General features: G+C 60.8%; 40 protein-coding genes, 1 tRNA gene, 3 pseudogenes and 1 other annotated feature. Of the genes and pseudogenes, 15 read left to right on the top strand and 29 right to left on the bottom strand.

Translation table 11 applies throughout. The features are described from left to right. From BM267_RS16770 to BM267_RS16175, 6 genes and pseudogenes are all read right to left on the bottom strand, one after another. Nucleotides 1-133 (bottom strand): annotated as a pseudogene (locus BM267_RS16770) (electron transfer flavoprotein subunit alpha/FixB family protein); the annotation flags it as partial. A 1-nt stretch (nucleotide 134) separates the two neighbouring features. Then, nucleotides 135-884, bottom strand: coding sequence for an electron transfer flavoprotein subunit beta/FixA family protein (locus BM267_RS16155; protein WP_036991913.1), 750 nt, complete (start codon nucleotides 882-884; stop codon nucleotides 135-137). A 171-nt stretch (nucleotides 885-1,055) separates the two neighbouring features. Next, complete coding sequence (locus BM267_RS16160; RefSeq protein WP_074781322.1) at nucleotides 1,056-2,189, bottom strand: acyl-CoA dehydrogenase family protein; 1,134 nt, start codon at nucleotides 2,187-2,189, stop codon at nucleotides 1,056-1,058. Between the two features lie 12 nt (nucleotides 2,190-2,201). Next, the gene (locus tag BM267_RS16165) at nucleotides 2,202-3,398 is read right to left on the bottom strand and encodes an acyl-CoA dehydrogenase family protein (protein ID WP_036991917.1); all 1,197 of its coding nucleotides are present in this window, start codon (nucleotides 3,396-3,398) and stop codon (nucleotides 2,202-2,204) included. Nucleotides 3,399-3,455: 57 nt separating this feature from the next. Continuing rightward, a complete protein-coding gene (locus BM267_RS16170; protein WP_074781323.1) occupies nucleotides 3,456-5,549 on the bottom strand; it encodes a 3-hydroxyacyl-CoA dehydrogenase NAD-binding domain-containing protein in 2,094 nt (697 codons plus the stop codon). Between the two features lie 138 nt (nucleotides 5,550-5,687). Continuing rightward, a complete protein-coding gene (locus BM267_RS16175) occupies nucleotides 5,688-6,473 on the bottom strand; it encodes an IclR family transcriptional regulator (protein ID WP_036991920.1) in 786 nt (261 codons plus the stop codon). A gap of 221 nt (nucleotides 6,474-6,694) precedes the next feature. Here BM267_RS16175 and BM267_RS16180 point away from each other — a divergent pair, with 221 nt between their 5' ends. Further along, entirely contained in the window at nucleotides 6,695-8,329 is a 1,635-nt protein-coding gene (locus BM267_RS16180) for an AMP-binding protein (protein WP_074781324.1), read from the top strand. Next, the gene (locus BM267_RS16185) at nucleotides 8,326-8,994 is read left to right on the top strand and encodes a crotonase/enoyl-CoA hydratase family protein (protein ID WP_074781325.1); all 669 of its coding nucleotides are present in this window, start codon (nucleotides 8,326-8,328) and stop codon (nucleotides 8,992-8,994) included. The genes BM267_RS16180 and BM267_RS16185 overlap by 4 nt, the downstream gene beginning before the upstream one ends. Before the next feature lie 161 nt (nucleotides 8,995-9,155). Here BM267_RS16185 and BM267_RS16190 read toward each other — a convergent pair whose 3' ends face one another. The 6 genes and pseudogenes from BM267_RS16190 to BM267_RS16210 all read right to left on the bottom strand — a co-directional run bounded on the left by BM267_RS16190 (nucleotide 9,156) and on the right by BM267_RS16210 (nucleotide 14,068). Further along, nucleotides 9,156-9,965: an acyl-CoA thioesterase gene (locus BM267_RS16190; protein ID WP_036991924.1), complete on the bottom strand. Its 810-nt coding sequence runs from the start codon at nucleotides 9,963-9,965 to the stop codon at nucleotides 9,156-9,158. A 188-nt stretch (nucleotides 9,966-10,153) separates the two neighbouring features. Next, nucleotides 10,154-10,270, bottom strand: a pseudogene (locus tag BM267_RS16865) (DUF4442 domain-containing protein); the annotation flags it as partial. 117 nt (nucleotides 10,271-10,387) lie between these two features. Further along, on the bottom strand, nucleotides 10,388-10,870 hold the full coding sequence (locus BM267_RS16195) for a YbhB/YbcL family Raf kinase inhibitor-like protein (protein ID WP_036991927.1): 483 nt from the start codon (nucleotides 10,868-10,870) through the stop codon (nucleotides 10,388-10,390). A gap of 39 nt (nucleotides 10,871-10,909) precedes the next feature. Continuing rightward, complete coding sequence (locus BM267_RS16200; RefSeq protein ID WP_074781326.1) at nucleotides 10,910-11,206, bottom strand: hypothetical protein; 297 nt, start codon at nucleotides 11,204-11,206, stop codon at nucleotides 10,910-10,912. Between the two features lie 143 nt (nucleotides 11,207-11,349). After that, nucleotides 11,350-12,549 carry a 3-oxoadipyl-CoA thiolase gene (locus BM267_RS16205; protein ID WP_036991932.1) on the bottom strand — a complete coding sequence of 400 codons (1,200 nt, stop codon included), beginning with the start codon at nucleotides 12,547-12,549 and terminating at the stop codon, nucleotides 11,350-11,352. A gap of 4 nt (nucleotides 12,550-12,553) precedes the next feature. Continuing rightward, complete coding sequence (locus BM267_RS16210) at nucleotides 12,554-14,068, bottom strand: 3-hydroxyacyl-CoA dehydrogenase (RefSeq protein WP_074781327.1); 1,515 nt, start codon at nucleotides 14,066-14,068, stop codon at nucleotides 12,554-12,556. Nucleotides 14,069-14,289: 221 nt separating this feature from the next. Between BM267_RS16210 and BM267_RS16215 the strand changes: the two genes are divergently transcribed. The 4 genes from BM267_RS16215 to BM267_RS16230 all read left to right on the top strand — a co-directional run bounded on the left by BM267_RS16215 (nucleotide 14,290) and on the right by BM267_RS16230 (nucleotide 17,368). Further along, on the top strand, nucleotides 14,290-14,718 hold the full coding sequence (locus tag BM267_RS16215) for a PaaI family thioesterase (RefSeq protein ID WP_074781328.1): 429 nt from the start codon (nucleotides 14,290-14,292) through the stop codon (nucleotides 14,716-14,718). Next, nucleotides 14,715-16,058 (top strand): hypothetical protein, encoded by a 1,344-nt coding sequence (locus BM267_RS16220; protein WP_074781329.1) that lies wholly within the window; start codon nucleotides 14,715-14,717, stop codon nucleotides 16,056-16,058. Before BM267_RS16215 ends, BM267_RS16220 begins: the two co-directional genes overlap by 4 nt. A 4-nt stretch (nucleotides 16,059-16,062) precedes the next feature. Continuing rightward, the gene (mutM, locus tag BM267_RS16225) at nucleotides 16,063-16,875 is read left to right on the top strand and encodes a bifunctional DNA-formamidopyrimidine glycosylase/DNA-(apurinic or apyrimidinic site) lyase (RefSeq protein WP_036991939.1); all 813 of its coding nucleotides are present in this window, start codon (nucleotides 16,063-16,065) and stop codon (nucleotides 16,873-16,875) included. 214 nt (nucleotides 16,876-17,089) lie between these two features. After that, nucleotides 17,090-17,368, top strand: coding sequence for a hypothetical protein (locus tag BM267_RS16230; protein WP_407920294.1), 279 nt, complete (start codon nucleotides 17,090-17,092; stop codon nucleotides 17,366-17,368). Nucleotides 17,369-17,431: 63 nt separating this feature from the next. On the opposite strand, the gene ggt is transcribed toward BM267_RS16230, so the two are convergent. The 6 genes from ggt to BM267_RS16260 form a co-directional block, all read right to left on the bottom strand. Beyond that, nucleotides 17,432-19,126, bottom strand: coding sequence for a gamma-glutamyltransferase (gene ggt / locus BM267_RS16235; protein ID WP_143063101.1), 1,695 nt, complete (start codon nucleotides 19,124-19,126; stop codon nucleotides 17,432-17,434). Next, nucleotides 19,123-19,374 (bottom strand): YfhL family 4Fe-4S dicluster ferredoxin, encoded by a 252-nt coding sequence (locus tag BM267_RS16240; RefSeq protein WP_074781330.1) that lies wholly within the window; start codon nucleotides 19,372-19,374, stop codon nucleotides 19,123-19,125. Before BM267_RS16240 ends, ggt begins: the two co-directional genes overlap by 4 nt. 24 nt (nucleotides 19,375-19,398) lie before the next feature. Further along, nucleotides 19,399-19,878 (bottom strand): pantetheine-phosphate adenylyltransferase, encoded by a 480-nt coding sequence (coaD, locus tag BM267_RS16245; RefSeq protein ID WP_036991947.1) that lies wholly within the window; start codon nucleotides 19,876-19,878, stop codon nucleotides 19,399-19,401. A gap of 256 nt (nucleotides 19,879-20,134) precedes the next feature. Further along, entirely contained in the window at nucleotides 20,135-20,710 is a 576-nt protein-coding gene (gene rsmD / locus BM267_RS16250) for a 16S rRNA (guanine(966)-N(2))-methyltransferase RsmD (protein WP_074781331.1), read from the bottom strand. Further along, nucleotides 20,707-22,278: a M16 family metallopeptidase gene (locus BM267_RS16255; RefSeq protein ID WP_074781332.1), complete on the bottom strand. Its 1,572-nt coding sequence runs from the start codon at nucleotides 22,276-22,278 to the stop codon at nucleotides 20,707-20,709. The genes rsmD and BM267_RS16255 overlap by 4 nt, the downstream gene beginning before the upstream one ends. Then, on the bottom strand, nucleotides 22,278-23,642 hold the full coding sequence (locus tag BM267_RS16260) for a M16 family metallopeptidase (RefSeq protein WP_074781333.1): 1,365 nt from the start codon (nucleotides 23,640-23,642) through the stop codon (nucleotides 22,278-22,280). The genes BM267_RS16255 and BM267_RS16260 overlap by 1 nt, the downstream gene beginning before the upstream one ends. 102 nt (nucleotides 23,643-23,744) lie before the next feature. Between BM267_RS16260 and ftsY the strand changes: the two genes are divergently transcribed. The 6 genes from ftsY to hemN all read left to right on the top strand — a co-directional run bounded on the left by ftsY (nucleotide 23,745) and on the right by hemN (nucleotide 29,960). After that, complete coding sequence (ftsY, locus tag BM267_RS16265; protein ID WP_036991952.1) at nucleotides 23,745-25,028, top strand: signal recognition particle-docking protein FtsY; 1,284 nt, start codon at nucleotides 23,745-23,747, stop codon at nucleotides 25,026-25,028. Nucleotides 25,029-25,031: 3 nt separating this feature from the next. Beyond that, nucleotides 25,032-25,694 carry a cell division ATP-binding protein FtsE gene (ftsE, locus tag BM267_RS16270; protein ID WP_036991954.1) on the top strand — a complete coding sequence of 221 codons (663 nt, stop codon included), beginning with the start codon at nucleotides 25,032-25,034 and terminating at the stop codon, nucleotides 25,692-25,694. Nucleotide 25,695: 1 nt separating this feature from the next. Then, nucleotides 25,696-26,706, top strand: a complete 1,011-nt coding sequence (ftsX, locus tag BM267_RS16275; RefSeq protein WP_177173415.1) for a permease-like cell division protein FtsX — start codon at nucleotides 25,696-25,698, stop codon at nucleotides 26,704-26,706. A 196-nt stretch (nucleotides 26,707-26,902) separates the two neighbouring features. Beyond that, the gene (gene rpoH / locus BM267_RS16280; protein ID WP_036991957.1) at nucleotides 26,903-27,766 is read left to right on the top strand and encodes an RNA polymerase sigma factor RpoH; all 864 of its coding nucleotides are present in this window, start codon (nucleotides 26,903-26,905) and stop codon (nucleotides 27,764-27,766) included. Nucleotides 27,767-27,847: 81 nt separating this feature from the next. Then, a complete protein-coding gene (locus tag BM267_RS16285; protein ID WP_036991959.1) occupies nucleotides 27,848-28,453 on the top strand; it encodes a hypothetical protein in 606 nt (201 codons plus the stop codon). Between the two features lie 118 nt (nucleotides 28,454-28,571). Beyond that, the gene (gene hemN, locus BM267_RS16290; RefSeq protein WP_074781335.1) at nucleotides 28,572-29,960 is read left to right on the top strand and encodes an oxygen-independent coproporphyrinogen III oxidase; all 1,389 of its coding nucleotides are present in this window, start codon (nucleotides 28,572-28,574) and stop codon (nucleotides 29,958-29,960) included. Between the two features lie 16 nt (nucleotides 29,961-29,976). On the opposite strand, the gene BM267_RS16295 is transcribed toward hemN, so the two are convergent. Then, nucleotides 29,977-31,710, bottom strand: a complete 1,734-nt coding sequence (locus BM267_RS16295; RefSeq protein ID WP_235818305.1) for a S8/S53 family peptidase — start codon at nucleotides 31,708-31,710, stop codon at nucleotides 29,977-29,979. Between the two features lie 147 nt (nucleotides 31,711-31,857). On the opposite strand from BM267_RS16295, the gene BM267_RS16300 reads away from it, so the two are divergent. Together BM267_RS16300 and BM267_RS16305 are read left to right on the top strand one after the other, a co-directional pair. Beyond that, the gene (locus tag BM267_RS16300; protein WP_036992135.1) at nucleotides 31,858-32,574 is read left to right on the top strand and encodes a response regulator transcription factor; all 717 of its coding nucleotides are present in this window, start codon (nucleotides 31,858-31,860) and stop codon (nucleotides 32,572-32,574) included. A 219-nt stretch (nucleotides 32,575-32,793) separates the two neighbouring features. Further along, complete coding sequence (locus BM267_RS16305; RefSeq protein ID WP_051611229.1) at nucleotides 32,794-34,866, top strand: TonB-dependent receptor domain-containing protein; 2,073 nt, start codon at nucleotides 32,794-32,796, stop codon at nucleotides 34,864-34,866. A 217-nt stretch (nucleotides 34,867-35,083) separates the two neighbouring features. Here BM267_RS16305 and BM267_RS16310 read toward each other — a convergent pair whose 3' ends face one another. From BM267_RS16310 to BM267_RS16355, 10 genes are all read right to left on the bottom strand, one after another. Next, a complete protein-coding gene (locus BM267_RS16310) occupies nucleotides 35,084-35,608 on the bottom strand; it encodes a lipocalin family protein (protein WP_074781337.1) in 525 nt (174 codons plus the stop codon). A gap of 87 nt (nucleotides 35,609-35,695) precedes the next feature. Further along, nucleotides 35,696-36,283 (bottom strand): IMPACT family protein, encoded by a 588-nt coding sequence (locus BM267_RS16315; RefSeq protein ID WP_074781338.1) that lies wholly within the window; start codon nucleotides 36,281-36,283, stop codon nucleotides 35,696-35,698. Between the two features lie 331 nt (nucleotides 36,284-36,614). Continuing rightward, nucleotides 36,615-38,093: a carbon starvation CstA family protein gene (locus BM267_RS16320; protein ID WP_074781339.1), complete on the bottom strand. Its 1,479-nt coding sequence runs from the start codon at nucleotides 38,091-38,093 to the stop codon at nucleotides 36,615-36,617. A gap of 173 nt (nucleotides 38,094-38,266) precedes the next feature. Then, nucleotides 38,267-38,578, bottom strand: a complete 312-nt coding sequence (locus BM267_RS16325; protein WP_074781340.1) for a DUF3325 family protein — start codon at nucleotides 38,576-38,578, stop codon at nucleotides 38,267-38,269. Further along, nucleotides 38,571-40,139, bottom strand: coding sequence for a PepSY-associated TM helix domain-containing protein (locus BM267_RS16330; protein ID WP_074781341.1), 1,569 nt, complete (start codon nucleotides 40,137-40,139; stop codon nucleotides 38,571-38,573). The genes BM267_RS16325 and BM267_RS16330 overlap by 8 nt, the downstream gene beginning before the upstream one ends. 1 nt (nucleotide 40,140) lies before the next feature. After that, nucleotides 40,141-40,416: a phosphoethanolamine transferase CptA gene (locus BM267_RS16335; protein WP_235818303.1), complete on the bottom strand. Its 276-nt coding sequence runs from the start codon at nucleotides 40,414-40,416 to the stop codon at nucleotides 40,141-40,143. A 70-nt stretch (nucleotides 40,417-40,486) separates the two neighbouring features. Then, nucleotides 40,487-42,535, bottom strand: a complete 2,049-nt coding sequence (locus BM267_RS16340; protein WP_235818304.1) for a TonB-dependent receptor — start codon at nucleotides 42,533-42,535, stop codon at nucleotides 40,487-40,489. 162 nt (nucleotides 42,536-42,697) lie between these two features. Continuing rightward, a complete protein-coding gene (locus BM267_RS17035) occupies nucleotides 42,698-42,958 on the bottom strand; it encodes a DUF3325 family protein (protein WP_074781342.1) in 261 nt (86 codons plus the stop codon). A gap of 33 nt (nucleotides 42,959-42,991) precedes the next feature. Further along, a tRNA-Arg gene (locus BM267_RS16350) sits at nucleotides 42,992-43,059 on the bottom strand. A 994-nt stretch (nucleotides 43,060-44,053) separates the two neighbouring features. Continuing rightward, nucleotides 44,054-49,072: an ATP-binding protein gene (locus tag BM267_RS16355; protein ID WP_218144739.1), complete on the bottom strand. Its 5,019-nt coding sequence runs from the start codon at nucleotides 49,070-49,072 to the stop codon at nucleotides 44,054-44,056. A 160-nt stretch (nucleotides 49,073-49,232) separates the two neighbouring features. On the opposite strand from BM267_RS16355, the pseudogene BM267_RS16360 reads away from it, so the two are divergent. Then, a pseudogene (locus tag BM267_RS16360) lies at nucleotides 49,233-49,704 on the top strand (transposase); the annotation flags it as partial. Continuing rightward, nucleotides 49,511-49,642: a sequence feature (AL1L pseudoknot), on the top strand. (Overlaps the previous pseudogene by 132 nt.)

Consider the following 49,704-nt stretch of genomic DNA (forward strand, 5'->3'; position numbering starts at 1 on the left):
CCACTGCGGCGCAACCGGCGCCGGCAACCAGTACGTCAATGTCACCACCGATGGCAGCGGCAGCAGCCACGGTGTTCAGGGTGGCGGCATTCAGTTCGGCGTTGTTGTGTTCAGCAATAACCAGAATCGTCATGTCAGATCACCTTGGCTTCGTTCTTCAGTTTGTCGACCAGCTCGTCAACGCTCTTGACCTTGATGCCAGCGCTGCGGGCAGCCGGGGCTTCGACCTTGACGGTGCTCAGGGTGGAGGCGGTGCTGACACCCAGCTCGTCGGGCTTGAGCACGTCCAGCGGCTTCTTCTTGGCCTTCATGATGTTCGGCAGAGAAGCGTAGCGCGGCTCGTTCAGGCGCAGGTCGGTGGTGACGATGGCCGGCAGTTTCAGGTCAACGGTCTGCAGACCGCCGTCGATTTCACGGGTGACCTTGACGCGCTCACCGTCGACATTCACGGCCGAGGCGAAGGTGCCCTGGGCGTAACCGGACAGCGCAGCCAGCATCTGGCCGGTCTGGTTGTTGTCGGAATCGATGGCCTGCTTGCCGAGGATGACCAGCTGCGGCTGTTCCTTGTCGACGACCGCCTTGAGCAGCTTGGCGATAGCCAGGGAGTTCAGTTCGTCAGCGGACTCGACCAGGATGGCGCGGTCGGCGCCCAGTGCCAGGGCGGTACGCAGCTGCTCCTGGGCAGCGGTCGGGCCGACGGTGACGGCAACGATTTCGGTCGCCACGCCTTTTTCCTTCAGGCGTACCGCTTCTTCCACGGCGATTTCGCAGAAGGGGTTCATGGACATCTTGACGTTGGCCAGATCAACACCGCTGTTGTCCGCCTTGACGCGAACCTTGACGTTGTAGTCAACCACGCGCTTTACGGCGACGAGGATTTTCATGGACGTTAGTCCTCCGCAAGTCTGTGAAACGCCCGTCGGGGCGTGTGACATTAAAAAGGGGCCTTAGCATACCGGGCAGTTTTCGTGTCCGATAGTACCCAGGCCGCCTGATTGAAATGAATTGGCCGGAAAAACAGGACAAATTCCTGTTTTTCCGGCCTCAAGGTTGCCTCAGGCAACAACCAGCTGGTTGGAGTAGGCTTCCAGGTGATGATCGTCATCACCGAACTGGTGGCTGATCATGACCAGACGCTTGGCGTAGTGGGCGCCGTTATATTCCCAGGTCATGGCGATACCGCCATGCAGCTGGATGCACTGCTCGGCCACATAACGAGCGGCACGGTTGACGATGAACTTGGCGGCGGACAGCTTGGCGCTGCGCTCCTCGCTGTCCTTGTCGTCAGCCAGACAGGCGGCCAGGATGGCCATGGAGGTGCCGCGCTCCAGTTCGCTGATCATGTCGACCATGCGGTGCTGCAGTACCTGGAACTTGCCGATCGGCACGCCGAACTGCTTGCGGGTCTTCAGGTACTCCAGGGTCAGGTCGCAAGCGGTACGCATGGCGCCGACCGCTTCGCCACACAGGGCGGCGATGGCGCGGCCGCTCTGATAGCGAATGGCGTCATAGGCATCGCCAGCGGTGCCCAGCAGCTCACCCTTGGCGTTATCAAGGAACAGCTCGCAGCCCTTGCGGCCATCCACGGTAGCGTAGACGCGGCGGCTGACACCTTCGGCGTTCGGGTCGATGATGAACAGGCTGATGCCCTGCTGATCACGTACATCACCCGCAGTACGGGCCGAGACCAGGATCTTGCCGGCGGTATGGCCGCCGATCACCACGCCTTTGCGGCCGCTCAGCAGCCACTCGCTGCCGGACTGCCGGGCGGTGGTCTGCACGTCATACAGGTTGTAATGGCTGCTCGGCTCTTCCAGAGCGACGCTGGCCTGCAGTTCGCCGCTGGCGATGGCGCCCAGCAGTTCTTCCTTCTGCTGCTCGTTGCCCAGCTGGCCGATCAGGCCACCCGCCAGTACTACCGACTCCATGTAGGGTTCCAGGCAGATACCGCGGCCCAGCTGTTCCATGATCAGCATGGTTTCCACGCCGCCGCCGCCAAAACCGCCCAGCTCTTCGGCGAAGGGGATAGCGGTCAGACCCAGCTCGCCCAGCTGCTGCCAGAACTCGGTGCTGAAACCGGCGTCGCTGGCGCTGAACTCGAGGCGCTTTTCAAAGGTGTAAACGTCGCGAACCAGACGGGCCGCGGTGTCCTGGAGCATCTGCTGCTCTTCGGTCAATTTGAAGTCCATGATCGGCGCTCCTTAGAGTTCGAGAATCATTTTCGAGACGATGTTCTTCTGGATCTCGTTGGATCCGCCGAAGATCGACAGTTTGCGCATGTTGAAGTAGGTCGAGGCTGGGGCAGCGGCATAGTCGTCGACGAGGAATTCGCCGTCGTAGTCCAGCTCCAGCTCTTCCGGCAGGAAGGGCAGGGCATATGGCCCCAGCGCCTTGCGCATCAGATGCGTGATGGCCTGGCGGATCTCGGTGCCCTGAACCTTGAGGATCGAGCTTTCCGCACCCGGTACACCGCCTTCGGAGGCAGCGGCGACGATGCGCAGGGTACTCACTTCAGCCGCCATCAGCGACATTTCCACTTCAGCGATCTGCGCACGGAACAGGGTGTCTTCAAGCAGCGACTTGCCGCCCTTTTCCTGTTTGGCGGCAATCTTCTTCAGGTGGCTCAAGGCCGCCTTGGAGGCGCCGATGCCGGCCAGGCCGGTACGCTCGTGGGTCAGCAGGTACTTGGCGCAGGTCCAGCCCTTGTTCTCTTCACCGACCAGGTTTTCCACCGGTACGCGAACGTCATCGAAGAACACTTCGTTGACTTCATGGTCGCCGTCCAGGGTGATGATCGGGCGCACGGTGATACCCGGGGTCGCCATGTCGATCAGCAGGAAGGAGATGCCGCGCTGCTGCTGGGCTTCCGGGTCGGTACGCACCAGACAGAAGATCATGTTGGCGTGCTGGCCCAGGGTGGTCCAGGTCTTCTGACCGTTGACGACGTAATGGTCGCCATCGCGCACGGCGCGGGTCTTCAGCGAGGCGAGGTCGGAACCGGCGCCTGGCTCGGAGTAGCCCTGGCACCACCAGTCCTCACCGGACAGGATGCGTGGCAGGTACTGCTGCTTCTGTGCTTCGGTACCGAACTTGATGATCACCGGAGCGACCATGGCGACGCCGAAGGGAATGGTGCGCGGCGCGCCGGCGGCAGAGGTTTCTTCATCAAAGATGTGTTTCTCTACCGGGCCCCAGTCGGTGCCGCCGTGCTCGACCGGCCAGCCTGGCGCGTACCAGCCCTTGCGGGACAGGATCTGCTGCCAGCGCTCGTGGTCAGCCTTGGTCAGGTGCTTGCCGAGCTTTACCTTGCGGGAGATATCGGCTGGCAGCTCCTGCTTGAGGAATGCACGCACTTCATCACGGAAGGCGATTTGTTCAGCTGTGTAATGGATTTCCATGTTGGGTCCTCGTTGTTATTCAGCTGCGGACACCCGTCGGGTGCCCGCAGAAAAGTCTCAGAGATCGGCGAACTTGCGACCTTCTTTGGCCAATTTTTCCAGCAGCGGCGCTGGCTTCCACCAGGCGCCGAGCTGCTCGTGGAATTCGCAGATGCGAGCATAGACACGATCCAGACCGACGGCGTCAGCATAGAACATGGGGCCGCCCTGATGCGCCGGGAAGCCGTAGCCGTTGATGTAGATGACGTCGATATCGCTGGCGCGCTGGGCAACACCTTCTTCCAGGATCTTCGCCCCTTCGTTGATCAAGGCGTACATGGTGCGCTCGATGATGTAGTCATCGGACAGCTCGCGACGCTCGACGCCCTGCTCTTTGGAAGCGGCCGCCAAAATGGCCGGCAGCTCGGGGTTCGGCAGCGGGGTACGCGAACCCTTCTCATAGACATAGAAGCCCTTGCCGGTCTTCTGACCGAGCATGCCAGCCTCGGCCATCTTGTCGAGGATGGTTGGCAGCTTGAATTCGGCGGGCAGGGTCTGGCGCTGACGGGTACGGATGGCCAGACCGATATCCAGACCGGACAGGTCGCGCATGGCGAACGCGCCCATGGCCATGCCGAATTTACGGAGCGCAGCGTCCACCTGTTCTGGTGTGGCGCCTTCTTCGAGCAGGAACTCGGATTCGCGACCGTACTGGAATACCATGCGGTTGCCGACGAAGCCGTCGCACACGCCCACGGGCACGGCCACTTTCTTCAACTTCTTGCCAATCGCCATGGCGGTGGCCAGCACTTCGTCGCTGGTCTTCTCGCCGCGCACCACTTCCAGCAGACGCATGACGTTGGCCGGGCTGAAGAAGTGCAGGCCGACGACGTCTTCGGGGCGCTTGGTGAACTGGGCGATCTGGTTCAAATCCAGTGAGGAGGTGTTGCTGGCCAGAATGGCGCCGGGCTTGCAGTTGGCATCCAGGGCTTCGAAGACCTTCTGCTTGACGCCCATTTCCTCGAATACCGCCTCGACCACCACGTCCACATCAGCCAGGTCGGCATAGTCGGTCACGCCGCTGATCAGGGTCATGCGCTTTTCGAGCGCCGCTTCAGTCAGGCTGCCGCGCTTGACGCTCATGCCGTAGGTATCGCGAGCACGCTGGATCGCCTTGTCCCGAGCGTCTTCGCTGATTTCCAGAATTTTCACCGGGATACCGGCATTGGCGAAGCACATGGCGATGCCGACACCCATGGTGCCGCCACCGATTACCGCGGCGGAGTTGAACTCACGCACCGGGGTGTCCTTCGGCAGGCCGTCAACCTTGGAGGCCAGACGCTCGGTGAAGAATGCATGCACCAGCGCAGCACGCTGCGGGGAGACCAGGCATTCAGCGAACAGCTCGCGCTCACGCTTGAGACCTTCGGTCAGCGGCAGGGTAAAGGCGGCTTCGACGGCGGAGACGCAGCGCTGCGGGGAGAACAGGCCAGGCGCTTTCTTTTCCAGCTCGGCGCGCTTGGCAGCGACCAGCGCCGCATTGTCGACGCCTTCCAGCTTGTCGGTGCGCTCGCCGGTGCGGCGCGGACCCTTGCCATCGGCGATCAGCTTGTTGGCAAAGGCCAGGCCTGCGGCCAGCAGCTCGCCGTCGAACACTTCATCGACCACACCCAGCTGATTGGCTTCGGTAGCGCTGATCGGCGCGCCGCTGACGATCATGTCCAGAGCCTTCTCGACACCTACCACGCGGGGCAGACGCTGGGTGCCGCCGGCGCCGGGCAGCAGGCCCAGTTTGACTTCCGGCAGGCCGACCTTGGCGTCCTTGCGAGCGATGCGGTAATGGCAGCTCAGCGCCACTTCCAGACCACCACCCAGGGCGGTGCCATGGATCACGGCGACGCTCGGCTTGCTGCCGGCCTCGATGCCATTGACCACGTCAGGCAGGCTGGGCGACTGTGGCGGCTTGCCGAATTCCTTGATGTCGGCGCCGGCGATGAAGGTGTTGCCTTCACAGACCAGTACGATGGCCTTGACCTCAGGGTCGGCCTCAGCGGCCTTGAAGCTGTTCTCCAGCCCCTGACGCACTGCCACGCCCAGAGCGTTGACCGGCGGATTGTTGACTCTGACAACGGCAACGGCGCCTTGCCGCTCCAGTGTGACCACGTCCGACATGATGAATCTCCTGTGAGTCGATCAGATGCGTTTCATTGTGCGGAATAATGAAACCATGTTTCGCATGGCAAAATACAAAACTTGCAGAGCGTTGTCGATGCCCGTTGGAAAATGGTGCGACATAAGGCGCGTTGATGGTTATACGCCGAGGCGTTCAATATCCCGGGCGAGGATCGCCAACTGGTGCGCCAACTGGTTCTTCACTTTCTCTTCGGACACCAGGTAGGTCGGTGCACCGCAGGTCAATGCCATCAGCGTACCGTCCTGCAGATGCAAGGCCACGCCAGCGGCATTCACATTGCGATCCCAGTCACCGAGGGACAGGCAGAAACCATATTTTTCGTAGTCGCGGAAGGATTCTTCCAGCTGTTGTTTGAGCTCCGGCCAGGTGTCCGGATGGCGTTCGGCCAGGGAGCTCATCACGTGCCGGCGTTCCTCTTCCTTCATCGCGGCCAGGTAGGCACGACCGGCGGCGGTGGTAGCCAGCGGCAGACGCACACCGACATCCATGCGCAGCGACGTGATTTCGGCGGGACGGCAATTCTCCACATAGATCATCGACAGACGATCGCGGCAGGTCAGGCCCACGGAGGTGTTGGTGTTGCGCGCGAATTCATCGAGGTAGGGCTTGGCCAGCTGGCGTACCCGCAGGTTCGAGACATAGGCATAACCCAGCGCCAGCACACCGGAGTCCAATTGGTACTTCTCCAGCTGTGGCGAGTAGGCCAGATAGCCGAGCTTGGTCAGCGTATAGGTCATGCGCGACACAGTGGGTTTGGGTAGCCCGGTGATCCGGGAAATATCCTGGTTGCCCAGGACCACCGAGCCCTGACTGAAAGCGCGCAACACATCAAGCCCACGTGAGAGTGCCTCGACGAATTTGCGGTCCTTGGTTGGGTTGGGTGTTGCCTGATCGTCATTCATAAAGCATTCATACCTTGATGGAAGGGCATCCTTGCGTAGCGACCGCTGCCGCGCAGACGATGCCGGGCTACTCTTTTCATGCGGGCGGAACCAACGGAAATGTCCTGCACAGCAATTTTGTTTTGATTTGTACCGATGATTGCACAGCCGCGACAGATAGAATAGCATCTTTTGGTATTCTATTCCGCACTGCAAAATAATAGTCCAAAAAAGAGGTTCAGATGTCCACACCAGAATCCTGCGTTGTCGCCGGCCGGCTGGCCGAACTCGGTCATACCAATCTGTATGATCTGCTGAAGCAGGCGAGTCATGTTTACGGCGACAAGACCGCCTTCTCCTGCGGTGCGGATTCGGTCAGTTTCACGGAGTTGCGAGACAAGTCGGACAGCTTTGCTCGCTACCTGCGCCATGAACTCGGATTGCAGCCCGGCGACCGCCTGGCCATCCAACTGCCCAACCTGCTGCAGTATGTGGTCACCATCTTCGGTGCGCTCAAGGCCGGTCTGGTCATCGTCAACACCAACCCCCAGTACACTGTGCCGGAAACCCGCCATCAGTTTACCGACTCCGGCGCCCGGGCAGTGGTGGTACTCGACAAGCTGGTGCCGCTGGTGCGGGCTGTGCAAGGCGAGACCGCCATCGAGCGATTGATTGTCACCAGCGTAGACGATTGGAGCAACCCCCAGGTAGCTAGCGACGAGGCCGACGTGACCCGCTTCATGGCGGCATTGACCAAGGGCAAGGCGCTGCCGGAAGTCGACCCGCAGCGCGGGCTGGAAGACCTCGCGGTGCTGCAGTACACCGGCGGCACCACCGGCGTGTCCAAGGGCGCCATGCTGACCCATAACAATCTGCTGTGCAACGTACTGCAGGCGGTCAGCATCCTCAGCCCCGGTGAGTTGGAATACGGTAACGAAGTTCGCGTCTCACCGCTGCCGCTGTACCATATCTTCGCCTTCACGGCGAACTGCCTAGCCTCGGTATTCACCGGCTTCAACAGCGTGCTGATCACCAACCCGCGTGACCTGGACAATATGATTGCTGATCTGCAGCGCCACCGCATCACGCTGCTGACCGGTATCAACTCCCTGTTCGTCTCCCTGATGGCGCACCCGCAATTCGACAGCATCGATTTCAGCCAGGTGAAGTGGGTCAACTCCGGTGGAGCCCCGCTGAACCTGGCGGTCGCCAAGCGCTGGTACGAGCGTACCGGCAGCGTCATCCGTGAAGGCTTCGGCATGACCGAGACCTCGCCGGTGGTAATTGCCGCTACCGCTACCACTCCTTATAAGGAAGGCTATATCGGTCAGGCAATCATCGATACCCAGCTGAAGATCGTCGACGATGCAGGTAACGAGTTGCCGACCGGCGAGCCGGGCGAACTGCTGGTGCGTGGACCGCAGGTAATGAAAGGCTATTGGCAGCGCCCTGAAGCCACCGCTGAAACCTTCACTGCCGACGGCTGGTTGAAAACCGGCGATATCGGCGTCATCGATGAGGATGGTTTCCTCAAGCTGGTCGATCGCAAGAAGGACATGATTCTGGTCTCGGGTTTCAACGTCTACCCCAATGACATCGAGGACGCGGTCATGCGCCACCCGGGCATCCGCGAGTGTGTAGCGGTGGGTATTCCTGATGAGCGCAAAGGCGAGGCCATCAAGCTCTATGTCAGCCTGCATGACCAGAACCTGACCGAAGCCGATATCGTTGCCCATTGCCGCGAACAGCTGACCGGCTACAAGGTGCCGAGCTTCGTCGAGATCCGTGACGATCTGCCCAAGTCCACTGTCGGTAAACTGCTGCGCCGGGTACTGCGTGATGAGGCGAGGGCAGAGGTAGCAGAGGTAAGTGCATGAGCCTGTCGCTGAGCATCGCCGATGGCGTGGCGGAGATCGCGCTCGACGATGGCAAGGTCAATGCACTGTCCGAACAGATGCTGGAAAGTCTGCTGGAGGCCATTGCCGAAGCCGCCAAGGCTGATGCTGCGCTGCTTATCTATGGCCGGGCCGGCTGTTTCAGTGGCGGCTACGATCGCAAGCTGATCGCCGCCGGTGGCCCAGCCTGCGATGCCATGCGCGCCGCGGGTGATCGCCTGACCCTGGCCCTGCTGGATTATCCGGCACCGGTGGTCATCGCCAGCACCGGCCATGCGATGGCCAAGGCAGCGTTCATGCTGCTGCTGGCTGACTATCGCATCGGTGCAGCAGGCGCGTTCAGTATCAGTCTGAATGAAGTGGCCATCGGCATGACCATGCCCGATGCCGCCATGCCCCAGGCCCGCGCGCGGCTGGCGCCGAGCTGGCTCAATCGCTGCGCCCTGCAGGCCCAGACACTGGACCCGGAGCAGGCGCTGGAAGCGGGTTTTTATGATGAACTGGCAACCGGCGGTGATCTGCTGGAGCGCGCCCGTGACAAGGCCCGGCAGTTGGCGGCGCTGCATCGCCAGGCCTACCGGGAAACCCGTCTGCTGCTCAATGCGCCATTAAGGGCGGAAGTGGTAGCGGCGCTGGCGGCGTCCTGATCCTTCGGTCGCCGGGCGGCACAGGCGTAGCGCAGGTGCGCTACACCCGGGAATCAGGTTTTGCGCCGCGGCTGACGGTGACGCTGCGGCCCGTCTTTCGGGTTGTCGAGCACCTGCTCGACAACCTGGGCTGACGCTAACAGCGAGCCAGCCCATCAAGGTCACTCCTTGAAATACACCGACTGGGTGCTGGTCAGCAGCAGCAGGCCATCTTCCGACCACAAATGGGCAACCTGATCCGCGTAGTTGTTATGCAGTCGCGAAGCCTGCGCGCGACCTAGCAGGAAACCGCTGCCTACCTTTTCCAACTCGTCGCTGGTGGCATGGAAATAGTGCGTCATGGACACGGTACCTGATGGCGTAAAACTCTTGCGCAACAGGAAGATGCGCGGGGCGAACACATCCCCCATCGCCGTCAGCGAAGTGAAATCCAGCGGCCGTTCCACCGCGTCGCGTACCCACAACAGCGATTCGGTATCGAGCGGCTGTCCTTCTGCGCGACCCATCAACGGAATACCGTGCACAAAGCGGAAATCGTATTGCTTGAACCAATTACGAATGCTGATATCCATGCGCTGCAGCGAGGCTGGTGCCGGCGCTGGTGGAGCGCTCAGTTGCTGCTCCGTCAGCGTGTCACGGCGAATGGCAAAAAAAGCCGTGGCACTGGTGACCACCTCGCCATTCTGTTTCTGCAGCAGTAACCAGTGTTGGGTCGAGCGGTTGGTGCGCAGTGGCGTGGCTTCCACCTCGAATTCGCCATCGCCTACCGGCCCGGCGAAGTTGACGGTCAGGGAGACCGGATCGCCCAGCCGCTGGGGATGTTGCAATACCGCCTGCAGCAGGGTAGCGGCAGTGGTCCCGCCAAACGGGCCGACCATATTCTGGAAGGCTTCGCTGGTCTTGCCCTGGTACAGATTGTCGGAGCGGGGTGTCAGGGCAATGGCCTGATCGAAGGCGTGGTTGTTGCTCATTAGTGATTATCCATTGGCAGGCTTGCTGAGTGCTCATCCTAGGCATGCAGGGAGAGGGCGGCAAGCTGATATGACGGCATGAATTCGCCGTCATACATGAGCTGCTTTTCGCTCCTGTAAATGCCGATTCAGCCGCGCCGGGCTTGGGTTGGCAGCTGCTCCCCGGTGGGAGCAGCTTCTGCAGCGGGTTACAGTTTTACGTTCATGGTGATGCGAGCGGTGAATACCTGCTGGTCCTGCTCATCAAATACGGTCACGGATACCAGCTTGTCACCGGCGGTGCTCCAGTCCACGTCGCTACCATCGGGGGCTGTCAGGCAGAGCCAGTACGCCGCCTACGGTCTATCGGGAAATGCTGGCGGAGGCCGCCTGGCGTTCAGTCAGCAACTGAACGGGTCTCCATTGGACACCCGCTCAATCGATCAGCCGCGCTGGTAGGTGCCGACCAGGCGGTTCATCGCCAGGGTGTGCGGCTCGACCTTGGCCAGTAGTTGCCACAGATCCAGGCCTGCTGACAGATCCGGCTCGGCATCCAGAGCCAGTACCCAGAAGTAGTATTTATGCTGACCATGGCCTTCCGGGGGCATCGGGCCGCCGTAGCCAGTCTTGCCGAAGTTATTCTGCCCCTGGGTGTAATCCCCACAGCCTTCGGCCAGGCTGGTGACCTCACCGGGAATGTTGTACAGCACCCAATGTACGAAGCCGTAGGTGCCGTTGGCGGAGACCAGCGGTGCGTCCGGGTCATGGCAGATCACTGCAAAGCTTTTGGTGCCGGCCGGCGCGTTGCTCCAGCTCAGCGCCGGAGAGATATCTTCCCCTTCACCGGTATGTCGGGTGGGAATGGCGCCATCGGCAGTGAAGGCGCTGCTGGTCAGTTGCAGATCGAGATTCAAGGCAAAACCCATGGTGTTCTCCTTTTATATGCAGAGGTGGGCGATCACGGATCAGCGGATCAAGGTGCTCAGCAACCAGAGGCCGAGCAGCAGCCAGATCACACCGGCAATGATCCGTTTCTTGATGAACGAGCTGACCCCAAGATAGATGAGAAAGAGTCCGAGCACGACAAAGGCGATGCTGAGGATACTGCTATCGATGCCCAGGGCGCGGGAAAAGCCATTGACGAAGGCGGTGCTGGCACCGCTGAGCATATCGAATACCCAGGCCAGGCCGTCGACTATCAATCTGACCAGGGTGCCGAAGGCCTGCCCCAGCCATTCGAAAGGGTTGGTATTTACATACATCGGAAAGCTTCCGGTTCGATGGGATCGATACCATAGCAGAGATCGGGACAAGGCCAGAAGTTCCAGCGCCGGTTTTCAATGCCGGATGCTTCCCTGTCCGCCAGGCTCCCCTCTCCCGCGAGGAGGGAGGGGAGCAGTGGAACTTACACCCGCTCGATTACTGCCGCCACGCCCTGACCCAGCCCGATACACAGGCTGACCAGCGCATAGCGCTTGCCGGTACGCTCCAGCTGACGCAGTGCAGTCAGGGTCAGACGTGCACCGGAGGCACCCAGTGGGTGACCGACGGCGATGGCGCCGCCGTTGGGGTTCAGGCGCGGATCATCGAAGGCGATGCCCAGCTGTTTGGCGCAGCCCAGTACCTGGGAGGCGAAGGCTTCGTTGATTTCGATCACGTCCATGTCGTCCAGTGTCAGGCCAGCACGGCTCAGCGCTTTCTTGCAGGCTTCAACCGGACCCAGACCCATGACCCGCGGCGCGACGCCGGAAACAGCACCGGCGAGAATGCGGGCGCGGGGCTTGATGCCGTACTTCTGGCCAATGGCTTCGCTGCCGATGATCAGCGCCGCGGCGCCGTCGTTTACGCCCGAGGCGTTACCGGCAGTGACCACGCCGCCCTCGGACAGCGGGCGCAGGCTGGACAATGCGGCCATGTCGCTGGATGGGCGCGGATGCTCGTCCTGATCGACCACCTTGTTCGGCTTCTTGCGGCCCTGGGGCACTTCGATGGGGTGGATTTCCTCGGCAAAGAAGCCTTCGGCACGGGCTTTCTCGTACAGGGCCTGGCTGCGAGCGGCGTAGGTGTCGGCTTCTTCGCGGGTAATACCCAGATCGGCGGCGACGTTATCGGCGGTCTGCGGCATGGTGTCATCACCGTACTGCTTCTCTACCTTGGGGTTGGGAAAGCGTGCGCCGATGGTGCTGTCGAAGGCACGGAACTCGCGGGCGTAGGGGCTTTCGCTCTTGGCGATGACGAAGGGCGCACGGCTCATGCTCTCGGCACCACCGGCAACAAACAGGTCACCCTCGCCAGCTTTGACGGCACGGGCGGCATCCAGGATGGCAGCCAGACCGGAGCCGCACAGGCGGTTTACGGTAACGCCAGCCACTTCCTGCGGCAGACCGGCCAACAGGCCGGCATGGCGCGCCAGGTTACGGGCATCTTCCCCGGCCTGGTTGGTATTGCCCATGACCACATCTTCGTAGTCCTGACCGTCGAAGGGGTTGCGGGCAACCACGGCGCGGATCACCTCGGCCAGCAGGTCGTCCGGGCGTACCGGGGCCAGCGCGCCGGCGTGGCGACCGAAGGGGGAACGCAAACCATCATAGATATAAGCAGTCATCGGATTACTCCTGGAAATCGGGGGTGGTCAGGGGCAGGTCAAGCTGAACGCGCCGGCGCAGCCAGGGGCTGGGACGATAGCGCGGCTCGCCATAGACCGCCTGCATGTTGTTCAGCACAGTCAGAATCGCCTGCTTGCCGTAGCGCTCGCCAAAGGCCAGCGGGCCTTGCGGATAGCCCAGGGCGAGTTGAATGGCGCGGTCCAGTGTATCGGGGGTGGCGATACCCTTCTGGGCAATCTCGGTTCCCAGATTCACCACACTGGCGATCAGCCGCTGGATAACGAAGCCGGGAGAGTCATTGATCACTTCCACCGGTACGCCATCGGCAGCCAGTGCCTGACGGGCCTGGGCAACCACATTGGCGTCCGCCGCGGGCTGGCGCATCAGAGTGCGGCGCTTGTCCCAGTTGGCGAAGCTGTCCAGCGCCAGGGTACGGGCGGTGGGCAGTTGCTGGCGGGTCAGGGCAGCGGTGCAGTCTTCGCCCAGCGGAGTGACCAGGCAGATGGCTTCGGCGGAGGGCCGCTCGCCGTTTTCCAGCGTAGCGCCGGCGGTTTGCAGCACGGCGGCCACCTGGCTGCGCAGACCCTGGTCATCGCTCTGCAACCAGAACGGCCGGTTGATCAGTACGGTTTCGGCAGCCGGCTCGGGCTGTTCGATCTTCTGTCCTTCCTCATAGCGGTAGAAACCCTGACCGGTCTTGCGGCCCAGCAGGCCGGCGGCGACGCGCTGACCGGCAATGAACGACGGTGTATAGCGCGGATCATGGTAGAACTGCTCGTACACCGACTCCATCACCGCGTGGGAGACATCCAGCCCGGTCAGGTCGAACAGCTCGAACGGTCCCATGCGAAAACCCGGGCCGTCACGCAGGATGCGGTCGATCTGCTGGGGTGTGGCAACACCTTCGCTGAGCATGCGCAGGGCTTCGGTGCCGAAGGCGCGGCCGGCATGGTTGACCAGGAAGCCGGGGGTGTCCGGGGTGATCGCCGGGAAGTGACCGGCCTTGTCCGCCAGCTCGACCAGCCCCTGGATGTAGCGCTCGTCAGTGCGTGATCCGCGTACCACCTCGACGATCTTCATCAGCGGCACGGGGTTGAAGAAGTGGAAGCCGGCGACGCGCTCCGGACGCTGGCAGCCAGCGGCGATACGGGTAACCGACAGGGAAGAGGTATTGGTCGCCAGCAGACAATCTTCGCTGACAATGGCTTCCAGGTCGGTGAACAGTTTCTGCTTCACTTCGAGGATTTCGACGATGGCCTCGATGACCAGGTCGCAGTCCTTGAGCTGCTCAAGTTGCGCGGCGGGCTGCATGCGCGTGTTGATCGCATCGAAATCCGCCTCGCTGAGCTTGCCCTTGGCGACCTGGCGCTGCAGCAGGTTGCGGTTGAAGCTGAGGGCATCTTCGATGGCTTCGGCGCGGGTATCGTACAGCAACACCTGTTGACCACTGCTGGCGAGCAGCTGGGCGATACCACGGCCCATCGCGCCGGCACCGATAACACCAATCCGGTTGAACATACTCAGGCTCCTCAGTTACTCTGTTCCGCTATGCGGAACCGTATTTCGTTTAAAAGTGGGATGAGATTAAATCCTGCGCTCCTCGAGTGCAAGCCGGGCCGCCGTTATGACCACATATAAGGCGGCTATCACAGCGGTTACGTCCGGGTTGCGCCATGGCATACTGCTCAACCTTCAGACGCGCCGATGCGCTGCCGTGACATTCGCAATCAGGATCATCTATGAGTGAAGACCAGAATCTGACCGTACAGCGTACGGTGACCGGTTTTTTTCAGGAGTTGGGTGGTGAGCTGCTGGAATACAGCGACAACCGTGCGGTGGTAGGCCTGACCCTCGAAAAGCGACATCTGAACAACGCCAGCAATCTGCATGGTGGCATTACTGCCAGCCTGTTGGATATTGCCATGGGGCTGTGTGGCACCTATGCGGCCGATCCGGATGAGCGCCGGGTGGCTATCACCCTGTCGATGAACGTCAACTTCAGCGCCACCGCCGATGAGGGTGCGCGGGTGCGGGCGGTCGCTACCTGCCGCAAGGCCGGCCACAAGATCTTCATGGCCAGTTGTGATCTGCTCGATGCGAACGATAACCTGCTGGCCTTTGGTGAAGGTGTATTCAAGAAGGGTGCGCTGCGCAGAGACTTGCCATGAGCGCGCTGCTGTTGCCGCTGGGCGTCGGTCTGGAACTGATCGCGCTGGCCGGGCAGTGGCCGCAACTGAGCTGGTTCGCCGCCGCAGCGCTGGCAGGCTATTTCATCATTCACTTCCGGCGCCTGTTGCCCTATCCAAGGATTCTCGGGTTGCTCACCGTCGGCATGCTGCTGGCGGTGGCCGTGCTGGGGCAAGGCGATCCGGCTCTGTGGGGCCGATTGGCGTCGTCGGGTGCCTATTACGCCAGCTTCCTCGGCGCGTTGGGGTTGATGCAGCTGCTGGCCAAACGCATGCCACACCTGCGCGAGCTGCACAAGGCGCTGCTGGCCGGGCCGGCGATCTGGCTGTATCCGCGCTACGTGCTGACGTCCGGCAGCATCGGCTCGATTCTCAACTTCGGCATGATGAGCCTGCTGTGCGGCACGCTCGATCAGCACCTGCGGCAATACTCTCTGAGTAATGAGCAGCGCCGTGAGGGGCTGCGTGCGGTCCTGGTTACCACCCTGCGCGGCTTTGCCCTGGTACCGCTGGTAGCGCCGACCAGTGTGACCATCGCCATGATCACACGGGAAATGCCACAGCTGTCCTGGGCCACCATGGTGCCCTATGGCCTGGTAGCGGCGTTGCTGCTGTTGATGGTTGGCTGGCATCGGGAGACCCGTGGGCTACTGCAGCTGCGGGAGAATATCGGTGACAGCAGTCGCGCCGCGGGCATGGGTGCGCTGTTGATGGGTAGTCTGCTTGGGCTGACTGCCATTGGGGTGCTGGCCTGGTTGACAGTGTTGACCCCCTCCCAGGCGGCGATGATCCTGATTCCGGTGGGTATTGCCTGCTACCTATTGTGGTGTGAACGCTCGCCACGGCGAGTATTGGGTGAGATCAGTGACAATCTGATCACCATGCACAACGAGATGTTCATTTTCGGCTGTGCCGCGCTGATGGGCGGGGCGCTGGGGGCGATCGCGCCGCTGGAGGAACTGGCGCTCTGGCTGGCTCAGGAGCCGAAATACAATATGCTGCTGGCCGTGGGCAGTCTGTTCGGCATCATCCTGCTGGCAATGGCTGGGGTGGCGCCGATCGTCTCCTTATCCCTGCTGGTCGGCCTGTTGGCCGAGCTGGCACGACTGGGCGTGCCGATCATGACCCCGGCATTGGGTTTGATGTGCGGCTTCTCGATTGCCATGATCTTCTCGCCGTTCGGCCCCTCGACGCTGATCCTGGCGCGTTACACCGGTGAGAATCCGCTGCGGGTGGCGTTCGTTTGGAATGGCCGCTTCGTCATCAGTGCATTGCCGCTGTTGTTGCTGTTATTGTTCATCGTCCATTGGCTGCAATCCTGACACCATGCCCGAATTACCCGAAGTCGAAACCACCCGCCGCGGTATTGCCCCCCATCTGGAGGGCCACCGCGTGACCCGGCTGATCGTCCGGGACCCACGTCTGCGCTGGCCGATTCCCGAGGATCTGGCGATCCAGGTCGAGAACCAGACCTTTACCGCTGTGCGCCGGCGCGCCAAGTATCTGCTGATGGACATCGGCGGCGGCACGCTGATCAGTCATCTGGGCATGTCCGGCAACCTGCGGCTGGTGCCGGCCGAGACGCCAGTGCTCAAGCATGAGCATGTGGATATCGAGCTGGATTCCGGCCTGACGCTGCGCTACACCGACCCGCGTCGCTTCGGCGCCATGCTCTGGCAGCGCGCCGGTGAAGTCCATCCCTTGCTCGCTCGCCTCGGACCCGAGCCGCTGTCAGCTGAGTTCGACGGTGAGCGGCTGTATGAGTTGTCGCGTAAGCGCAGCATGGCGGTCAAGCCGTTCATCATGGATAACGCGGTGGTCGTGGGAGTGGGCAATATCTACGCCACCGAGGCGCTGTTCGCCGCTGGCATCGACCCGCGCCGCGAGGCCGGGCGTATCAGCCGTGCCCGCTATCAGGCGCTGGCCGAGGAGATCAAGAAAGTGCTGGCGCGGGCCATCGAGAGTGGCGGCACCACGCTGCGCGATTTCATCGGCGGCGATGGCAAGCCGGGCTATTTCAAACAGGAACTGTTCGTCTACGGACGTGCCGGGCAGCTGTGCAAGGTCTGCGGCACGACCTTGTCGGAGTGTCGGCTGGGCCAACGCAGCACGGTGTTCTGCCGACGCTGTCAGAGCTGAGCAGGGCCGTTTTGCCGACCGGGTTGGCAAATTTCAACGGCCGCATTCCGCAATAGCGCGAATATGCCTACAATGAAGTCGGTTGCAGGTTCCCGGGAAGGGGGCCGCACCACGACTTGAACGCCTATCGGGCCACAAACCAGGGATTACTATCATGCGCCTGTTACGTCACACCACCGCTCTGCTCGCCGGTCTGCTACTTGCCGGCAATGTCATGGCCACCGAAGCCAATTATGGCTACCAGGAACACGTCGAGAACCCCGGCATCTTCGCCATGGTCGGTGATCTGATCATCGCCCGGCCGATCGGGGCCGCCATCACGGCGGTCGGGGCCGCAGCCTTTGTCATCAGCCTGCCGTTCACCGCCCTGGCCGGTAACACCGCCGAAGCTGGGCAGGAACTGGTGGTGCGTCCCGGCAAGGAAACCTTCATGCGTTGCCTGGGTTGCACCAAGAGCGGCTATGGCCGCAAACAGCAGGATGAGAGCCTCTAACGAGGCACTCGCCTCGGGGCAATGCTGGTCGCGAGGCCACCAGGTGCCACGTGCAGATAATCTTCAAGGCGTGACGGGTAGGCTACAACACACGCTGGCTTCGCCTTCGCCGCGGGGATCGCTGGCGGCGCTGATCTCGTTGCGGCGCTTGTCCCACAACAGCGCCTGCATGTCGCCATAGTCTCGACCGACCGGCTTGATGCTGTGGCCCATGGCTTCCAGCGCTTTCTGCTGCTCAACAGTGAAGGTGTTGTCCTCGACCTGGATATGGTCCGGCAGATACTGATGATGGAAGCGCGGGCGGCTGACCCATTCCTGCACTGGCCGGCCATCCATCGCCTGCAGCGTGCCGAGCATTACCATGCTGATGATGCGACTGCCGCCGGGGGTGCCGAGTACCGCCAGTTGGTCCGCATTTTCCAGCATGGTCGGGGTCATGCTCGACAGTGGGCGCTTGCCCGGGGCGATGGCATTGGCCTCGCTGCCGGCCAGCCCGTAGCTATTGCTGCCGTCCGGGTCGGCGGCAAAGTCATCCATCTCGTTATTCAAGAGCACGCCGGTGCCCGGCACGGTGAAGGCTGCGCCGAAGGGCAGGTTGACGCTCAGGGTCGCGGCCACCGCATTGCCCTGACGGTCGATCAGCGAGAAGTGGGTGGTATTGGTGCCTTCCTGAATGCCCTTGGGCTCACCCAGCTCGAGACTAGGGGTGGCGCGCTCGGGATCGATGCCGGCGGCCAGTTGGCGGGCATGTGCCGGTGACAGCAGCCGCTCGGTCGGTACGCTGACAAAATCGCTGTCACCCAGCAGCAGGGCGCGGTCGCGATAGGTGCGGCGCATCAATTCGACCAGATTGTGGGTCCATTGAACGGAGCCGGGCGTGGCGGTGGGCAGATGGTCGAGGCCTTGCAGAATGCCGGCCAGGGTGATGCCGCCGGCCGAGGGTAGCGGTGCGCTGATTACCTCGAAACCGCGGCTGGTAAAGCGAACGGGCTGGCGCTCGATGACCCGGTAACTATCCAGATCGGTCTGTTGCCAGATACCGCCGGCGGCTTGCACGCCGGCAATCAACTGCTCGGCCACTGGCCCACTATAGAAACCGGCATGGCCCTGCGACGCCAGGGCGCGCAGGGTGGCTGCGAGCTCGGGTTGGCGGATCAGCGCGTCGGCGGCGGGAATATCATTGTCCTGCAGGAAGATGCGGGCGGTTTCGGCATCCTGTTGCATGGCCTTCAACCGGAAGCCGGCCAACTGCCGGTAGCTCGGGCCGGGAGCGAAGCCCTGCTCGGCGGCGGCAATCGCTGGCGCCAGACTCTGTTCCAGCGTCAATTGGCCATAGCGCTCGGCCAGATGGACCAAGGCTGCGGGCAGACCGGGAATCCCTGCGGCCAGCGGTCCATTGATTACCCGCTGCAACTGGCGATCATTTTCCTGATCCAGGTACATGTCGCGGTTGGCCGCCTGGGGCGCGGTTTCCCGGGCATCGAGAAACTGATAGCGGGGCCCGGTCTCGCTGGCCTCGCGCAGGAGGAAGAAGCCACCGCCACCGATACCGGAACCGTAGGGCTCGACCACCGCCAGCGTGGCGGCCACAGCGATGGCGGCATCGAAGGCGTTGCCGCCCTGGTCGAGAATCCGGTGACCGGCTTCGGTAGCGGTCGGGTGGGCGCTGGCTACTGCTTGCTGGTCGGGTGCAGGTGCAGCCTGAACCGCAAGGCTGAGCAGCAGCGGCAGGACCAGCAAGGATCGCAGCAGAGTCATTCGGCGCTGGTGAGCAGCTGATATTTTTCCATCAGTTGCTCTTTGCTTTCGACCCGGTTGGGGTCAAGGGGAATGCAGTCGACCGGGCAGACCTGCTGGCACTGGGGCTCGTCGAAATGGCCGACGCATTCGGTGCACAGACCGGGGTCGATGACATAGATTTCCTCGCCCTGAGAGATGGCCCCGTTGGGGCACTCGGGTTCGCAGACGTCGCAATTGATGCAGTCGTCGGTAATGATCAGGGCCATCGGTTACTCCGCGAAGCGCTCGGTTCAGCCGTTGAAGCGTTTGAGCAGGGCTTCATGTACTACCGGATGAACGAATTTGGTGACATCGCCACCCAGGGAAGCAATTTCCCGCACCAGGGTGGACGAGATATAAGAATACTTCTCCGAGGGCGTAAGGAACAGACTTTCTACCTCGGGTGCCAGCTGACGGTTCATGTTGGCCAGTTGGAATTCGTACTCGAAATCGGAAACCGCACGCAGGCCGCGCAGCAGGACATTGGCGCCGATATCACGGGCAAAGTGCGCCAGCAGCGTGGAAAACCCCACCACTTCTACGTTGGGAAGATCCTTGAGCACTTCGCGGGCCAATTCCACTCGTTGTTCGAGCGAGAAGGCCGGGTTCTTCTTCGGGCTCGCGGCTACCGCCACTACCACTCGATCGAACAGCTTGGAGGCGCGGCCGACCAGGTCGGTATGGCCCATGGTGATAGGGTCAAACGTGCCGGGATAGAGAACAGTATTCATTGGCTTTATCCTGCCTGTGGGTTCCGGAGGGGCGATGGTAGCGTAATGACCCGGTTGCGGCCAAATCGAGAATGCCCGCGATGCTGGTGCTCCGTGCATGATGAGGCTGACCGGCAGGGCTGTGACGACACGCTGCAAGTACATCCATGTAAGCTCCGTGTCGCCATCCTTGGCGACACAGGGTCGTTTCAATCCTGCCGGTCAGTCCATCTGCAACGTCAGCGCTAGCTGACTTGCCGCACCAGGTGGGACGGTTTTACCCCTCGCGCTGCCACAGGCTGTACCACACCTGTCCGGCTTTCTTCTCCCGATGCAGATGCCAGTTTGCCGGAAAGGGCAGGCGGCCGGGGGCGGTTTCACTTTCGGTGTAGATAAGCGCATCGGGCGCCAGCCAGCCGTTGGTTTCCAGGGCGGTGCAGGCGGGGATGAGCAGGTCCTGGTGAAATGGCGGATCGAGGAAGACCAGATCGAAGGGCGATTCGGCCGCGCCGGCGACCAGCGTCAGGGCATCCTGCTGGCGCACTTCACCGCGATCGCACTGCAGGGTCTGTAGATGACCGCGCAAGGTGGTGACCACGTCACGACTCATGTCGCAAGCCAGGGCGTGGGCGGCGCCACGGGACAGCGCTTCCAGCGTCAGTGCGCCGCTGCCGGCGAACAGGTCGAGGCAGCGGCTGCCTTCGATGTGCATGCTCAGCCAGTTGAACAGGGTTTCACGCACCCGGTCGGGGGTGGGGCGCAAGCCCGGTTGTTCGGTGAAACTGAAACGTCGGCTGCGCCACTCTCCAGCAATGATGCGCAGTTGACCTTCGCGGGCCTTGGGCTGTTTCATAGCTCTGGCTCCGGGGCGTTATGGGTTTCAGCTTCAGGCTCGGCGGTTTCCGGCTCCGCAGGTGCTGTTTCCTGGATGACCATGGCCGGTCCGACGGTGATCACCAGTCGCTGCTCGGGATCGAAATGCCGAGCGAAGGCGGCGCGAATGTCTTCGGTGGTCAGCGCCTGCACTTGATCGAGGAACAGCTGCAGGTGATTGAGCGGCAGTTCATAGAAGCCAATCATGCCGAGCTGGGCGACGATCGAGGCGTTGTTGGCGGTACTCAGCGGGAATTCGCCATTGATCTGCCGTTTGGTGCGGATCAATTCGGCTTCGGTCGGACCTTCGCTGATGAAAGCATCGAGGCTCTGGTGGATGACTTCCAGCGCCAGATCTACCTGATCGGCACGGGTCTGCATGCTGACCATGACTGGGCCGGTGGCCTGCATCGGGATCAGCCGGCTGCTCACCGAATAGGACAGCCCGCGGCTTTCGCGGATCTCCTGCATCAGCCGGGAGCCGAAGCCCGAGCCGCCCAGAATCTGGTTGCCGACATAGAGCGCGGCGTAATCGGGGTCATGACGGCTGATGCCGTGCTGGCCGACCAGGATATGGGTCTGCTGGCCGTTGAAGTCGATATGACGATGGCTGGAAGCGATTGGCTCGGGCTCAGCAATGACCGGCGCGGCAGGGCCCTGGGGCAGGGCGTCGGCCAGGCGTTGGGCCAGACGTTCGGCGCGTTCCCGGTTGATATCGCCGACCAGGGCGATGACCGCGTTGCCCGCGGTGTAGTACTGGCTATGGAACTGGCGCAGGGACTCCGGCGTCATGCTCTGCAGGCTGTCGGCCTGGCCTTCGGGCAGGCTGCCGTAGGGATGGTCCGGATACAGGTCGGTCCAGAAGGCTTCGCTGGCCAGTGCCGCCGGACGTTGCAGGCGGAACTGCAGACTGGCCAGGAGCTGATTGCGCAGACGCTCGAAGGCATCCTGCGGGAAACTGGGGCGGGCGATCACCTCGGCAAACAGGGCCAGCGCCGGATCGAGCTTGTCGGTGGCGGTCAGGGTGCGCAGGCCGGTCAGGGCCATGTCCCGGTGTGAGCTATTGGAGAACTGCGCGCCGAGGCGTTCGAAGCCGGCGGCGATGCTGCCGGCGTCCATGTCGCCGGTACCTTCGTTGAGCATGGCATTGGTCATGGTCGCCAGCCCGGGCAGGCCGCTGTCGCGACTGGCGCCAGCGGCGAACAGCAGTTGCATGTCGAGCATGGGCAGCTCTTCAGCCTGCATGAAGTACACCCGGGTGCCCTGCTCGGTGGTCCAGTGCTGCAGATCGAGATTGCGGCGCGCCGGTGGCTGGTCAAGGTCAACCTGCTGCAGCGAGTGCAGCTCCGGCAGCAGCTCGGCGACCACGGTATCAGGCTCGGCCTCGATCTGCGCCGGGTCGACCGGCTGTGCGGTGGCTTCCTCGGGCGTAGCGGGAGGCGTCTGCGGGGCGTCGTCGCGCAGCAGGAGAAAGCTCAGCACGATGGCCGCCAGGATGGCCAGCAACAGCAGGACCAGCGGGCGGCGGTTGTGGGTATCAGCAGCCATCAGCGCTTCTCCTCGGTGGCAACAGGCAGGATATGGGCGCGGGTCAGGCGTTCGGGCATCAGATAACGCCGCGCCACTTCGCTGATCTGTTCGGGGGTAATGGCTTCCAGGGCAGCGATATCTTCATCCAGCAGCGTCCAGGGCAGGCCGATACTTTCCAGCATGCCGATCTGGTTGGCTTGATGACTGATGCTGTCCTGGGCGTACACCAATTCGGCTGTCATCTGCGCCTGCACCCGGTTCAGCTCTTCCTGGCTGGGTGGCGTCTGCTTGAGTTCATCGATCTGCTGCCAGAGCGCCTGCTCCAGTTGTTCGAGGTCAACGTCGCGGGACTGGTTGGGCAGCCCCGATAGCAGAAATAGCGTATCGCCGCGGACGAAGCCGTCATAGCTGGCCGAGGCCGAGGTGGCGATGGCCTGGTCGCGCTCCAGGTGGCTGGGCAGGCGGGCGCTGTAGCCGCCATCGAGAACTGCTTCGAGCAGACGCAGGGCGTGCGCTTCCCAGGTGTGCTCGGCGGTGCTCAGGCCGGGCACGTTGAAGCCGAGCAGCAGGCTGGGCATCTGCACCGGCAGGTGCAGGGTGAGGCTGCGCTCGCTGCCGCCGGGCAGCTCCAGCGGCGGCTTCGGCGAGGTCGTGGGCGCATCGGCCAGCGGGCCGAAATAGCGCTCGGCGAGTTCGCGCACCTCATCCACCTGCACGTCGCCGACGATCACCAGGATGGCGTTGCTGGGCTGATAGTGCTGGCGGTACCACGCGCGCAGATCGTCCACGGTGAGGCGATCCAGGTCGTGCATCCAGCCGATCACCGGTTGGGCATAGGGGCTGGCCATGTAGGCCTGGGTCAGGAAGCGCTCATAGGCCAGGCTATTGGGGTTGTCGTCGACGCGCAGGCGGCGTTCTTCCTTGATGACTTCCATCTCGCGCAGGAACTCGTCTTCCGGCAGGGTCAGACCGTGCATGCGCTCGGCTTCCAGTTCCAGGGCGATGGCCAGCTGGTCACGACTGAGGATCTGGTAATAGGCGGTGTAATCGCGACCGGTAAAGGCATTCTCCTGGGCGCCGAGGCTACTCAGCAGGCGCGAGGCCTGGCCCGGAGCCAAGCGCTCGCTGCCCTTGAACATCATGTGCTCCAGGGCATGGGACATACCCGTACGCCCGGGCGGCTCGTAGCTGCTGCCGACCCGGTACCACAGCTGCGAAACCACCACAGGGGCGCGGTGATCTTCCCGAACGATGACCTTGAGGCCGTTGTCCAGGCTGAATTCGTGGGTGGGTTGCCGGGTCTCGGTGGCCTGGAGCCCCCCGGTCAGGCCGCAGAGCAGCAGGAAAAGGGTAAGCAGCAGTGTGGATCGCGCCATGTGCATGTGATGTCCTGTGATTACCGCCTATGACGGAAGTGGGGTAGGATAACCCAACCTTCAATGCGCAGGCCAAGTGCCGGCGCCAGACTCAGATAGTGATCATCAATGTTTGGTTCCAAAGACAAGCCAGAACACCCTGAACAGGGCCCCGAAAGCGGCGATAACGGCAAGGGCGGCAAGAAAGGCCTGTTCGGCTGGATGCGGCGCAAGGGCGACGAGCCGGCCGCGCCAGTTGCCCCGCCGCAGCAGACGCCGGTTGATACTCCGGCCGCCGAAGTCGAGCCGGTGATTGCCGCAGCGGAAGTCGAGCCGGTCACCGCGCCGACCCCAGCAACGGAGCCCAGCGCACCCGCTGCTGCGCCGGCCCCCAGCCACGATCAGGCTGCCCGTGAGGCTGCAGCCGAGCTGTTTTCCGGCCTTGCCGAACAGCCGGCCGACGCCGCGCCCGCGCCGCAGCCCCAGGAGCCCAAGGGCTTCTTCGCCCGCATGCGCGCCGGCCTGTCGAAGACCAGCGCCAACCTCGGCGAGGGCATGGCCAACCTGTTTCTTGGCGAAAAGGAAATCGATGACGAACTGCTGGAGGAGATGGAAACCCGTCTGCTGATGGCCGATGTCGGCATCGAGGCGACCACCCTGATCATGGAGTCGCTGCAGCAACGGGTTCGCCGCCGCGAACTGTCCAATCGCAACGCGCTGTACAAGGCGTTGCAGAATGAACTGGAAGGCCTGCTGGCGCATGTCGCCAAGCCAATGGTGGTCGATAGCGAGAAGCGCCCCTATGTGATCCTGGTGGTGGGCGTCAACGGTGTGGGCAAGACCACCACCATCGGCAAGCTGGCCAAGCGTCTGCAGGGCGAAGGCAAACAGGTGATGCTGGCCGCCGGTGATACTTTCCGCGCGGCGGCCGTCGAGCAGTTGCAGGTATGGGGCGAGCGCAACAATATTCCGGTGGTTGCCCAGCACACGGGCGCCGATTCCGCATCGGTGGTGTTCGATGCGCTGCAGGCGGCCAAATCCCGCGGTGTGGATGTGTTGATCGCCGATACCGCCGGACGGCTGCACAACAAGGACAACCTCATGGACGAGCTGAAGAAGGTCAAGCGCGTGCTGGCCAAGCTCGATGCCGAGGCGCCCCATGAAGTGCTGCTGGTGCTGGATGCCGGTACCGGCCAGAATGCCATCAGCCAGACCAAGCTGTTCGATCAGGCGGTCGGTCTGACCGGGCTGGCACTAACCAAGCTTGATGGAACCGCCAAGGGCGGGGTGATCTTCGCCCTGGCCAAGCAGTTCGGCCTGCCGATCCGCTTTATCGGTGTCGGCGAGCAGATCGATGATCTGCGGCCGTTCACCGCGCCGGAATTCGTCAAGGCTCTGTTTGGGCGCGAATAATCGATGATCCGTTTCGAGCAGGTCTGCAAACGTTATCCCAACGGTCATCAGGGGCTGGATCACCTGAGCTTTCACATCCGCACCGGGGAGATGGTCTTCATCACTGGCCATTCCGGCGCGGGCAAGAGCACCCTGCTGAAACTCATCATGTGTATGGAGCGCCCCAGCTCGGGGCAGGTGTTCGTCGGTGGGCAGAACCTGCGGGATCTGGGCAGCCACGACATTCCCTATCTGCGCCGCCAGGTCGGGGTGGTATTCCAGAACCATCAGCTGCTGTTTGACCGTACCGTGTTCGACAACGTGGCGTTGCCGCTGATCATCAACGGCACCCCACGGGATGAGGTCGGCCGCCGGGTGCGCGCTGCGCTGGACAAGGTCGGGCTGCTGAAGAAGGAAAGCATGTATCCGATCGCGCTGTCCGGTGGCGAGCAGCAGCGGGTCGGCATTGCCCGGGCGGTGGTGCACAAGCCCGCGCTGCTGCTGGCCGACGAGCCGACTGGTAACCTGGACCCTGAGCTGTCGGCGGAGATCATGGGATTGTTCGAGGATTTCAACCGGGTCGGGGTGACGGTGATCATTGCCAGTCACGACTTGCCGCTGATCGCCGAGCTCGATCATCGCATGCTGACACTCAGCGAAGGCCGGCTGCTGGCCGATGGGGAATAACATGGCGAACCAACCGCGGCCAGCCGACAAGACCGACAAACGCCCGCCGAAATCCGGTAGCGGCGCAGCCCGTTCCCGACGGGACTGGCGCCATCCGCTGCGCAGCTGGGCCGGCAGCCACCGCGACAGTGCCCGCCTGGCCTTGCGCCGCATTGGCGAACACCCGGTCAGCACCGTGATGATTGTGCTGGTCATGACCATCGTACTGGCGTTGCCGATGGGGCTGGCCGTGCTGATCGATCAGGTCGAGCGGCTGGGTATCGATTGGCAGCGTGCCGCCCAGCTGTCGGTCTATCTGCAACAGGACGTCAAACCTGACGCGGCGCAGACAGTGCAGCAGGACATCGCGGCGATGGACGACGTGGCTGAGGTGCAGCTGCTGGATCGGGAATTGGCACTGGCGGAATTTCAGCAGCATTCCGGGCTGGGTGATGCGTTGCAGCAGCTGGCCTATAACCCCTTGCCCGACGTTATCCTGGTCATGCCCCGGGATATCGATGGCGGTGCTGCCGCGCTGGAGCCGCTGCGTGAACGACTGGCGCAACTGCCCGGTGTGGATCAAGTGCAGATCGACATGCTCTGGGTCGAGCGCCTGACCGCTATCCTGAGCATGGTTGAACGTTTTACCGGCGCTCTGGCGCTGCTCCTGGTACTGACACTGCTGCTGGTGATGGCCAATACCATCCGCCTGGCCATCGAAAGCCGGCGCAACGAAATTCTGGTGATCAAGCTGGTCGGCGGAACCGACGCCTTCGTCCGCCGGCCGTTTCTCTATCTGGGGATGCTCTATGGCCTGCTGGCGGGGATACTGGCCTGGTTGCTGTTGGGGGTTGGGCTGGCCTGGCTCAACGGCACGGTGCGTGAGCTGGCGGCGCTCTACCAGAGCGATTTCGAACTGACCGGGATGCCGCTGCAGGATGGGCTGGTGCTGCTGGGCGGCGCCATATTGCTGGGTCTGGCGGGCGCCTGGCTGGCCGTCGGTCGGCATATCCGTGAAATCGAACCCCAGTAACAGCTTATGTCTATTTCTTTGTAAATGATTGATTTTAAAGACCTATTACCTGTATTTCGGAACTTCGGCAGGCATTCCATGTCTGAGTTGGCAGTGATACACTGACTCGTCTTTTTGGGCCTGCGATAGATTGCAGGCCAGCGCCGCCACTGACGCGGCGCAGAGTTTCCCCAATATTCTTGGAGTTCACGCACATATGAGCACTGCTTTGCAGCCCGTACATAACCTGATTCCAGGTGCCAACCTGGAGGCCTATGTTCAGACCGTAAGCAGCATTCCGATCCTCAGCGTCGAAGAAGAGCGCGAGCTGGCTGATCGTCTGTTCTACCAGCAGGACCTGGAGGCTGCCCGACAACTGGTCATGTCCCACCTGCGGTTTGTCGTGCATATCGCTCGCAGCTATTCCGGCTATGGCCTGGCCCAGGCTGACCTGGTGCAGGAAGGCAATGTCGGTCTGATGAAGGCGGTCAAGCGCTTCAACCCGGAAATGGGTGTGCGCCTGGTGTCTTTTGCTGTGCACTGGATCCGCGCCGAGATCCATGAGTTCATCCTGCGCAACTGGCGCATCGTCAAGGTGGCCACCACCAAGGCGCAGCGCAAGCTGTTCTTCAACCTGCGCAGCGCCAAGAAGAAGCTGGCCTGGCTGTCCCATGACGAAGTCAACGCCGTAGCGCAGGACCTCGGTGTGGCCGCGAGGGAAGTGCGCGAAATGGAAAGCCGCCTGTATGGTCAGGATCTCGGTTTCGATGGCGCCCAGGATGATGATGACGACACCGCCTATGCGCCGGTGCACTATCTGGAAGACAAGCGTTACGATCCCGCTACCCAACTGGAAAGCGCGGACTGGAGCGATAGCTCCAGCCATCAGTTGCAGGAAGGTCTGGCCCAGCTGGACGAGCGCAGCCGCGATATTCTCTTCCAGCGCTGGCTGGCCGAGGAGAAGGCCACCCTGCACGAACTGGCGGCCAAGTACCAAGTCTCGGCGGAGCGCATCCGGCAGTTGGAAAAGAACGCCATGAACAAATTGAAGAAGCATATCAGCGTAGATGGCGCCGCCTGATATCCGGCACTGAATCAAAAGGGCATCCGCAGGATGCCCTTTTGCATTGTGCGCCCCTTGAATAATCAGAGAGACAGATCAATGAACGCACGCACCGGGCTGAGAGTAGGCACCTGGCTGGGAGTGATTCTGCTGTGCTTCTTTGCCTTCGGCAAATGGCTGGGCGGGCAGGACGGGGATCGCCCGGAGCAACTGGCCTGGAAGCAGACCTACCAGGAGAACCTGTGGGCGCCGGTGCAGCAGCGGACCCTGACGCTGGCGGGCGTGGAGCGGGTGCTCGGTGAAGGCAGCTTGTGGATGATCAGCGCCGATGGTGAGCCTCGGCTGGTCAGCCGCCATCAGCTGGAGTCCGATGATCGGCAATGGCGGGTGCAGGCAGTGATCGGCCTGGATGAACAGCAGACCGCCAGCCTGGTCGAGGCGCAGGCCTGGCAGCCAGGCTCCCCTGACCAGGCGGTAAGCCCGGCGGTAGGCCAGGCGTTGGCTGCCTACCTGGTGGAACGGATCAGCATGATTCCCGATCAGCCGCTGACCCTGGGGCACATCGAGGGCACCTTCGGTCCGGTCGAGGTGCGCATGCCGGTCAGCGAGGGAGAAGCCTGGATCTACCCGCGTCAGGGCGTGGTGGTGGCTGTCAGCGATGGGCAGGCGCATTCGATCATGTTCGGTCTGCACGAGGAGCTCTGAGCCAGGCCAGCCGGTGCTGTGGCGGCTGCGGCGCACAGTCGCAGCCCGGCCCGAGTGCCATGCAAAGCCCCTTGCCGTACACTTCACGTATATCCCGTGATGATGGCGAGAGACCCTAGTGACGCAGAAAATCAGCTTCAACCGGACCCTGATCGAGAAATACGACCGGCCGGGCCCGCGTTATACCTCCTATCCGACCGCGCCGCAGTTTCATCAGGCTTTCGCCATGGATGACTATCAGGCAGCCGCCAAGGCCAGCAACGCTGCTGCCGAGCCCAAGTGCCTGTCGGTATATATCCACATCCCGTTCTGCAAGAGTCTCTGTTACTACTGCGCCTGCAACAAGATCATCACCCACAAGACCGAGCGGGCGGTGGAGTATCTGCAATACCTCAAGCGCGAAATCGCCATGCAGGCGGCGCTGTTCGACAAGTCTCGCAAACTGACCCAGTTGCACCTGGGCGGCGGCACACCGACCTACCTGACCAGCGAGCAGCTGGAAGACCTGATGAACACGCTGCGCACATCCTTCAACCTGGATGACAGCGATGATCACGAGTTCTCCCTGGAAGTCGATCCGCGCACCGTCGCGCCTGTGCAGATCCATCAGCTGCGCGCCCTGGGCTTCAATCGCCTGAGCTTCGGTGTGCAGGATTTCGATGAGGCCGTGCAGGCCGCCGTCAATCGCCTGCAGAGCGAGGAGCAGACCCGCGAGCTGGTTCAGGCCGCCCGCGAGGCGCAGTTCAAGTCGGTCAGTGTCGACCTGATCTACGGCCTGCCGCTGCAGACGATCCAGAGCTTCGACGTCACCCTGAGCAAGATCATCGACATGCGTCCCGACCGCATCGCAGCCTACAGCTACGCGCACCTGCCCGAGCTGGTGCGGGCGCAGCGGCTGATCCGCCCGCAGGACATGCCACCACCGGAGCGCAAGCTGGAGCTGCTGGAGCTGACCATCGAGCGGCTGACGTCCGCCGGCTATATCTACATCGGCATGGACCATTTCGCACTGCCCGACGACGAACTGGCATTGGCCCGCGAGAACGGCACCCTGCAACGCAACTTCCAGGGTTATTCGACCCACGCCGACTGCGACCTGATCGGCATTGGCGTGTCTTCCATCGGCAAGGTCGGTGACACCTACAGCCAGAGCGTCAAGGAGCTGTCCCAGTACTATGCACGGCTGGACAGCGGCATGCTGCCGATTCACCGGGGTTACAACCTGAGTGAGGATGACGTGCTGCGCCGCGAGGTGATTCTCGACCTGATGTGCCAAGGGCGCATCGATTTCTGCAAGTTCGAAGATCACTACGGCATCGACTTCAAGAGCTACTTCGCCGACGCGCTGGATCAGTTGGCCGAGCCGGTGGCCGACGGGCTGGTGGCAATCGAAGACAACGAACTGCTGCTATTGCCCGAGGGCCAATTGATGTTGCGCAACGTGGCGATGGCCTTCGACGCTTATCTGGGTGCGGCGCAGAAAGGTAATTTTTCTCGTACGGTGTGACTGGGACCGAGGGTGCTCAACGTGCGTGCTTGAGGCTTTCCACCGCCAATTCCAGCGCCTTGTACATATCCAGCCTGGCCGAGTGGCCGATGTCCGGGTCCTGCAGGTTGTTACCGCGCTCCGACGGCAGGATCGGGGCGGTCAGGTCGTCGGCTTCCATGGGCTCGAAGTCGCTCTCCCCGCCGATGGTCATGGCGCTGCGGCGCAGCAGCATGCGTAGCTGATCGGGCTGCAGCTCGGGGTTGATCGAGAGCATGGCGGCGATGGTTCCGGCTACCAGCGGGGTGGCGTAGGAGGTGCCGCAGTGAACCGGCCCGTCCTGTTCGCGGAGGGGGGATGAGCCGGCCGTGCAGGCGGCGGCGGTGATATCGACGCGCATGTCGGAATTGGAAGCCTGGCGCCGGGTGGCATAGCGGGGATCATCAAGGTCAACATCCTTGCTGCTGCGCTGATGTCCGCCCACCACGAACAGCTGATCGGTGATGAAGGAGGAGGGCAGGCGATAGTCATCACGGCTGGAGAAAGAGGCGCCGTTGCCAGCCGAGTTCACCACCACGACATCGGGATGTTCGCGGCGCAGCCACAGGAAGAATTCTTCCAGCAGCTCTTCATAACCGCTCATGGCGATACCGGAACGCAACAGCGAATCCACCGGGTCGCCATGGATGTCACGGGCGCCGATCCGATGCATGCCCCAGCTCCAGTTGAGTACTCTGGCGCCGTCTTCGACGAGGTTTACCGAAGTGGCGACATTGGCGGTGATGCCGGCATCCGAGCCGCGATCGACAATCACATCGAAGCCTGGCCCAACTTCATCCAACCCGCGCAGAAAGCCGTTGCTGCCACCATTGCCCCAGCCCGCTGCGAGAACGCCAGTGACGGTGGTGCCGTGGCCATCTGCGGTTGCGGCGTCGCGGCCATACACGCAGGTGCGGCTGGCCTTACTGCGGCAGTCACCGAGATAATCGGCGAAGTCCGGCGTGTCGAAATCCACATCCCGCTCGATCACGCCAATGCGCACGGGGTGCGTTTCGATGTGATCCGAGGGTTTCTTCAGCCGCCGCTGATAGAAGTTCAGCGCATCCAGAAAACGGTTGGATGACCACTCCTCACGGGGGTCCATCGGTGGGTTGGCCGCGTCCTGCTCTTGCTCGACTGACCCTTCCGCACCGGATTCCTCGATCACCACAGCATCCACCCCGACTTCATTGCCGATGCGCAGCACCGCGGCGTCGCGCTGTTCCAGGTTGTCGACGGGCAGGCGCAACTGATAGAGATTGAGAGGCGGAATCGCGCCAACCACCTCGGCGTCGTAACGCTCGGCCAGTCGCCGGGCTTCCGTCGGCGCGTCATGGCTTTCCTCGATGATCACGCTGACCAGATCCAGATAGGTGGTCAAGCCGTCCTGGTTGCTGGCCACCGCCTGTTGATCAGCGGCGAGCACATGACTGGAGCCCAGACTCAGCCATACGGGATTGCTGGCGTGGCCCCGCTGCTCGATCCATAGCGGGCCGCTTTTGCTAGTGGCAGCGTCGATCTGCAGTCGTAGCTGCCCGTCGCCCTGCCTGATCTGATCCGAGGGCAGGGGCTCGCCGTTGTACTGGATCTGTAACGGGGTTTGCTGGAGCCCGGCGATCTGCAGACAGAACGTCAGCTGGCGCGTCTCCAGTAGATCGCCGCAGCGCTGCAGTTGGGTTATCCGCAGCGGTGCAGCGGCTGCGGCGTTAATAGATACGCATGACAATGCCATGACCAGCCAGAAAACACCCGCTTGAAGCTTCCTCATCCACATCCCCGAAACGTCATCTGAGGCTATGTGGAATCAGACCGGTAAAGCGGTAATTGTTTCAGAAGATTTCATGTAGAATGGTTCTCATTTGTCTTCGTGTTTGCCATCATGACACCGACCATGCCCATTGCTGCGCGTATTCTTGCGGTTGAAGGAGATTCGCTGCTCGCCCGCGAGTTGCAGACCCACCTGCAACGGCGCGGCCATTGCGTCACGCTCAGCGCCGGCAATAACGGTCTTTTGCTGGCCGAGCACGGGAATTTCGATCTGATCCTGCTGGCAATTCTTGGAACCGACGGCCTGGGTATGCTGGAGCAACTGCGTCGTCGCAGCCATGTCCCGGTGTTGTTGATGTCGGCGCTGGGTGACGAGCAGCATCGCATCGCAGGGTTCAGCCTGGGGGCGGACGACTACCTACCGAAGCCTTTCAGCATTACCGAGCTCTGCGTGCGGGTCACCGCGATCCTCCGGCGGGTGGCCTATGAGCGCCAGACGTCGCTGCCCGCCGAGTCCGGTGAGTTGGTTTTTGACGAGACGAACACTGATGTCAGTCTGGCCGATAGCCCCGCTGGGTTGACCGCCAGCGAGTATCGCGTACTGGAACTGCTCTGGCAGCACCTCAACGAGGTGTTAAGCAAACCCTTCCTGTACCAACAGGCTCTGCGCCGCGGCTATGCCCGGCATGACCGCAGCCTGGACATGCATATCAGCCATATCCGCCGCAAACTGCAGGTTATCGGTTATCGCGCCGCACGACTGGAAACAGTATGGGGGCAGGGGTACATGCTGGTGGGCCTGCAGGAGCCGTTGTCTGAAAGTGTATAGATTGTAAATTGCGTTTACTCCCAAATAGTAATGTATATCATTTGCGTCGATTCATCGGATAACCGGTGGGTCATACGGCTTCATCCGCCAGCTCAGCGCGGGAAGACCGCCGCGCCTGGAGCAGGCGCTGCCATAACCAAGCCAATCGCAAAGAAGCCTCGCCAACCCAGGGTTGTCAGAGGTTCGCTAAATCATTCCGAGTTGTTTGGAGATAAATGCATGTCACGCCATATGCGTCAGTTTGCTTCAAGTTCGCAGCCCCACTTCAAGAGAGCCCTGTTGGCAGTCACCATGGCCTCACTGGCTTGCTCGGCGGTAGCGGAAGAGGCATTGGACCTGGGGCAGGTGGTGGTGACCGCCTCCGGTTTTGAGCAGAACCTCCGGGACGCTCCGGCGTCCATCTCGGTCATCTCCGCGGAAGAGCTGAAGAAGAAATCCTATACCGATATCACCGATGCGCTGAAGAATGTCGCCGGCGTGCAGATTGCCGGGGGCGGCGTCGAGCAGTCGATCATGATGCGCGGCATGACCTCGGCCTATACCCTGTTTCTGATCGATGGTCGCCCGGCCCAGGGCAATGATGCCTTCGCCCAGCGCGGCTCCCAGGCAGGCACGCCGATCAACTTCCTGCCGCCAATCGAGGCCATCGAGCGGATTGAAGTGATCCGCGGCCCGGCATCGGCGTTGTACGGTTCCGATGCCATGGGCGGTGTGATCAACATCATCACCAAGAAGGTCGGCAATAAATTCAGTGGCAGCATCACCAGTGAATACATCACCCCGCACAGCTCCAACAAGCTGAATGAGGACACCTTCCAGACCAGCGCTTATCTGAACATGCCGCTGATCGAAGATGTCCTGGGCCTGCAGCTGACTGGTGCTTTCCATAATCAGGAAGAAAGTAATTTCGTCGGCGGCAGCGATAGCGCCGCGTCTGACCCGGAATACGACAAGCGTAATCTGGGTGGCAAGCTGTCCTGGAACCTCAACGACGCCAACGCGCTGACCTTCGGCCACACCTATACCAAGCAGGAGCGCTGGCATAACCCCGGCAAGAGCCTGGCCGCTGACGGCGAGGCCCAATATAGCGAGTCCATCAAGAAGAACTACTTCCTGCAGCACGAAGGCAAGTACGGCAACGTCTTCTCCAACTCCTACATCAACTACGATCATTCGGAAAACCCGACCACGGTCAACGAAACGACTGGCAACGGTGTCGAGTTCGAAGTGGTTACCGCCAACACCCAGGCCAGTTGGTTCCTTGGCGCGCACACCCTGACCGGCGGTCTGACCCACAAGTACGAGAAACTGGAAGACGGCAGCAATGGCCTGCGCGAGCCGGTCGTGCCTGATGCCAACGCGCTGGTTGAAATGGACCGTTACCAGAACTCCATCTTCCTGGAAGATAACTGGAGCCTGACAGACAATCTGATCCTCACCTTGAGCGGCCGCTACGATGACAACCAGGTGTTCGGTGGCGAGTTCAGTCCCAAGGTGTATGCGGTCTATCACCTGAACGACAACTTCACCCTGAAAGGCGGGGTGACCTCGGGCTACAAGGCGCCGGACCTGCGCTCCGCCGCCACCGACTACGGCTCCACCTCCAGGGGTGGCGTGATCATCGGCAACCCGGAACTGGTCCCGGAAACCAGCCTGAACCGCGAGATCGGCATCAACTACGAGAATTTCGAGCTTGGCCTCAGCAGCTCGCTGACCGCCTATGTGATCGACTACGAAGACAAGATCAACCGTACCGGCCGGGTATGTGAGCAGAACGCACCTTGCTTCTACAAGGGCAAGGAATATCCCGCTCACCCCTTCGGCTATACCTCCTATGAAAACGTCGACAAGGCCGAGCTGCGCGGGATCGAGTTCACCCTGGACTATGATGTCCTCGACAACCTGACCTACCGCCACAGCTACACCTGGACCGATACCGAACAGAAGTCCGGCGAGTACAAGGGCGAGCCGCTGAACGACGTCGCCAAACACATGTTCAACGCCTCGCTGGACTGGGAAGTGACCGAGCGCTTGAACCTCTGGACCCAGGTCAACTACCGGGGTGAGACCTCCGGCCGGTGGCAGACAGGTACCAGTGGCTCCAGCACCAATGGCATCAAGTATCCATCCTATACCTTCGCCGACATGGGACTGGTGTTCCGGCCGCAGGATGGTCTGAGCTTGAAGGCCGGTGTATACAACGTCACCAACAAGAAGGTATCCACGGATGACGACTATGCCTACAACCTGGATGGCAGAAGATTCATCGTCGGGCTGACCAAGAGCTTCTGAGTCTATCCAACGAGCATCACCGCCTCCGCCGGTTCAATGCTGTCGGGGGCGGTGGCATTGCTGCAGGCTGGAGAGCAAGTACGTGAATGAAGAAACGGCGGGCTATGTTCAGGACGTGGCCTACCCGGTGCACTTTCACCGGGAGATCCAGCCGCTCTGGCTGACCACGCTGCAGGAGTTTGGCGACAAACTGTAAGCGGATCAGCGGGCGGGGGCTTCAATCCGAGCTTGGGTGTTCCACCACAATGAGTTCCCCAAGCTCGAACCCTTCGGCTGTTGCCCGCTCCTTGAACGCCTCCAGCTGTGCAGCGCTGACCTGGGGCGTTCTGGACAGGAACCACAGATAGTTGCGGTTATAACCGGAGATATACGCGTTGGCGTAGTCGTCATCCAACGCGAACACCACATAGGAACTGTAGAAGGGGCCGAAGAACGAGACCTTCAGGTGGGCGACGTCACTGTCACCGGCAGGCACCGCGCGGCCTTCAGCCTCCTTCCATTCGCCTTTGGCCTGGTTATAGCCCCGGTTGATCACCTTGATGCTGCCGTCTTCATTGAGCGTATATTCGGCGGTGACCTGGCTCAGGCCCTCCTCGAAGGAGTGATCGAGCCGGGCAATCTCGTACCAGGTGCCCAGATAACGTTCCGGGTCAAAGCCGGTGACCGGTTCGATGCCCTTGGGTACGCCGGTGCAACCGGCGAGCAGGACCAGGGCGGCAAAGACGATGCTGAGCAGTTTCATCGTTGAATCCTTAAGTAGCAGAGTCCTTGAACGATAGCAGAGCGCGGCAGAGGAGCACGGCGCAGTCGGCCGGGGAGGAGGGGCCGCTCAGGAGCGCGGCTGCCAGGTCATATCGCCACGCGTGATGGCCAGCAGTTGGCGGTGGAGTTCCTCCGCCGCGGTGGCCGGCAGACGCAGGTGCAACTGCACGCCACTCCCATGCCGCACCTCCAACAGCTCGCCTTCAAGCTGCGCCAACAGATGGCGGGCGGAGCTTTCATGGGCGTAGGGTAGCTCGCAGAGCACCAGCAGGGTGGGAATGTGAGCAACCTTCTCGGCTTGCTGCAGCGCCTGGGCGACCGCGTCGGTATAGGCGCGCATCAGCCCGCCGGCACCCAGCTTGATGCCGCCGTAGTAGCGCACCACGGTTGCCAGAACGCCATCGAGCTGCTGGTGGCGCAGCACCTCCAGCATCGGCCGTCCGGCTGTGCCGGAGGGCTCGCCATCATCGACGGCGGCACTATGCCCCCCGGCAAGCAATGCCCAGCAGACATGGGTACTGTCCGGGTGCTCGGCGCGCAACTCATTGACCCGGGCCTGGGCGCTGGCGCGGTCGGCTATGGGCTCGACGCAGGCGATAAACCGGCTTTTGCGGATTTCCAGGGTGATATTGACGGGGCGGGCAAGGCTGAACATGGCGACGGCAAGTGCGAAGTGGGCGAGGCAGTATACGCCAAGCCGCGATGGACTGAACAAACGTCTGGACAGCTCAAGTGTGAGCCGTGGCGCTTGTCAGGCGGAAACCAGCAGCGCGCGGGCCAGCCAGAAGAGACTGCCCCGTGCCAGACCGGCTGCGGTTACAGGTCCCAGCTCAGCAGGATCTTTCCTTTATGCGCGCCAGCATCCATGAGGCGGTGTGCTTCCGGGTCCCGCCCAGGGCTGCGCTGCCAATGATCGAAGCGCCCAGCAAATACAAGCACCCGACGGGAGGTCGGGTGCTTGGCTCATTCAGTTAACGAGCGCGTTGTTACGCTTCTCTCTTCACATAACCGCCGGCATTGCGTTTGCTGTGATGCATCACCAGCCCGATAAAGCAGATCACTCCAACCACGATGCCTATCGCCTTGCTGTGTTCCGCCGGGAGATTGAAGCCAATACCGGCCGTTGCAATATAAGCGACGGTAATGGCGGTACCGATCACCGCCGGAATGCTGACGATCCAGTGGAATGTGCCTCGGTCCAGCAGATACTTGGTGGCCAACCACAATACGCTGGTCGACAGCAGCATGTTGGAGAAGGCGAAGTAGCGCCAGATCAGCGAGAAGTCCAGGAGCGTCATCATATAGGCCACGCCCAGTATGGGGGCTGCCAGAGCCAGTCGGCGCACGGCGGACTGGCGAATATGGAAGGCGTCGGTCAACGTCAGGCGCAGTGAACGGAACGCGGTATCACCTGAGGTGATCGGGAAGATCGCCACCGCCAGAATGGCCATGACGCCGCCGAAGATACCCAGATAGCTAGTCGCGATGTGATTCACCACCAGGCCCGGTCCACCCAGATCCAGCATGGCTTTGAGTTCGGGATAGCCGCCCGGGAAGGTAGCGATACCAGCCGTCGCCCAGACGCAGGCCACGATGCCTTCGCACATCATTGCGCCGTAGAACACCGGACGGGCATATTTTTCGTTGGTCAGGCAGCGGGCAATCATCGGCGACTGGGTGGAGTGGAAGCCACTGATCGCGCCGCAGGTGATGGTCAGGAACAGCAGCGGCCAGACCGGCAACCCATCGGGATTGGGCGTCAGGAAGTCATGATGCTCATGCGTATCGAAGAACGCGAAAATATCGGTGACCTGCGGCAGGTGGGGTGCTTCCAGCAGTACTGAAACAGCTACCAGGGACGTCATCACGATCATCAGCAGGCCGAACACGGGATACAGTTTGGTGATGATCTTGTCGATGGGCAGCAGGGTGGCAAAAAAGTAGTACGCCAGGATCAACAATACCCAGAAGGTGTTGCCCGCCAGGAAAGTGCCTTCGAAATAGGAAAGGTTACTCAGCAGCCCCGCAGGGCTCATGATGAAGACCACACCCACGAAGAACAGCAGCATGCAGGTGAAGATCAACATGACGCCCTTGAAGATCACGTTGTAATACTGGCCGGCGATCTCGGGCAGGCTCTTGCCGTCTTCCTTGAGGCTCATGACGCCGGAGAAGTAGTCGTGTACTGCGCCGCCCACCACGTTACCGATCACGATCCACACCAGGGCGATCGGGCCATACATGGCGCCCAGGATAGGGCCGAAAATAGGTCCGATCCCCGCGATATTCAGAAACTGGATGAGAAATGCCCGGATCGGGCTGATGGCAACATAGTCAACGCCATCATCGAGGCGCGCTTGCGGCGTCTTGATGGCAGGGTCGATCCCGGCCTGTTTTTCTACAAAAGGGCTGTAGAACTTATAGCCCAGTAGCAATATGGCAAGACTGGCAAAGAAAAGAAGCATTTATTTCGTTCCTCGTTATTTATTCTGGAGACACGACAACTGTCCCCTTCTTGAGCCGGAGCCGACCTGGAAAAAGCCCGGCAACTTAACAGAGGCGATTTGTCACTGCCTACTAGCCTATGGTCGCAGGCGTGTCCCTTCAGAAATCCTTGCTGAGGCGGGCGCGGCGGTTTTCAGCGTCTAGCTGCTACCAGCCAGTGCAACCAGGCGGGCCTCCAGGCCAGCGTCTGGGCTACGCAGAAGCCGGCCGCACTCAGCAGCTGTACCCAAATAAGTGTGCCGAAGGCCGCACCTTCGGTGCGAAGCAGCAGTACCAGGCTGATCAGCAACAACAGCGTGGCGACTGATTTGCGTCCCCGGCATTTACCGGGAGGGCGGGCGTCGGGGGCAATGGTCTTCAGATGCTGCGGCTGGCTGAGTGCAAGCTGGGCGAAGGCCAGGTAGGCGAGGGCAAAAGCCAGGAAGGTGGGGATCAGCTCAGGCATTGCGAGGCACTCGGTCATCCTGATGTGTCGCCTGTTTGAACTGCGCGAGCCTGATGCGCTTTGCGCTGATCAGACACACGCCGGTCAGCACCAGCAGCATCAGGTCCATGCCGGCGACTGCATGCAGGCCTGTGCGCAGACTATGCCCAAGGTGCGCGCCTGTAGTCAGCCAGTTCAACGCTACGGCGAGCAGCGCCATGCCGGCGGCGGTCAGTAACTGTTCGCGCCATGATCCGGCAGGGCGCAAGACTGCATGAGCCAGCGTCAGCGCCCAGGCGAGGAAGAATGCCCAGGCTTCAAGTGCCGCACGCTGACCCGGTGCGGCGGCAGCCACGGGCAAGACCCGGTTGGCGATGAAGAAGGCGAGCGTAGCGATGACCAGGCCGGTGCAGCCAGCAACCGCGATGGCCTCGACCAGGCGCGCACTGATCCGTCCCTGACGTGCATGCCGTGCGCGGCGAGCGCCGGTCCAGAACAATAGCCCGGTGCCGATCAGCAGGCAGCCACTCAGCCCTCCGGAGAAATATAGCCAGCGCAGCGTCCAGTGATCGAACTGTATGAAGTGCAAACCCGTCAGGAATCGTTGCACCCCAACGATGGGCGTCGTCCAGTGTTGATGCAGAAGTGCTCCAGTGTTGGCGTCGAATGTCAGGCGGTCCACGTTCATGGTGACTTCGTCAGCAAACCCGCGGCGCACTTCCACATAGGCATGGCGATCACCGGGGTTCCAGATGCGGATCAGGTAGGCTTTGCCCGGTCTGTCGGCATCAGACCAGATACGTTCGGCGCTGTGCAGCATTGCATCCAGCGAGGCCATCGGCGCCGCAGACCCGCTGACCGGCCGTGTGTAACCACCAAGGGCTTCCAGTTGCAGCCGCGCCCGGTCTTCGGCATAGAGACCATCGGCGATGTTGGGAAAGTAGATCAGGCAGAAGATCGCCAGCCCCGACAGGCTGATAAGGAAATGGAACGGCAGCACCATCACGCCGGTGAGGTTATGCAGATCAAGCAGTCCGCGTTGGAGGCGTTTGCGGGGGCGAAAAGTGAAGAACTCGGCGAGCAGCTTGCGGTGTGCGACGACACCGGATACCAGCAACACCAGCATACCCATACCGGCTGCACCCACCAGCCAGTAGCCGATGTTGAGCCAGGGCACATGCAGGCTGAAGTGGAACGGGAAAATAAAACCGGTGCCAGCCCAGCTCCCTTCATCGGCGAGCAATTGGCCGGAGTGCGGATCAATGTGCCGGGTAACTCTGTCCTGCCCGGGGAGCTGGTAAGACAGCTGCAGGGTAGGCGCGCGAGCGTCGGGCAGACGGACGGACCAGAGCGGTGAGGCGGCAGCCAACTGTTCTGCATGTGCAACCAGCAGGTGGTCGAGCGACAATTCGGTGGGTGGTGGTGGCAAGCGCGTGGCCGGCAGCATCCAGCGATCAATCTCGCGGTCAAACAGCGAAAGCGAGCCGGTCCAGAAGATCGCCATGAGTACCCCACCGAGCAACACGCCTGCCCAGCCGTGCAGCCAACTCATGGACCGGCGAAAGCCTGTACCTGGCGCCATATCAGTCTCCCAGCTGCGTCATGGTTAACAGGTCCTGCAGCAGCATGCTGCCGAAGGTGCCGCTCAAGAGGATCGCCCAGACACGCCACAGTCGTGGTTCACTGATACTCCACAGCAGCAAGGCTGGATAAACGAGCAGGCTGAGCATGGCAGTCAGATATACGGCTTCGCTGCGTGCCAGGTCGGATAGCATCACCGCGAGCACACTGCTCAACGAAGCCAGCGAGGCCGTACAGGCATAGCTACCCCCAATGGCCGCCAACAGGCGCAGCAGCAAGCTGCCACGCCGAAGGTCACGCGGGGAGGCGGGGCGCCGGGATGCCGTGATGGGCGATCTGCTACTCACTTCAGAAACTGGCCTGATAACCCAGGGTCAGGGTACGTCCGCGTCCATTGAATACGCGGCCATTGCGGGTCTGGTCTGAACCGGTGTTGGCGGCCTGGGAGTAATAGGTGAGGTAGTCACGGTTGAGCAGGTTCTCCACGCCGAGGCTGACATCGCCAACCGGCGTACGGTAGCCAATCGACGCGTCCACCAAGGTGTAGCCGTCAAACTCCAGCTCCGGCTGGTCGAAGTCGCGGCTGGCGTAGTGGTTGGCTTGCAGCAGGCTGTGCAGTTTGTCAGTCCAATTGGCCTGCCAGCTGATGCCGTAGCGATCCGGTGAGATGTTGGCGCCATTGAGGCCGGTATCGACTTTGCCGTCGCCGTTGGTGTCGGAGCGACCGTTGACCTGGGCATAGCTGAGTTTCAGGCGATGCGCATCGTTGACCTGCCAGCCGCCAGTGAACTCGATACCATCGATCTCCGTGCGCTCGCGGCGAACCTGGTAGACGCCGCCAACACTGTCCAGACGCGAGCCGAGGTCGGCGTCGGATTCGTAGTAGCTGATCTCGGCATCGAACGGGCCATGATTCAGGCGCAGGCCAACCTCCTTGTTCTCCGTCACGACCGGCTGCAGATCAAGGAAGTCGTCGACTCGTGTGCCTGGCGTACCAATCCCGCGCAATACGCGACCGACATCCGGCATGCCAAAGCCCTCTGAATAGTTGGTGAACAGCTGTGCCCAGCTGCTCACCTGCCAGACGGCGCCGATATTGTAGAGCGTTTCTTCAAAGGAAGGATTGCCCCCTTCGACGGCAACACCACCCGGTGGCTGGCTAGTGGAGGCAATGGTATGAAAACTGTCCACCTCAAGATCGGCGAACTCGTGACGCACACCGGCAAACAGGGTCAATTGATCGAGCGCCCGGATTTCCGCCTGCAGGAAAGGCGCGTAGTTGCGGAAAACCGTTTCAGGCACCCACTCGCGGTCCGTCAGGATCAGTTGTTGGCTGGTGGTGTCCTGCAGAATGTCGAGACCGCCGACGAGCTTCAGATGGTTGTCGAGCAAGCCATCGCGACTCAAGGTGAGCTTGGCGCCGTACTTGTCCGATTCGTTCTGTGACTGGTCGAACAGGGTACCGACCGGCGCGATGCTGGAGTCTTGGAAGGCAGCATTGATACCGCCACCAAAGCGCCCACGAAAGCGTTGGCTGTACAACTGCAATCCCAACTCGTTGCCGTACAGATCAGCATGCTTGTACGACAGGCTGCTAGCCAGCACCTCATTCTGCGGCGCCTTGCCCTGGGGGTCACCCTTGCGCGAGGTGGCTGGAATACCTGCGTTGGCATCGCCTGGAACATTGACGTAGTCATGCTCGCCTTCGACCTGATAGTGGTTGATCATCAGGTTGATGTTCTGGTTATCGTCCAGCCAGTAACCTAGTTTGAGCAGCACGTCCTGGGCCGTGGAGTCCATCACATCGCCCTGGGTATCATCGACACCGATGAGATCGCCGTTGGCATCGTAGAACATGCCCTGGGTATTCCAGCTTGCGGAGGCGAGATAATCAAAGCTGCCCTGGGTGCCCTCGACGCGGTAATCGAGCTTGTAACCCAGCCCTTCGGACTCGTAGTCGCCCGGTGCGGTGAGACTGATGCCCGCATGCTGACGCAAGGCGCCACCGGTTGGGCGGCGGGTGACGTAATTGATGATGCCGCCCGTCGCGCCCAGACCGTGTTCAGCGCTGGCACCGTGAATCACCTCGATGCGCTCGACCATCGATAAATCGATAACGTAGCCGTCGCGCTGACTGTCACGAAGTGGTGTCGACTGTGGTACGCCATCGATAAGAATCAGCGCCGAACGCCCGCGAAAACTTTCGCCCGCGCTGGACATTTTCTGTCGGCTCGGCGAGTAGGAGGGGATCAGGTTGCTCAGCACAGCGCCGTGATCAGAGGTGATGGCCAGTTGTTGCTCGATCTGCTCGCGACTGATCACCGTGATTTTTTGCGGCGTCTTTCCTGCTTCGGTTCCACCACGTGTGGCACTGACGGTGACGGCTTTGAGTTCCACTGTTTCCTGGGGCGTCGCGGCTGCGGCTGGCAGGGAAAGGCTAGCGAGCGAAATGGACAGGTATAGGCAGGGGTTGCGAAACACGTAGGCGCTCTCCAATGTTGTTGATACTTATTATCATGTGGGTGCGCAATATATATCGGCGGATAACGAGTGTCATTATCATTTGAGGTGTTTTCTTGATTGTTTCGGAAAGCTGATCGGGATGATCGAATGCGGCTGGCAGGTCGGCTGCAAGATATGACCGGCTGCGGCAATAGCCAGCGCTGATGCCAGCAATAACCTGCCTAGCCAACGCAGCGCCCGCTGCCGCAGTGGCTGCGGTTTGTGCCTGAATATCTGCTCGAAGTGTTGCGGTACGCGGGTGGGCAGGTTGGGTTTATGGCGGGATGGGGGGAAGCAGTGCGCATCCAGAGCAAACAAAAAAGCCCAGCGTTCGCTGGGCTTTGATCTGACTGGCGCACCCGACAGGATTCGAACCTGTGACCCCTGCCTTCGGAGTGCAATCTGGTACAGCGAGGTGCGTCTGCTTTACTGGTTGTAAATTGGTTCTAAAGGGCGTGGTATCTAGCTTTGGCGAAATAAGCTACTACCCCATCAACATCGCCTAACCTCACTCTGACCCTAATGAGTTGGGCACAAAAAACGAGTTTTAGCACATCGCGTTTTGACATTTAGCCGCGTTTGCCGAGACAGAATCAGACTAACAAACTTTCTGTTGATGTGGCTAGTATCCTGGCGAGTGCGCCAATAGTCTTTGAAATCTTTATGGCCCACTCAGTGAGGCTTCAATTATACGTCCGCACCTGTCGGACAGGTAGCAACTGCATTACTTTCCGCAGGCATTGCCTAACCAACCTGATGTCGATCACGATGGCATCTTGCAGCGGTTGGCTTCGGAATACACTTGGTTTCCACCAGGCTTGCTTAGCATTGCTTTGCCATACCCCTACACTGGCACCTATTCTGCACCGTAAATCCCACTAAATCCCAGTTGTGCAGCAGACTGTCAACAAAAAATCACCGCGTTACCACTCCACTTCCCCCGGTTTAGCACTGCGTATCCCCCAAAAGCTTCGTATTCCACCAAGGTAGTACCCACATATCCCGCAAAAACTTTGAGCGGTGGGTTAGGGACCGGCGTGACACATATGAAACGAACCTTGGACTGCGGGTTTTACCGTGGAGGGCATGGGATGAAGTATTTGAGGTTCACGCTGATCGGTGGTGCCGCTAGGGCGCTTTATGGCTTTGCCGGTTTGTGCCTGCTGGTGACACTGGCTTCAGGGATGGTTACATGACTTTGGGGGGTATGAATGTGGAGCTGACGATAGATGAGTTGCTGCAGGTTGCGGGCTCTAAGCGGTGGACGATATGGACTATTTCTATGATCGAGGGGACAGCCCGCTTGCAGCGATCGCAGCCATCTGATTTTAAAGCCCCATAACCAATCGATTATCTGGCTCAGTGGGGCTATAGGGCGACCCGCATACGCACTGGCAGAATCAAGTATTTGGACTAATGAACTTTGCTAACCGCTATAGGCGAAGTCGCCAAGTAGTCCCGAAGCTGGAATCCGAGCGACGACCCGGCGTCGACAAGCCGATCGAGTATGTCGAGTGTCGCCCTACGCAGGTTGACGTCTCGAATCAGGATCTCTCGATGATCATGCACCGCTATTCGGCAGATAGTCTCCGCGTGCCACAAGTTGTTTCCGTCGTCGAGTAAATCGGCGGGAGCTCTGTCCAAGGCGTCTCGCAGTTGGGGCAGTGCAGAAGGAATCGCGGATTTACGACCGACACCCGCGATCAGTTGTAGCAGGTACTCTAAGCCTTTCCGGCTATCGCCCACAGCAGTTAAACAGCTTGAGATGAAATGTGGGCGGGACCTGAAGAGCGCTAAGTCACGCCAAGCCTTGGGCCAGGGCGTTGAGCACAGTAAAAGCGTCCTTAGTACTTTGTCGAATCGGCTATAGAGTCTCCGACTCTTGGTTCTCAGCGAATCATCCCCGAGGACCCTAGCTGTCGCGCAATCCCATACACGCCAGAAGCTTGCGGCGTTTGCGAACTCCTGCTTCATGCACTCGCTAAGTACAGATTCCAGAACCCTTTCACTGAGTTCAGGCGCACTCTCGATACAGTAGTCAAACATATCGAATAGCGGTGAGTTTTCACTTGATTGCGCCATGAGCTCGACTGCGATCAAGTCTCCAAACTGCCACCGCGCCTCGAAGTCAACATAGTCGGGGTCATGCCGCTGAACCCTTGGCCCTTTTTCATGTTCCACCATCAGCTTGGTAAGCGTCATGAGCGTTTGTATTCGCCAGGTATCGGGAATCTCGCCACACGCAGCATCAAGAGCTATTGCCCACTCCTTGAGGGCCGCCAAACTCTTTGGTGAAGGACGCTGGGCAGGCGCCAGCTTTCGCAGGGCGGTGTTAAGTGACTCGGCCGTAGCTGCGCGGGCTTCACTGACCAAATCATGAGTCCTTCTACGCGGGTGTTGGATAGTTACGTCCAGTGCCTCGGCGTACTGAGCAAGACTGTTAGTCAGCACTTCGGCCAGCATAGGCTGCTTGGGCCTCAACTCGTCTGAGATTGCTTTGGCTGCAGCCCGGCGTATTTTCCACACCGGCTCAGTCACGATGTTGATTAATGCTTCAACCATCATGGGTAGAGATGGGGCGACTGCAGCAAGTGAGACAACCGCTCGCGCCCGCACTTCCCCCCTCAGGTGGTCTCGGCGCATCCATGCATCCTTATCTTCGATAACGGCAGTGCGTTCGAGAACAAGAGCCCGGGCCCACTGTAGCGCCTGTGAAGTATCGGCGGGCCACTTGTGTACCAGAGCGCAGGCAAGCTCATCCTCGAGGCCGGCGAGCAAACTGACTTCCTCTTCTTCAATCTCATCACAGAGGCGAAGGAGTTCTACATAGGGCTCAGACGGCGACGAGAATTGGTCTGTCGTTCCCGGCTCTGCTGTTGAAAATCTTCCCGTGACGGCTGCAGCCCAAGCACTCACGGCACCAATGCGGTTCATCCTCTGCATACCGGCCTGAGCTTTGTCACTGGCTTGCTGCAATTCAGGTTCCAGGTTGGCAATCTCCAGGGATACGCCCTTGCCATCGCTGGCAACTTCTCCGAGCTTTAATCCACGGATGTCCATACGTTTCAGCGCCATGCGCCAGCCGTCTGGTACCTCCTCCGTTTCATTCAGCGCCTTCGAGTGGCTGTCAAGAATCCTGTGGATGGCCTCGAGAAGGTCTGGACGGTTGAACTGCAGCTGAAGAACTAGATCTTCCAGGTGCCACCGTCTATGTGGCAGCCGATTGCTTGCTAAGCGCTCCTGCTGCCTAGAATCGTCCAGCCCGTCGTGGCCTCCATGGATGGCCAGCGCACCTGCCTCTCGTACTCTGCGAGCAATGTCGTCGGAGAAGAATTGCGGGCATTTGAAGATGGAAAGCATCTTCTCGGTTACGAGCTGAGGGTGAGCCATCAAGACCCCTGCAACCATTCCTGTAGTGAAACTCGACTCTCCCAGCTCCAGGATAATCTCGAGTACCTGCGAGATAACCCTGGGCTGCCCTTTAGCTTCTATAAACAGGCGTTCTTCCAGCGCCATTAAAGCCGCATTCAGGAGGTAGCTGGTGACTGAAAGACTGCGATAGGTTGCCCATAGACGATAGTCATGGATGTGTGGTCGATCATTGGGGCTTTGCTCCAGCGGAATAATTGAAACTTCATTCGGTTGCATCGTGGCAAACGCCTTAGCTGCGTGGTTGCACAGATCAACCACGAAGCGCACGCTCTTTGGCCAGTCGTAGAGCAACAGTGATCGGAAGGGGCCCTGTAAGACCGACGGTGGGAAGAATTCGTGATCTGCTAACTGACTCAGTCCCATTGCGGACTCCCACCCGAGCATGCCGAAGTCTCGTTCTACTTCCGGTTCGGACTTCGTGTAGAGATTCCAGAAGACCTTCCACACCAAGTCGGGAACGAAAAAGCTCACCTCGCGACAGTTCTTGAAATTGACCAGGAACTGAAGACGTTCCTCCGCATAGGAGTCGCGCATATCGGCGCCAGCCAGGAAGCGCCGCAAGAGCGCCTCAGTGAATGTCGTGAACCGGCAAGCGTCTGCACCTACGCAGCGACACAAAAGCGCATAGAAGCGCTTGCTAATCGATTGCTCATGGTACCAATCCTCTTCATCGCCCAAGCAGAAGTGCTCAGCCATGTTGAACACGTCGACCACTCGCTGGGTGGGCTTGTGCCAGTTCTCGTCGTGAGACGTGGCGTCTTCTGCCAGCTGGACAATCCAGGAGTAGTTTTCCGACGGCAGGTCGGGAAACGCCTTCGCGACTAACCCGATTACTACATCCCAAGCTTTGCCAACGGGGGCAGCCATACCGATCCGTAGCATGATCTCTCTGTTAGTAGGATCGTCTGCAAGGTGGGAGTAGTCGATAGAGGTTGGTCCTTTGCATGCAACGCGCAGCAAGTGGCTTAAGCGCTGTAAGAGGTTTGCGCTGTTGAAGGAGACACTGTTGCTCAGCTTTGCGACTAAGTCTTCCACACGCTCGGAGCGCAGTAATCCAATAGCCACCTCGTCTCGCCAAAGCTGTGGAATGGTCGAGTCTAGTTTGAGAGCGGCTTCGAGCAGCGCATACGCATCTGCGTCACCTTCAGCTGAGCGCTGCGCTGTCCAAGTGCGCAGTGCCCGGCGCATGCCCGCGTGTGAGCCAAGCTTGCCGAAGAGCACACCCCATGCCCTCTCGGCACCGCGTACTTCCTGGTCGACTCGGAAGAAGAGCGACCAATCTTCCAAGACGTCATGAGTGGGAGCTACGCGGAGCGCGGCGTCTTGTGCTAGCACCCCGTCTTGCACGAGAAAAGTCACTGCTTCAGCGTCCGCTGGTGCTTGTACGAACTGAGCAAAGCGCTCCGTACGCTCGTAGCAGACCTGGTTAAAGGCTATTCGACGGCGTTCGGCCATCCCTGCTTGCAAGCCCCTACTGGGAGCGACCAGCTCTGTCCACAGCCGCAAGCGCAAGTCATTGCCAGCAGCCTGGGGAAGAATTGCCCCAGTCGCGGTGTAGTTGAACGCAAGGCGCAGATAGTAAGGTGCTCGGAGAACTTCTCGCACACCACCGTCCCTAGCCGTAATGTCTTCAAGAGCCGTTCCGGTCACTGCCGAAGATATCTCCGCATCTGTCAGCAAAGGGACGTCGACAACTTGGTACGAGAAATCAGCGAGGAAGATGGAGTAGAGAGCGTTGAGAGCATAGGAGCGGGTTGTCACGCACAACCTCACTCCTTTGTGCTGGCGAACAAGCGCCAGCAGCTCTTCAAGCGCACCCGGGCTCCTGGCTTCGAGCGCCTTTTCCAGCGAGTCGATGACGATAGTTGGTGTGCCGCAGCGCAATAGACTCTCCATGCTGAGCACAGCATCCGGCATGCTACTAAGTGACTGAACTGTGGCTAGGCTTGGCTGGCTGAGCTCGTCGGCTCGAAAGAAGAACAGCGGGCCAGACTCATGAAGAAGGGGTGCGAGTTCTGCAATAACTGCTGACTTACCCGCACCCGGGCCGCCTGTGACTATGACGAGCTGTCGCTCATCGAAGCCCGACAGCACTTGGGCAACGCACTGGCCGCGAGGAACATGTGTGCCGTTGGGAAGCTTCGTTGAGATGAGCGAGAGCTGATGTCTAGCCCGATCTCTGAATTGCTCGGCAATGCTGCCAAGGCCACCTTGAACAGTGAGGCGGCTGACAGCTTCTTGGATGCCAACTTGCGCAGTCGTTTTCCAAGTCTCAGGTGTAATAGTACCGACACTAATGCCTTGCTCTAAGACATATGAAAACAGCCCGTTCCATACCTGCTCGCCGGAATCTCCAGGCCGGTTTGAAGCCAAAAGAGCTTGAACCAGACTTAGCTCTTGTGAGCCCTCGGTTCCGAGGTCATGTACGTCGACACGTAGCCGTAGCAATAGGTCGAAGACAAGCTCGTCGGAGTACTTGTCGGCAAGCGTGTTCCTTGAGACCTCCTTGAAGGCGTTCCAGGTGCGCTTATGCTGTGCGTCAAAGAGCTTGGAATTGAGCTTTTGAAGGAAGTCGGCTAGGTCCAGTGAAGCTCGAGATAACTCACAGAGCCGTTTGGCTGCTTGGTTGGCGGGTGTCGCTGGTGCCACGGTAGCAAGGATCAGAAGATCACATGCCCGATCAAAAGGGCTGCCCTCTACTCCTAGATAGTCGCGCCAAGCCCCCTGCAAACCATCAATAAAGTCTTCGTCGCTAGCTGTAGCATTAAGACCACGCTTGCACTGGATGAGCTGAAGTCGGGACTGCCCACTGTTTCTAACCTGGCAATAGATATCGTCGGTGTGAGCGCCCGTGTAACGTGCCTCAAAGCGTAGGGTCTCTACCTGGGAGCCATGCAAACCAAAGGCACTCGGCACCCCTGTTAGCATGTTTGCGAGATAGAGGGCTCCAACTCGCGCTTGGAATACCCCGCCGCCGCCGCCAGTGGCCACGGTGCTCATGAGGTGGGTGCCTTGAAGGGGCGCACGCTTCGTTTTTCTCTCTGTGCTCATCCGGAAATATCCTCGCCGCTCCTTGGCGCATCGTACCAAGCTTGCTGTAATAGCTACACCTGAATCGCACCGGGTTTCGTGGAGGCCTCAACTCTTGAGAGAATGAGGCATGAAGAAATCTAATAGCTATTCCCCTGAAGTCCGTGAACGTGCTGTGCGCATGGTTCTGGAGAACCTGAAGGACTACCCCTCCGAATGGGCAGCCATCGAATCCATTGCGCCCAAGATTGGCTGTGTCCCCCAGACGCTGCATGGCTGGATACGCAAACACCAGACTGATATTGGCCACCGCCCCGGCCAGACGACCGAGGAACGAGAACGCATCAAGGCTCTGGAACGCGAGAACCGGGAACTGCGCAAAGCGAACGAGATTCTGCGCCTGGCCAGTGCGTATTTTGCCCAGGCGGAGCCCGACTGGCCGGCACCCCGGCGCCGCAACAAACCCTGAACGCCTTCGTTGACGAGTACCGTGACCGCTACGGAGTCGAGTCGATCTGTCGGGTAATCCAGATCGCTCCGTCCGGTTATTACGTGCATGCAGCCAAAGCCCGTCAACCCGAACTGCGAAGCGCTCGTGCCAA

Source organism: Halopseudomonas bauzanensis, assembly GCF_900114735.1.
GTDB classification, from domain to species: Bacteria; Pseudomonadota; Gammaproteobacteria; order Pseudomonadales; family Pseudomonadaceae; genus Halopseudomonas; species Halopseudomonas bauzanensis.

Coding starts and splice junctions, on each gene's coding strand:
- BM267_RS16155 (WP_036991913.1), bottom strand. CDS start 884: ATGAAAATCCTCGTCGCCGTAAAGCGCGTGGTTGACTACAACGTCAAG.
- BM267_RS16160 (WP_074781322.1), bottom strand. CDS start 2,189: ATGGACTTCAAATTGACCGAAGAGCAGCAGATGCTCCAGGACACCGCG.
- BM267_RS16165 (WP_036991917.1), bottom strand. CDS start 3,398: ATGGAAATCCATTACACAGCTGAACAAATCGCCTTCCGTGATGAAGTG.
- BM267_RS16170 (WP_074781323.1), bottom strand. CDS start 5,549: ATGTCGGACGTGGTCACACTGGAGCGGCAAGGCGCCGTTGCCGTTGTC.
- BM267_RS16175 (WP_036991920.1), bottom strand. CDS start 6,473: ATGAATGACGATCAGGCAACACCCAACCCAACCAAGGACCGCAAATTC.
- BM267_RS16180 (WP_074781324.1), top strand. CDS start 6,695: ATGTCCACACCAGAATCCTGCGTTGTCGCCGGCCGGCTGGCCGAACTC.
- BM267_RS16185 (WP_074781325.1), top strand. CDS start 8,326: ATGAGCCTGTCGCTGAGCATCGCCGATGGCGTGGCGGAGATCGCGCTC.
- BM267_RS16190 (WP_036991924.1), bottom strand. CDS start 9,965: ATGAGCAACAACCACGCCTTCGATCAGGCCATTGCCCTGACACCCCGC.
- BM267_RS16195 (WP_036991927.1), bottom strand. CDS start 10,870: ATGGGTTTTGCCTTGAATCTCGATCTGCAACTGACCAGCAGCGCCTTC.
- BM267_RS16200 (WP_074781326.1), bottom strand. CDS start 11,206: ATGTATGTAAATACCAACCCTTTCGAATGGCTGGGGCAGGCCTTCGGC.
- BM267_RS16205 (WP_036991932.1), bottom strand. CDS start 12,549: ATGACTGCTTATATCTATGATGGTTTGCGTTCCCCCTTCGGTCGCCAC.
- BM267_RS16210 (WP_074781327.1), bottom strand. CDS start 14,068: ATGTTCAACCGGATTGGTGTTATCGGTGCCGGCGCGATGGGCCGTGGT.
- BM267_RS16215 (WP_074781328.1), top strand. CDS start 14,290: ATGAGTGAAGACCAGAATCTGACCGTACAGCGTACGGTGACCGGTTTT.
- BM267_RS16220 (WP_074781329.1), top strand. CDS start 14,715: ATGAGCGCGCTGCTGTTGCCGCTGGGCGTCGGTCTGGAACTGATCGCG.
- mutM (WP_036991939.1), top strand. CDS start 16,063: ATGCCCGAATTACCCGAAGTCGAAACCACCCGCCGCGGTATTGCCCCC.
- BM267_RS16230 (WP_407920294.1), top strand. CDS start 17,090: ATGGCCACCGAAGCCAATTATGGCTACCAGGAACACGTCGAGAACCCC.
- ggt (WP_143063101.1), bottom strand. CDS start 19,126: ATGACTCTGCTGCGATCCTTGCTGGTCCTGCCGCTGCTGCTCAGCCTT.
- BM267_RS16240 (WP_074781330.1), bottom strand. CDS start 19,374: ATGGCCCTGATCATTACCGACGACTGCATCAATTGCGACGTCTGCGAA.
- coaD (WP_036991947.1), bottom strand. CDS start 19,878: ATGAATACTGTTCTCTATCCCGGCACGTTTGACCCTATCACCATGGGC.
- rsmD (WP_074781331.1), bottom strand. CDS start 20,710: ATGAAACAGCCCAAGGCCCGCGAAGGTCAACTGCGCATCATTGCTGGA.
- BM267_RS16255 (WP_074781332.1), bottom strand. CDS start 22,278: ATGGCTGCTGATACCCACAACCGCCGCCCGCTGGTCCTGCTGTTGCTG.
- BM267_RS16260 (WP_074781333.1), bottom strand. CDS start 23,642: ATGCACATGGCGCGATCCACACTGCTGCTTACCCTTTTCCTGCTGCTC.
- ftsY (WP_036991952.1), top strand. CDS start 23,745: ATGTTTGGTTCCAAAGACAAGCCAGAACACCCTGAACAGGGCCCCGAA.
- ftsE (WP_036991954.1), top strand. CDS start 25,032: ATGATCCGTTTCGAGCAGGTCTGCAAACGTTATCCCAACGGTCATCAG.
- ftsX (WP_177173415.1), top strand. CDS start 25,696: ATGGCGAACCAACCGCGGCCAGCCGACAAGACCGACAAACGCCCGCCG.
- rpoH (WP_036991957.1), top strand. CDS start 26,903: ATGAGCACTGCTTTGCAGCCCGTACATAACCTGATTCCAGGTGCCAAC.
- BM267_RS16285 (WP_036991959.1), top strand. CDS start 27,848: ATGAACGCACGCACCGGGCTGAGAGTAGGCACCTGGCTGGGAGTGATT.
- BM267_RS16295 (WP_235818305.1), bottom strand. CDS start 31,710: ATGGCATTGTCATGCGTATCTATTAACGCCGCAGCCGCTGCACCGCTG.
- BM267_RS16300 (WP_036992135.1), top strand. CDS start 31,858: ATGACACCGACCATGCCCATTGCTGCGCGTATTCTTGCGGTTGAAGGA.
- BM267_RS16305 (WP_051611229.1), top strand. CDS start 32,794: ATGTCACGCCATATGCGTCAGTTTGCTTCAAGTTCGCAGCCCCACTTC.
- BM267_RS16310 (WP_074781337.1), bottom strand. CDS start 35,608: ATGAAACTGCTCAGCATCGTCTTTGCCGCCCTGGTCCTGCTCGCCGGT.
- BM267_RS16315 (WP_074781338.1), bottom strand. CDS start 36,283: ATGTTCAGCCTTGCCCGCCCCGTCAATATCACCCTGGAAATCCGCAAA.
- BM267_RS16320 (WP_074781339.1), bottom strand. CDS start 38,093: ATGCTTCTTTTCTTTGCCAGTCTTGCCATATTGCTACTGGGCTATAAG.
- BM267_RS16325 (WP_074781340.1), bottom strand. CDS start 38,578: ATGCCTGAGCTGATCCCCACCTTCCTGGCTTTTGCCCTCGCCTACCTG.
- BM267_RS16330 (WP_074781341.1), bottom strand. CDS start 40,139: ATGGCGCCAGGTACAGGCTTTCGCCGGTCCATGAGTTGGCTGCACGGC.
- BM267_RS16355 (WP_218144739.1), bottom strand. CDS start 49,072: ATGAGCACCGTGGCCACTGGCGGCGGCGGCGGGGTATTCCAAGCGCGA.